The organism is Sphingomonas sp. PR090111-T3T-6A (assembly GCF_000383095.1).
Taxonomy (GTDB): Bacteria; Pseudomonadota; Alphaproteobacteria; order Sphingomonadales; family Sphingomonadaceae; genus Solisphingomonas.
In genome coordinates this window covers 956933-1012921 of record NZ_AORL01000021.1, presented here as the reverse complement: position 1 = coordinate 1012921, position 55989 = coordinate 956933, and the positions used below count along the sequence as shown (strand labels likewise).

At 67.9% G+C, this 55989-nt stretch carries 54 protein-coding genes and 2 pseudogenes (2 of these 56 only partly in view); 40 read left to right on the top strand and 16 right to left on the bottom strand.

The features are described from left to right. From ST3T6A_RS0114875 to ST3T6A_RS0114730, 29 genes and pseudogenes are all read left to right on the top strand, one after another. Window positions 1-864 carry the 3' portion of a phosphoglycerate kinase gene (locus tag ST3T6A_RS0114875; protein ID WP_019833740.1) on the top strand. Its footprint begins 333 nt before the window's first position, so 864 of the gene's 1197 nt are visible here — the last part of the coding sequence; its start codon lies beyond the left edge, outside the window; the stop codon is at window positions 862-864. Beyond that, window positions 861-1289, top strand: coding sequence for a VOC family protein (locus tag ST3T6A_RS0114870; protein ID WP_019833739.1), 429 nt, complete (start codon window positions 861-863; stop codon window positions 1287-1289). The genes ST3T6A_RS0114875 and ST3T6A_RS0114870 overlap by 4 nt, the downstream gene beginning before the upstream one ends. A gap of 72 nt (window positions 1290-1361) precedes the next feature. Further along, window positions 1362-2255, top strand: a complete 894-nt coding sequence (locus tag ST3T6A_RS0114865) for a fructose bisphosphate aldolase (RefSeq protein ID WP_019833738.1) — start codon at window positions 1362-1364, stop codon at window positions 2253-2255. Between the two features lie 6 nt (window positions 2256-2261). Continuing rightward, window positions 2262-2789 carry a hypothetical protein gene (locus tag ST3T6A_RS0114860; RefSeq protein WP_019833737.1) on the top strand — a complete coding sequence of 176 codons (528 nt, stop codon included), beginning with the start codon at window positions 2262-2264 and terminating at the stop codon, window positions 2787-2789. Continuing rightward, on the top strand, window positions 2776-3465 hold the full coding sequence (gene thiE / locus ST3T6A_RS0114855; RefSeq protein ID WP_019833736.1) for a thiamine phosphate synthase: 690 nt from the start codon (window positions 2776-2778) through the stop codon (window positions 3463-3465). Before ST3T6A_RS0114860 ends, thiE begins: the two co-directional genes overlap by 14 nt. After that, the gene (locus tag ST3T6A_RS0114850) at window positions 3462-3857 is read left to right on the top strand and encodes a hypothetical protein (RefSeq protein ID WP_019833735.1); all 396 of its coding nucleotides are present in this window, start codon (window positions 3462-3464) and stop codon (window positions 3855-3857) included. The genes thiE and ST3T6A_RS0114850 overlap by 4 nt, the downstream gene beginning before the upstream one ends. A 56-nt stretch (window positions 3858-3913) precedes the next feature. Continuing rightward, complete coding sequence (locus ST3T6A_RS0114845) at window positions 3914-4918, top strand: L,D-transpeptidase family protein (protein ID WP_019833734.1); 1005 nt, start codon at window positions 3914-3916, stop codon at window positions 4916-4918. Then, a complete protein-coding gene (locus ST3T6A_RS0114840) occupies window positions 4915-5496 on the top strand; it encodes a M23 family metallopeptidase (protein WP_019833733.1) in 582 nt (193 codons plus the stop codon). Before ST3T6A_RS0114845 ends, ST3T6A_RS0114840 begins: the two co-directional genes overlap by 4 nt. 1 nt (window position 5497) lies before the next feature. Continuing rightward, the gene (locus tag ST3T6A_RS0114835) at window positions 5498-5971 is read left to right on the top strand and encodes a GFA family protein (protein WP_019833732.1); all 474 of its coding nucleotides are present in this window, start codon (window positions 5498-5500) and stop codon (window positions 5969-5971) included. Window positions 5972-6051: 80 nt separating this feature from the next. Further along, window positions 6052-6615: an elongation factor P gene (efp, locus tag ST3T6A_RS0114830; RefSeq protein ID WP_019833731.1), complete on the top strand. Its 564-nt coding sequence runs from the start codon at window positions 6052-6054 to the stop codon at window positions 6613-6615. 137 nt (window positions 6616-6752) lie between these two features. Continuing rightward, window positions 6753-7565, top strand: a complete 813-nt coding sequence (locus ST3T6A_RS0114825) for an inositol monophosphatase family protein (RefSeq protein ID WP_019833730.1) — start codon at window positions 6753-6755, stop codon at window positions 7563-7565. 172 nt (window positions 7566-7737) lie between these two features. Then, a complete protein-coding gene (gene ndhC / locus ST3T6A_RS0114820) occupies window positions 7738-8115 on the top strand; it encodes an NADH-quinone oxidoreductase subunit A (RefSeq protein ID WP_019833729.1) in 378 nt (125 codons plus the stop codon). Then, a complete protein-coding gene (locus tag ST3T6A_RS0114815) occupies window positions 8106-8660 on the top strand; it encodes a NuoB/complex I 20 kDa subunit family protein (RefSeq protein WP_026359747.1) in 555 nt (184 codons plus the stop codon). The genes ndhC and ST3T6A_RS0114815 overlap by 10 nt, the downstream gene beginning before the upstream one ends. A gap of 9 nt (window positions 8661-8669) precedes the next feature. Further along, window positions 8670-9323 (top strand): annotated as a pseudogene (locus ST3T6A_RS0114810) (NADH-quinone oxidoreductase subunit C); the annotation flags it as partial. A 53-nt stretch (window positions 9324-9376) separates the two neighbouring features. Further along, the gene (locus ST3T6A_RS0114805; RefSeq protein WP_157602937.1) at window positions 9377-10588 is read left to right on the top strand and encodes an NADH-quinone oxidoreductase subunit D; all 1212 of its coding nucleotides are present in this window, start codon (window positions 9377-9379) and stop codon (window positions 10586-10588) included. Further along, on the top strand, window positions 10588-11253 hold the full coding sequence (locus ST3T6A_RS0114800) for a complex I 24 kDa subunit family protein (RefSeq protein WP_019833725.1): 666 nt from the start codon (window positions 10588-10590) through the stop codon (window positions 11251-11253). The genes ST3T6A_RS0114805 and ST3T6A_RS0114800 overlap by 1 nt, the downstream gene beginning before the upstream one ends. After that, window positions 11253-12551, top strand: coding sequence for an NADH-quinone oxidoreductase subunit NuoF (nuoF, locus tag ST3T6A_RS0114795; RefSeq protein ID WP_019833724.1), 1299 nt, complete (start codon window positions 11253-11255; stop codon window positions 12549-12551). The genes ST3T6A_RS0114800 and nuoF overlap by 1 nt, the downstream gene beginning before the upstream one ends. Window positions 12552-12825: 274 nt before the next feature. Further along, window positions 12826-14817, top strand: coding sequence for an NADH-quinone oxidoreductase subunit NuoG (nuoG, locus tag ST3T6A_RS0114785; RefSeq protein ID WP_019833722.1), 1992 nt, complete (start codon window positions 12826-12828; stop codon window positions 14815-14817). After that, window positions 14814-15884 carry an NADH-quinone oxidoreductase subunit NuoH gene (nuoH, locus tag ST3T6A_RS0114780; protein WP_019833721.1) on the top strand — a complete coding sequence of 357 codons (1071 nt, stop codon included), beginning with the start codon at window positions 14814-14816 and terminating at the stop codon, window positions 15882-15884. Before nuoG ends, nuoH begins: the two co-directional genes overlap by 4 nt. 4 nt (window positions 15885-15888) lie before the next feature. Continuing rightward, window positions 15889-16374, top strand: a complete 486-nt coding sequence (gene nuoI, locus ST3T6A_RS0114775; protein ID WP_019833720.1) for an NADH-quinone oxidoreductase subunit NuoI — start codon at window positions 15889-15891, stop codon at window positions 16372-16374. A gap of 38 nt (window positions 16375-16412) precedes the next feature. Next, window positions 16413-17030 (top strand): NADH-quinone oxidoreductase subunit J, encoded by a 618-nt coding sequence (locus tag ST3T6A_RS0114770; RefSeq protein ID WP_019833719.1) that lies wholly within the window; start codon window positions 16413-16415, stop codon window positions 17028-17030. Next, window positions 17027-17332 carry an NADH-quinone oxidoreductase subunit NuoK gene (nuoK, locus tag ST3T6A_RS0114765; RefSeq protein ID WP_019833718.1) on the top strand — a complete coding sequence of 102 codons (306 nt, stop codon included), beginning with the start codon at window positions 17027-17029 and terminating at the stop codon, window positions 17330-17332. The genes ST3T6A_RS0114770 and nuoK overlap by 4 nt, the downstream gene beginning before the upstream one ends. Before the next feature lie 7 nt (window positions 17333-17339). Then, the gene (gene nuoL, locus ST3T6A_RS0114760) at window positions 17340-19406 is read left to right on the top strand and encodes an NADH-quinone oxidoreductase subunit L (RefSeq protein ID WP_019833717.1); all 2067 of its coding nucleotides are present in this window, start codon (window positions 17340-17342) and stop codon (window positions 19404-19406) included. 93 nt (window positions 19407-19499) lie between these two features. Beyond that, window positions 19500-21050, top strand: a complete 1551-nt coding sequence (locus tag ST3T6A_RS0114755; protein WP_019833716.1) for an NADH-quinone oxidoreductase subunit M — start codon at window positions 19500-19502, stop codon at window positions 21048-21050. 4 nt (window positions 21051-21054) lie between these two features. After that, the gene (nuoN, locus tag ST3T6A_RS0114750; RefSeq protein ID WP_019833715.1) at window positions 21055-22494 is read left to right on the top strand and encodes an NADH-quinone oxidoreductase subunit NuoN; all 1440 of its coding nucleotides are present in this window, start codon (window positions 21055-21057) and stop codon (window positions 22492-22494) included. Between the two features lie 94 nt (window positions 22495-22588). Next, the gene (locus tag ST3T6A_RS0114745; protein WP_019833714.1) at window positions 22589-23305 is read left to right on the top strand and encodes a biotin--[acetyl-CoA-carboxylase] ligase; all 717 of its coding nucleotides are present in this window, start codon (window positions 22589-22591) and stop codon (window positions 23303-23305) included. A 4-nt stretch (window positions 23306-23309) separates the two neighbouring features. After that, entirely contained in the window at window positions 23310-24101 is a 792-nt protein-coding gene (locus tag ST3T6A_RS0114740) for a type III pantothenate kinase (RefSeq protein ID WP_019833713.1), read from the top strand. Between the two features lie 9 nt (window positions 24102-24110). Continuing rightward, window positions 24111-25751: a ribonuclease J gene (locus ST3T6A_RS0114735; RefSeq protein WP_019833712.1), complete on the top strand. Its 1641-nt coding sequence runs from the start codon at window positions 24111-24113 to the stop codon at window positions 25749-25751. 54 nt (window positions 25752-25805) lie between these two features. Further along, complete coding sequence (locus ST3T6A_RS0114730) at window positions 25806-26078, top strand: DUF1467 family protein (RefSeq protein WP_019833711.1); 273 nt, start codon at window positions 25806-25808, stop codon at window positions 26076-26078. Between the two features lie 148 nt (window positions 26079-26226). Here ST3T6A_RS0114730 and ST3T6A_RS20315 read toward each other — a convergent pair whose 3' ends face one another. Further along, entirely contained in the window at window positions 26227-28584 is a 2358-nt protein-coding gene (locus tag ST3T6A_RS20315; RefSeq protein ID WP_162140544.1) for a hypothetical protein, read from the bottom strand. Between the two features lie 52 nt (window positions 28585-28636). Here ST3T6A_RS20315 and ST3T6A_RS0114720 point away from each other — a divergent pair, with 52 nt between their 5' ends. The 4 genes from ST3T6A_RS0114720 (at window position 28637) to ST3T6A_RS0114705 (ending at window position 32727) form a co-directional block, all read left to right on the top strand. Beyond that, complete coding sequence (locus ST3T6A_RS0114720) at window positions 28637-29854, top strand: hypothetical protein (RefSeq protein ID WP_019833709.1); 1218 nt, start codon at window positions 28637-28639, stop codon at window positions 29852-29854. A gap of 130 nt (window positions 29855-29984) precedes the next feature. After that, the gene (locus ST3T6A_RS0114715) at window positions 29985-30170 is read left to right on the top strand and encodes a hypothetical protein (protein WP_162140543.1); all 186 of its coding nucleotides are present in this window, start codon (window positions 29985-29987) and stop codon (window positions 30168-30170) included. A 122-nt stretch (window positions 30171-30292) separates the two neighbouring features. Beyond that, on the top strand, window positions 30293-31351 hold the full coding sequence (locus tag ST3T6A_RS0114710) for a DUF2336 domain-containing protein (RefSeq protein ID WP_019833707.1): 1059 nt from the start codon (window positions 30293-30295) through the stop codon (window positions 31349-31351). Beyond that, window positions 31345-32727 carry a sensor histidine kinase gene (locus ST3T6A_RS0114705; protein ID WP_019833706.1) on the top strand — a complete coding sequence of 461 codons (1383 nt, stop codon included), beginning with the start codon at window positions 31345-31347 and terminating at the stop codon, window positions 32725-32727. The genes ST3T6A_RS0114710 and ST3T6A_RS0114705 overlap by 7 nt, the downstream gene beginning before the upstream one ends. Window positions 32728-32804: 77 nt before the next feature. Here the strand turns inward: ST3T6A_RS0114705 and ST3T6A_RS0114700 are convergent, their stop codons facing one another. Together ST3T6A_RS0114700 and gltX are read right to left on the bottom strand one after the other, a co-directional pair. After that, the gene (locus ST3T6A_RS0114700) at window positions 32805-34091 is read right to left on the bottom strand and encodes a citrate synthase (RefSeq protein ID WP_019833705.1); all 1287 of its coding nucleotides are present in this window, start codon (window positions 34089-34091) and stop codon (window positions 32805-32807) included. A gap of 61 nt (window positions 34092-34152) precedes the next feature. After that, window positions 34153-35616 carry a glutamate--tRNA ligase gene (gltX, locus tag ST3T6A_RS0114695; RefSeq protein WP_019833704.1) on the bottom strand — a complete coding sequence of 488 codons (1464 nt, stop codon included), beginning with the start codon at window positions 35614-35616 and terminating at the stop codon, window positions 34153-34155. Between the two features lie 156 nt (window positions 35617-35772). Between gltX and ST3T6A_RS0114690 the strand changes: the two genes are divergently transcribed. Further along, a complete protein-coding gene (locus tag ST3T6A_RS0114690) occupies window positions 35773-37842 on the top strand; it encodes a ComEC/Rec2 family competence protein (protein WP_019833703.1) in 2070 nt (689 codons plus the stop codon). 9 nt (window positions 37843-37851) lie between these two features. Here ST3T6A_RS0114690 and lexA read toward each other — a convergent pair whose 3' ends face one another. The 9 genes from lexA to ST3T6A_RS0114645 form a co-directional block, all read right to left on the bottom strand. After that, window positions 37852-38517 carry a transcriptional repressor LexA gene (gene lexA, locus ST3T6A_RS0114685; RefSeq protein WP_019833702.1) on the bottom strand — a complete coding sequence of 222 codons (666 nt, stop codon included), beginning with the start codon at window positions 38515-38517 and terminating at the stop codon, window positions 37852-37854. A gap of 85 nt (window positions 38518-38602) precedes the next feature. Continuing rightward, on the bottom strand, window positions 38603-39790 hold the full coding sequence (locus ST3T6A_RS0114680; RefSeq protein WP_019833701.1) for a molybdopterin molybdotransferase MoeA: 1188 nt from the start codon (window positions 39788-39790) through the stop codon (window positions 38603-38605). Further along, a complete protein-coding gene (moaC, locus tag ST3T6A_RS0114675; protein ID WP_019833700.1) occupies window positions 39787-40263 on the bottom strand; it encodes a cyclic pyranopterin monophosphate synthase MoaC in 477 nt (158 codons plus the stop codon). Before moaC ends, ST3T6A_RS0114680 begins: the two co-directional genes overlap by 4 nt. Continuing rightward, entirely contained in the window at window positions 40260-41051 is a 792-nt protein-coding gene (gene trpC, locus ST3T6A_RS0114670; RefSeq protein WP_019833699.1) for an indole-3-glycerol phosphate synthase TrpC, read from the bottom strand. The genes moaC and trpC overlap by 4 nt, the downstream gene beginning before the upstream one ends. Continuing rightward, window positions 41051-42046: an anthranilate phosphoribosyltransferase gene (gene trpD / locus ST3T6A_RS0114665; protein ID WP_019833698.1), complete on the bottom strand. Its 996-nt coding sequence runs from the start codon at window positions 42044-42046 to the stop codon at window positions 41051-41053. The genes trpC and trpD overlap by 1 nt, the downstream gene beginning before the upstream one ends. After that, the gene (locus ST3T6A_RS0114660) at window positions 42043-42642 is read right to left on the bottom strand and encodes an anthranilate synthase component II (RefSeq protein ID WP_019833697.1); all 600 of its coding nucleotides are present in this window, start codon (window positions 42640-42642) and stop codon (window positions 42043-42045) included. The genes trpD and ST3T6A_RS0114660 overlap by 4 nt, the downstream gene beginning before the upstream one ends. A 65-nt stretch (window positions 42643-42707) precedes the next feature. Next, window positions 42708-44090, bottom strand: coding sequence for a methyl-accepting chemotaxis protein (locus ST3T6A_RS0114655; protein WP_019833696.1), 1383 nt, complete (start codon window positions 44088-44090; stop codon window positions 42708-42710). Between the two features lie 61 nt (window positions 44091-44151). Next, window positions 44152-45660, bottom strand: coding sequence for an anthranilate synthase component I (gene trpE, locus ST3T6A_RS0114650; RefSeq protein ID WP_019833695.1), 1509 nt, complete (start codon window positions 45658-45660; stop codon window positions 44152-44154). After that, complete coding sequence (locus ST3T6A_RS0114645; RefSeq protein WP_019833694.1) at window positions 45657-47612, bottom strand: peptidylprolyl isomerase; 1956 nt, start codon at window positions 47610-47612, stop codon at window positions 45657-45659. The genes trpE and ST3T6A_RS0114645 overlap by 4 nt, the downstream gene beginning before the upstream one ends. Before the next feature lie 129 nt (window positions 47613-47741). Here ST3T6A_RS0114645 and tpiA point away from each other — a divergent pair, with 129 nt between their 5' ends. Continuing rightward, on the top strand, window positions 47742-48485 hold the full coding sequence (tpiA, locus tag ST3T6A_RS0114640; RefSeq protein ID WP_019833693.1) for a triose-phosphate isomerase: 744 nt from the start codon (window positions 47742-47744) through the stop codon (window positions 48483-48485). 33 nt (window positions 48486-48518) lie between these two features. On the opposite strand, the gene ST3T6A_RS21725 is transcribed toward tpiA, so the two are convergent. Next, on the bottom strand, window positions 48519-48971 hold the full coding sequence (locus ST3T6A_RS21725; protein ID WP_162140542.1) for a PilZ domain-containing protein: 453 nt from the start codon (window positions 48969-48971) through the stop codon (window positions 48519-48521). A 386-nt stretch (window positions 48972-49357) separates the two neighbouring features. Here ST3T6A_RS21725 and secG point away from each other — a divergent pair. Both secG and ST3T6A_RS0114625 read left to right on the top strand, forming a co-directional pair. Then, window positions 49358-49747, top strand: a pseudogene (gene secG, locus ST3T6A_RS22255) (preprotein translocase subunit SecG); the annotation flags it as partial. Between the two features lie 439 nt (window positions 49748-50186). Beyond that, entirely contained in the window at window positions 50187-51824 is a 1638-nt protein-coding gene (locus ST3T6A_RS0114625; protein WP_019833690.1) for a CTP synthase, read from the top strand. A gap of 3 nt (window positions 51825-51827) precedes the next feature. On the opposite strand, the gene ST3T6A_RS20305 is transcribed toward ST3T6A_RS0114625, so the two are convergent. Together ST3T6A_RS20305 and ST3T6A_RS21585 are read right to left on the bottom strand one after the other, a co-directional pair. Continuing rightward, window positions 51828-52016 (bottom strand): hypothetical protein, encoded by a 189-nt coding sequence (locus ST3T6A_RS20305; RefSeq protein ID WP_157602876.1) that lies wholly within the window; start codon window positions 52014-52016, stop codon window positions 51828-51830. 46 nt (window positions 52017-52062) lie between these two features. After that, on the bottom strand, window positions 52063-52224 hold the full coding sequence (locus tag ST3T6A_RS21585) for a hypothetical protein (protein ID WP_019833688.1): 162 nt from the start codon (window positions 52222-52224) through the stop codon (window positions 52063-52065). Window positions 52225-52618: 394 nt separating this feature from the next. On the opposite strand from ST3T6A_RS21585, the gene proS reads away from it, so the two are divergent. From proS to ST3T6A_RS0114600, 3 genes are read left to right on the top strand one after another with little or no spacing between them, the layout of a single operon-like run. Further along, entirely contained in the window at window positions 52619-53935 is a 1317-nt protein-coding gene (gene proS, locus ST3T6A_RS0114610) for a proline--tRNA ligase (protein WP_019833687.1), read from the top strand. Between the two features lie 13 nt (window positions 53936-53948). Then, a complete protein-coding gene (locus ST3T6A_RS0114605; RefSeq protein WP_019833686.1) occupies window positions 53949-55196 on the top strand; it encodes a lipoprotein-releasing ABC transporter permease subunit in 1248 nt (415 codons plus the stop codon). Next, window positions 55189-55863: an ABC transporter ATP-binding protein gene (locus tag ST3T6A_RS0114600; RefSeq protein ID WP_019833685.1), complete on the top strand. Its 675-nt coding sequence runs from the start codon at window positions 55189-55191 to the stop codon at window positions 55861-55863. The genes ST3T6A_RS0114605 and ST3T6A_RS0114600 overlap by 8 nt, the downstream gene beginning before the upstream one ends. Window positions 55864-55866: 3 nt before the next feature. Here ST3T6A_RS0114600 and ST3T6A_RS0114595 read toward each other — a convergent pair whose 3' ends face one another. Then, window positions 55867-55989 carry the 3' portion of a bifunctional helix-turn-helix transcriptional regulator/GNAT family N-acetyltransferase gene (locus ST3T6A_RS0114595; RefSeq protein ID WP_019833684.1) on the bottom strand. Its footprint extends 849 nt past the window's final position, so only the last 123 of its 972 coding nucleotides appear in the window; the start codon falls outside the window, past its right edge — the gene reads right to left on this strand; the stop codon is at window positions 55867-55869.

Genomic DNA, 55989 nt, shown 5'->3' with positions numbered 1-55989 from the left:
AGCATCGCGCTGCTCGAGAACACCCGCTTCCACAAGGGCGAAGAGAAGAACGACCCGGCGCTCGTCGAGGCGATGGCCGCGCTCGGCGACATCTACGTCAACGACGCCTTCTCGGCCGCGCACCGCGCCCATGCCTCGACCGAGGGGCTGGCGCACAAGCTTCCGGCCTATGCCGGCCGCTCGATGCAGGCCGAGCTGGAGGCGCTGGAGAAGGCGCTCGGCAACCCACAGCATCCGGTCGCGGCCGTGGTCGGCGGCGCCAAGGTGTCGACCAAGCTCGACGTGCTGAAGCACCTCGTGACCAAGGTCGATCATCTCATCATCGGCGGCGGCATGGCCAACACCTTCCTCGCCGCGCGCGGGATCGACGTGGGCAAGTCGCTCTGCGAGCATGACCTCACCGGCACCGCCAACGAGATCATGGACGCGGCCGACAAGGCCAACTGCACCGTCCACCTGCCCTATGATGTGGTGGTGGCCAAGGAGTTCAAGGCCAACCCGCCGACGCGCACCGTCAACGTGCATGAGGTCGAGGCGGACGAGATGATCCTCGATGTCGGCCCGGCCGCCGTGGAGGCGCTGGCGGACGCGCTCAAGACCTGCCGTACGCTGGTGTGGAACGGCCCGCTCGGCGCCTTCGAGACGCCGCCCTTCGACACCGCGACGGTGAGCCTCGCGCGCACGGCAGCGGCGCTGACGCAGGACGGCAGCCTCGTCTCGGTGGCGGGCGGCGGCGATACCGTGGCCGCGCTCAACCAGGCGGGCGCGGGCGACAGCTTCACCTTCGTCTCCACCGCCGGCGGCGCCTTCCTCGAATGGATGGAAGGCAAGGAACTGCCCGGCGTCGCGGCGCTCGTGAAATGATCAACATCCGGGCCATCGACCATGTGGTTCTCCGCGTGGTCGATGCTGCCCGGATGGTGCGTTTCTATACCGACGTGCTCGGCGCGCGGCTGGAGAAGCATCAGGAGGCGATCGGCCTCCTCCAGCTTCGCGTGGGCGATGCGCTGATCGATCTCGTGCCCGTCGACGGCGAACTGGGCCGCATGGGCGGCGCCCCGCCCGGTCGCGAGGGGCGCAACGTCGATCATATCTGCTTCCGTGTGCTGCCGTGGGACGGCCCGGCGATTCTCGACGAGCTGGCCCGGCACGGCATCGCGGGCGAGATCGTCTCCCGCTACGGCGCGGAAGGGGACGGCCCGTCCATCTATCTGAACGATCCCGAAGGCAATGCTCTGGAGCTGAAAGGTCCGCCTTGGTCGCCGGTGCCGGGCGCCCCGTCTCGCTGACGGCGTTGTCAGCCTTGCCGTGATCCGGCTAGCTTCTATCGCAGCGCACAAATGCATGGAGGAAGGCCTCAAATGACCGATCCGAAGATGATGGCGCAGATGGTGGGCGGGGCCGGTTTCATTGCCGCGCTGGACCAGAGCGGCGGCTCGACGCCGGGCGCGCTGAAGGCCTATGGTTTCGCGGAAAGCGACTTCGCGACCGAAGAGCAGATGTTCGAGCTGGTGCATCAGATGCGCGTCCGCATCATCACCGCGCCGAGCTTCAACGGCCGCAAGGTGATCGCCGCGATCCTGTTCGAGAAGACGATGGACGGGCAGGCGAACGGCGTGCCCGTGCCGGCCGCATTGTGGCAGCGCGGCGTGGTGCCCTTCCTGAAGGTCGACAAGGGGCTGGAGGCCGAGGCCGACGGCGTGCAGCTCATGAAGCCGATCCCCGGCCTCGACGATCTGCTGGCCCGCGCGGCGAAGCTCGGCGTGTTCGGCACCAAGATGCGCTCGGTCGTCAAGGCGGCCGACCGCAAGGGCATCGCGGGAATCGTGAAGCAGCAGTTCGAGCTGGCCGAGCAGATTCTCGCGCACGGGCTGATCCCGATCATCGAGCCGGAGGTGCTCATCAAGAGCCCCAATCGGGAGGCGATCGAGGACATCCTGCTCGACGAGCTGGCCAAGGCGCTCGACGCCATGACCGGCGACAAGCGGGTGATGCTCAAGCTCTCGATCCCGGCGAAGGCGGACCTTTACGCGCCGCTGGTCGGGCATATGCGCGTGATCCGCGTCGTGGCGCTGTCGGGCGGCTTCCCGCGGCCCGAGGCGTGCGAGCATCTCACCCACAATCACGGCATGATCGCCAGCTTCTCGCGCGCGCTGCTGGAGGACCTCCGCCACCAGCAGACCGATGCCGAGTTCGACCAGACGCTCAGCGCCGCGATCGACGAGATCTACGCGGCCTCGGTGGTGAAGGCCTGACCTTCGATGGGGACCGCCGCCGCTTCGGAGGATGATCCGGCGGCGGTCCTCTCCTTTTCCTATCATCGCAGCATCGGGCCGATGCTGGGCGTGCTGCTCGGCATCGCGCTGGTCGAGACGGTGGTGGTCCACATCGTCGCGATGGCGCTGTGGGGCTGGAAGGTCGCGGTGGCGCTGGCGGTGGTCGACCTGTCGGCCGTGGCGATGCTGGTGCGGCTGCTCCGCTCCTTCCGCACGCGCCCGGTGACGATCGAGGGCCGGCGCCTTGTCATGCGGCTCGGGCACAGGACCGTGGTCCCGGTCGACATCGACGATATCGCCGGCTTCCGGACGGACTGGGATGCGGCGGCGATCAAGAGCAAGTCGGTGCTGAATCTGGCGCTGATCGCATGGCCCAACGTGGTGTTCGATCTGGCGCGTCCGATCGAAGTGAGGCGTCGGCGCATCATCTCGACAATAGCGCATCGGCTTGACGATCCAGTCGCTTTTCATGCTGCCATGGCGCGTCTAGAGGGCGCGCATGGAGATCGATGAAGACGAACTGAAGCTCGATCCGGGCTTCGCCACGCGCTTCGAGCGCGACGACAGCCGGCCCGCTTGCCAGCTCTATCTGATCTCGCCGCCGGCCATCGACGCGGGCTTCGTCGATCGCCTTGCCGCCGCCTTCGACGGTGGCCCGGTCGCGGCCTTCCAGCTTCGTGTGAAGAGCATGGTCGAGCATGATCTCGCCCGCCTCGCCGAGCCGATCCAGAAGCTCTGCGCGGATCGCGACGTGGCGTTCATCGTCAACGACTCGGTGTCGCTTACCAAGCGTCTCGGCGCGGACGGCGTGCATCTGGGGCAGGAGGACGGTGACGTCCGCGAGGCGCGCCAGATCCTCGGCCCCTCGGTGCAGATCGGCGTGACCTGCCACGACAGCCGCCACCTCGCGATGGAGGCCGGTGAGGCCGGGGCGGACTATGTCGCTTTCGGCGCCTTCTACCCGACCACGACTAAGGAGACGCAGCACCAGCCGGAGCCGTCGATCCTTTCCTGGTGGACGACGCTGTTCGAGCTGCCCTGCGTGGCGATCGGCGGGATCACGCCGGCCAACGCGCCGCCGCTGGTGGCGGCGGGCGCCGACTTCCTGGCGGTGAGCACCGCCGTGTGGAACGCCGCGGAAGGGCCGGAAGCGGCCGTCCGCGCCTTCGGGGGCGTGCTCAAGGCGTGATCCGCAGGCTCGCCCGGAGCGCGGCGCTGACGGCGACCGCCATCGACCTCGTGGCTGCATGGCTGGACTGGAATCAGGGTGATTTCCACATCCGGCTGCGCGTCGCGGCGTTGGTGACGGCGCTGGCGCTGGTTCCGTGCGCGCTGGCCTTCCTCGCCGTGATCGGGGAGCAGCTCCGCCGTCCGATGGCGAGCCGCGGGCCGGTCAGGACCATCGATACGATCCGCCTGCCGCTGATCGTGCCGCGCGGCTATGTCGGCGCGGCGGTGCTCGGCGGGATCGGGACGCTGGCCGCGATGGGCGAGGGATTCGGCCTCTACATCTTCCTCGCCGGGATCGCGCTGATCGCGCTGGCGCTGTCGCAGGCGAGGCCCCGGCCAGCGCGCCGATAGGGCACTTTCACGAATAAGCGGCGTTACCCTTCCGTTATGACGGCGAAGGGAACTGCATGAAAACGCTGCGATTTGCGATCACCACCGGGCTCGGATTGCTGCTGGCGGGCAGCGCGCAGGCGGCCGCGCCGTCCCCCGCCGCCGGGCCGGACCCCAAGGTGATGCAGGTGCAGGTCGTGCTCGATCATCTCGGCTTCTCGCCGGGGGTGGTGGATGGCAGGCAGGGGGCCTCGCTCAAGCGCGCGCTCGCGGGATTCCAGAAGGCGAACGGCCTGCCGGCTTCCGGCGAGATGGACCCGCGCACCGCCGCGGCGCTCGGCAGATATGGCGCGACGCCCCCGGTCGCCGAGGTGACGCTGGGCGCCGCCGACCTCGCCGGTCCCTTCGTCGGCCCGATCCCCAAGCGCGAGAACGAGCAGGCAAAGCTGCCTTCGCTGGGCTATTCCAATCCGGTGGAAATGCTGGCCGAGCGCTATCACACCACGCCCGCCACGCTGATCGCGCTCAACTCCCCCGACACGCCGATGAAGGCGGGCACGAAGATCAAGGTGCCCAATGTCGCGACGGCGGGGCGTGCCTATCCGGCGGAGCTGCCGGACGGCTACAAGCAGACGCTGGCCGGGCTGAACGTCGATTCCAGCCAGCCGCAGGCGGATCATCTGGTCGTGGACAAGTCCGACAGGACGCTCTCCGCTTATGATGCGGCGGGCAAGCTGATCGCCCAGTTCCCGGTGACGACGGGCAGCCGCCACGATCCGCTGCCGATCGGGCGCTGGAAGGTGCAGGGCGCGTCCTACAATCCGGAATTCCACTATAATCCCAGGCTGTTCTGGGATGCCCGCAAGGGCGACCGGAAGGCTACGCTGCCGCCCGGTCCAAACGGACCGGTGGGCGTCGTATGGCTCGATCTTTCCAGGGCGCATTATGGCATCCACGGCACACCGGAGCCTCAGAATATCGGGCGGACGGAGAGTCACGGCTGCATCCGCCTCAGCAATTGGGATGCCGCGCGTCTTTCCCTGATGGTCAAGCCGGGAACTCCGGCTATCTTCCAGCCATGAATCGCTTGGGCGTCGGCATCGCGTTGCTTCTGGTGATCGTTCTGGTCGCCTTCGCTACCATGGTCCATGTCACGGGTCCGGGCTGGACCGGCCGTGCCGTGGAGGGCGGAACAGGGCCGGATGTCGCCCGCGCGCCCGCGCCGGTCGCCGCCTCGATGGTGACGCCGGTGCAGGGCGCCGAGCTTCGCGACAACTGGAACGAGAAGCGCGGCCACGGCATGCGCGCGCATCAGGGCATCGACATCATGGCGCCCACCGGAACGCCCGTCCGCGCCGTGGCGGACGGGAAGATCGAGAAGCTGTTCGAGAGCCGGCGGGGCGGGCTCACCGTCTATGAGCGCTCGGCGGATGGCGGCGTCGTCTATTATTACGCGCATCTCGATGCCTATGCGCCGGGGCTGGCCGAGGGGCAGGCGATCCGTGCCGGCCAGGCGATCGCGACCGTGGGCTCCACCGGGGATGCCGATCCGGGCGCGCCGCATCTCCATTTCGAGGTCCACCGCATGGCGGCGGGCGAGGGGTGGTGGCAGGGCCGGGCGGTGAACCCCTATCCGCTGCTGAAAGCGGTGCGAGGCTAGGATGCTGGAAGGCGGCTGCCTCTGCGGCTTCGTCCGCTACCGCCTGAGCAGCCTGCCGATGTTCGTGAATGGCTGCCATTGCCGCATGTGTCAGAAGGCGAGCGGATCAGCCTTCGCGATCAACGCGATGATCGAGGCCGACCGCGTGGAGATGATCGGCGAGGGCGCGCCGGAGACCGTCCACCCGCCCGAGAATCTCCCGTCCGGACAGACCGGCGCGCGCTGCCCGCGCTGCGGGACGGCGCTCTGGGGGCATCACCGGATGTTCGGCGACGGCATCCGCTTCGTCTATGTCGGCACGCTCGACGAGGGCGAGAGGCTCGCGCCCGACGCGCATTTCTTCACGCGGAGCAAGCATCCGTGGATCGTCCTGCCCGAGGGCGTGCCCGCCTATGAGACGCTGCCGCCCGACGGCGATGGGGAGCTGTGGACCGCCGAAGTGAAGGCGCGGCTCGCGGCGGTCAGGGGCAGTTAAGGCGCCTCTCTTGCCGGAAAGCTCCGCTCCGGCTAAAGCGCGCGCCTGCTCTTTCCCACTCTCAGGCTTCAGGTGTCGCAATGAAGATCAGCGGCGTGGACATTCGTCCCGGTAACATCATCGAATATGAAGGCGGCATCTGGCGCGCCGTGAAGATCCAGCACACCCAGCCCGGCAAGGGTGGTGCGTATATGCAGGTCGAGATGAAGAACCTGCGCGACGGCCGCAAGAACAACGTCCGCTTCCGCTCGGCCGAGACGGTGGAGCGCGTGCGCCTCGACACCAAGGACTTCCAGTTCCTGTTCGCGGACGGCGAAACGCTGACCTTCATGGACAAGGAAACCTACGACCAGATCACGCTCCCGCGTGACCTGCTCGGCGATGCGGCGGCCTTCCTTCAGGACGGCATGGACGTCGTGATGGAACTCTACGAAGAAGAACCGATCAACGTGCAGCTTCCCGATACGGTGGAAGCCACGATCGTCGAGGCTGACGCGGTGGTGAAGGGCCAGACGGCTTCCTCCTCCTACAAGCCGGCGCTGCTCGACAACGGCGTGCGCGTGATGGTGCCGCCGCACATCTCGTCGGGCACGAAGATCGTCGTCGACGTCTATAGCCAGGAATATGTCCGCCGCGCGGACTGACCTGCTCTGACCCCTCCTCCGTGACGGGGGAGGGGCTGGGGCGGGTGATGTGAGCCTGCCCTTCGCCGTCGCGCCTGGGGGAGGGCCGACGTGATCCACCCCCGGCCCCTCCCGACACGGGAGGGGGGAGAAGAACCATGGTTGCCCATTCCGGCCTCATCACCGTCATGCAGAAGGCCGCCCGCAAGGCGGCTCCCAAGCTCCGCCGCGATTTCGGTGAGGTCGACGCGCTTCAGGTCTCCCGCAAGGGCCCGGCCGATTTCGTGTCCGCCGCCGACAAGGCCGCCGAGCGCACGATCTTCGAGGAATTGAAGCACGCCCGCCCCGACTGGGGTTTCCTGATGGAAGAGGGCGGCGAGATCGAGGGTGATCCCTCCAAGCCGCGCTGGGTGGTCGATCCGCTCGACGGCACCAGCAACTTCCTCCACGGCCTGCCGCACTTCGCCATCTCGATCGCGGTGGAAGAGCCGCGCCCGAACGGCACGCGCGAAGTGACCACCGCGCTCGTCTACCAGCCGCTGACCGACGAGAGCTTCTGGGCCGAAAAGGGCCGGGGGGCGTGGCTGCACGACCGTCGCCTGCGCGTCTCGGCGCGCCGCGACATCTCCGAGGCGCTGCTGGCGACCGGCATGCCCTTCGCCGGCCATGGCGATTTCGACGTGTGGAGCCGCATCTTCCGCACCGTCGGCCCGGAGGTCGCGGGTGTGCGTCGTTTCGGTTCCGCCGCGCTGGATCTCGCCTGGGTGGCGGCCGGCCGATTCGACGGCTTCTGGGAAACGCATCTGAGCCGCTGGGACGTTGCGGCCGGCGAGCTGCTCGTGCGCGAGGCCGGCGGCTTCGTCACCGACTATCGCGGCGGCGACCAGATGCAGGAGCGCAAGCAGTGGCTCGCCTCCAACGATTCCCTGCATCCGCGCCTTCTCAAGCTCGTTGCGGCGGCGCTTCGCTGATCTTTTCGGGCGGTCATCCCCGCCTCCACGGGGGTGACCCGGCCTCATAGGCCAACCCCTTCTTATTGCGATTCATTCTCATGGCCTCGACCTGTTGCCTCGCGGGTGCAGCAGGCCTAGAGACGCCCCCAAGAAGTCGCGCCTTCGGGCGCGCCCGTTTGCGGAGAAAGCCATGGCGTCCGTCGCCGCCCAATATCTCCCGATCCTGCTGTTCCTGGGTGTGGCCCTGTTGCTGTCGACCGCCTTCGTGGTGCTGCCGATGGTCGTGTCGCGCCTGACCGGATCGCACAAGCCGACCACCGATAAGCTCGCTGAGTATGAATGCGGCTTCCCGGCCTTTGAAGATAGCCGCGCGCAGTTCGACGTGCGTTTCTATCTGGTCGCCATTCTCTTCATCGTCTTCGATCTCGAAGCCGCCTTCCTTTATCCGTGGGCGGTGTCGCTCAAGGAGATCGGCTGGACCGGCTGGTTCGCGATGATGGGTTTCCTTGCCGAACTGATCCTCGGCTTTGCTTACGCCTGGAAGAAGGGGGCGCTGGAATGGGAGTAGAAGTCGCCCGCGATGTGAAGGCGCCGTTCGCGCCGGAGCATACGCCCCCAAACAAGGCCTTCTTCGACGATCTGTCGGCGGAAGTGCAGGACAAGGGCTTCCTAGTCACCTCGACCGAGGAGCTGTTCCAGTGGGCCCGCACCGGCTCGCTCTGGTGGATGACCTTCGGCCTCGCGTGCTGCGCGGTCGAGATGATCCATGTGAACATGCCGCGTTACGACCTTGAGAGGTTTGGCGCCGCGCCCCGCGCGTCCCCGCGTCAGTCGGACGTGATGATCGTGGCCGGCACGCTCTGCAACAAGATGGCCCCGGCGCTCCGCAAGGTCTACGACCAGATGTCGGAGCCGAAGTACGTCATCTCGATGGGCTCGTGCGCCAACGGCGGCGGCTATTATCACTACAGCTACTCGGTGGTGCGCGGGTGTGACCGGATCGTTCCGGTCGACATCTACGTGCCCGGCTGCCCGCCGACCGCCGAGGCGCTGCTCTACGGCATCATGCAGTTGCAGCGGAAGATCCGCCGCGTCGGCACGATCGAGCGCTGAGGCAGTTTGATGAACTATCCGAAGTTCAGCTCCAACGAGGGCGTGATCGAGAAGGCGAAGGCCGCTCTCGGTGATGCCCTCATCGAGGCTGTCGAGAAGGTCGGCGAGATCCAGCTCCACGTTCGCCGCGAGGCGACCGTGGACGCGCTGCGCACACTGCGCGACACGCCGGGCCTTGAGTATCAGCAGCTCATGGAAATCGCCGGCGTCGATTATCCGGATCGCGGCGAGGAGCGGTTCGAGGCGGTGTATTGCCTCCTCTCGCTCACCCGGAACCATCGCCTGCATGTTCATGTCCGCACCGATGCGGTGAAGGCCATTCCGTCCGCGACCGTGCTGTGGCCGGTCGCCGGCTGGCTTGAGCGCGAAGTGTACGACATGTATGGTGTGCTGTTCGACGGCAACCCGGACCTGCGCCGCATCCTCACCGACTACGGCTTCCGCGGCCATCCGCTGCGCAAGGACTTCCCGATGACCGGCTATGTCGAGCTGCGTTATTCGGAAGAGGCCAAGCGCGTGGTCTACGAGCCGGTGCAGCTCGCGCAGGATTTCCGTTCGTTCGATTTCCTCTCGCCGTGGGAAGGCGCTGCCTATCAGCTCCCCGGTGACGAGAAGGCTCCGCAGGCCCCCGGCGCGCCCACGCCCGCCAAGGCCGATGAGGTGAAGCGCTGATGGCCGACCTCCACGAAATCCAGGACGCGAAGATCGCGGCCGACATGCTCTATTCGAGCGACGACAAGCCGTCCGTCGGCGACGTCGAGATCAAGAACTACACTATCAACTTCGGCCCCCAGCATCCGGCGGCGCACGGCGTGCTCCGTCTCGTGATGGAGCTGGACGGCGAGATCGTCGAGCGCGTCGATCCGCACGTCGGCCTGCTGCATCGCGGCACCGAGAAGCTGATGGAGGCGCGCACCTATCTCCAGAACGTGCCCTATCTGGACCGTCTGGACTATTGCTCGCCGCTCAACATGGAGCACAGCTATGTGCTCGCGGTCGAGAAGCTGCTCGGCATCGAGGTGCCGCTGCGCGCGCAGTATCTGCGCGTGCTGTTCGCCGAGCTGAGCCGCATCTCGAACCACATGATGAACCTCGGCTCGCACATCATGGACGTCGGCGCGATGACGCCGAACCTGTGGCTGTTCGAGATCCGCGAGGACACCTACGGCTTCTTCGAGCGCGCGTCGGGCGCCCGTATGCACATGGCCTATTTCCGGCCGGGCGGCGTGCATCAGGACGTGCCGCTGAAGCTGCTCTCCGACATTGGCGACTGGGTCGACGGCCGTCTCGACGAGCTGTTCACCGACACCATGTCGTTGATCGCGGACAACCGCATCTTCAAGCAGCGCAACGTCGACATCGGCACGGTGAGCCGCGAGGACGCGATCGCGTGGGGCTTCTCCGGCCCGATGCTCCGCGCCGCCGGCGTGCCGTGGGACATCCGCAAGTCGCAGCCCTATGAGGTCTATGACCGCATGGACTTCGACATTCCGGTCGGCACCCGTGGCGATTGCTATGATCGCTTCATGGTGCGCGTGCAGGAGGTCCGCCAGTCGGCGCGGATCATCAAGCAGTGCCTCGCGCAGATGCCCGACGGCCCGATCGCGTCGACCGACCGCAAGGTGGCTCCGCCGCTGCGTGGCGAGATGAAGCGCTCGATGGAAGCGCTCATTCACCACTTCAAGCTCTACACCGAGGGCTTCCATGTCCCGGCGGGCGAAGTCTATGTCGCGACCGAGAGTCCCAAGGGCGAATTCGGCGTCTATCTCGTCTCGGACGGCACCAACAAGCCGTACCGCGTGAAGCTGCGCCCCACGGCGTTCAGCCACCTGCAGGCGATGGACTTCATGATGAAGGGCCACATGCTGGCCGACACGACGGCGATCCTCTCCGCGATCGACGTCGTCTTTGGTGAATGTGACCGATAATGGCTGACGCTGTTCATATCCCCGATGAGGCCGAGACGCGCGCGCGTTGGGGCGGCTTCACCTGGAATGCCGAAAATGCCGAGAAGGCGAAGCAGATCCTCGCCCGCTACCCCAAGGGTCGCGAGCAGTCGGCTTCGATCCCCTTCCTCGATCTGGCCCAGCGCCAGGTCGGCGAGGAAACGAACACGCAGGGCTGGCTTCCGGTCCCGGTGATCGAGTTCGTCGCGCGCGAGATCGGCGTGCACTACATGCGCGTGTACGAGGTCGCGACCTTCTACACGATGTTCAACATGGCGCCGGTCGGCCGTTTCCACGTGCAGGTGTGCGGCACGACGCCGTGCATGTTGCGCGGATCGGACGACGTGCTGGCGGCGTGCAAGAACAAGGGCCTCGTCAAGGGCAAGACCACGCCCGACGGCCTGTTCACGCTGACCGAGGTCGAGTGCCTCGGCGCCTGCTCGAACGCGCCGATGGTGCAGATCAACGACGATAACTTCGAGGATCTCACCTACGACACGACCATCGCGCTGCTGGAAGCGCTGGCCGAGGGCAAGCCGGTGAAGATCGGCCCGCAGATCGATCGTCAGGTGAGCGCGCCGGAAGGCGGCCCGACGACGCTTGTCGAGATGGTGACGGAAAATCATGATTATCGGGATCGCTGGTGATGCTTGAGGATAAGGATCGCATCTTCACGAACCTGTACGGCTTTCAGGACTGGCGTCTTGATGCCGCGATGAAGCGTGGCGACTGGGATAATACCAAGGCGCTGATGCAGATCGCGCAGGATGACATCATCCAGACGATCAAGGACTCGGGTCTGCGCGGTCGCGGCGGCGCGGGCTTCCCGACCGGCATGAAGTGGAGCTTCATGCCCAAGGAACCCAAGCCCGGTAAGCCGAACTTCCTCGTCATCAACGCCGACGAGTCCGAGCCCGGTTCGTGCAAGGACCGCGAGATCATCCGCCACGATCCGCACAAGCTGATCGAAGGCGCGCTGATCGCCGGCTTCGCGATGCGGGCGCGTGCGGCGTACATCTACATCCGCGGCGAATATATCATCGAGGCGAAGGTTCTCTTCGCGGCGGTGGAAGAGGCCTATGACAAGGGCCTGATCGGCAAGAACGCCTGCGGTTCGGGCTATGACTTCGACGTCTTCGTGCATCGCGGCGCGGGCGCCTACATCTGCGGCGAAGAGACCGCGATGCTGGAGAGCCTCGAAGGCAAGAAGGGCCAGCCCCGCCTGAAGCCGCCGTTCCCGGCCGGCGCGGGCCTCTATGGCTGCCCGACGACCGTGAACAACGTCGAGTCGATCGCGGTTGCGCCGACCATCCTGCGCCGTGGCGCGGCGTGGTTCTCGTCCTTCGGGCGCGAGAACAACAAGGGCACCAAGCTCTTCCAGATCAGCGGCCATGTGAACAAGCCGTGCGTGGTCGAGGAGGCGATGAGCATCCCCTTCCGCGAGCTGATCGAGAAGCATTGCGGCGGCATCCGTGGCGGCTGGGATAACCTGCTCGCCGTGATCCCGGGTGGTTCGTCGGTGCCGCTGGTGCCGGCCGCCGAGATCATGGACGCGCCGATGGACTTCGACGGCCTCCGCGCGCTGGGCTCGGGCCTCGGCACGGCGGCCGTGATCGTCATGGACAAGTCCACCGACATCGTCCGCGCGATCAGCCGGATCAGCTACTTCTACAAGCATGAGAGCTGCGGCCAGTGCACGCCGTGTCGCGAGGGCACGGGCTGGATGTGGCGCGTCATGGAGCGTCTGCGCGAAGGCAATGCCGACGTCTCCGAGATCGACATGCTCCAGGAAGTGACCAAGCAGGTCGAAGGCCACACCATCTGCGCGCTCGGCGACGCGGCGGCGTGGCCGATCCAGGGCCTGATCCGTCACTTCCGCCCCGAACTCGAGCGCCGCATCGCCGCCAAGCGTGGCGAGGCTCCCGTTGCGGTGGCGGCGGAATGATTAGGGCGATCGAAAAGGATCACGAGTGCGTGCGCCGTTCGGGAGAGCGGGTTCGCGTTCGTTTGGCGGCTTATAGGAAGAATGGCCAATACAAGGTTTCGAAGGGGCCGAACGTCGTATCTGCGGAGGTTTCGTGCTCCTCCCTTGAGGAGGTCCATCAATACGCGAACAAGGGCTACATGATCCAAATGCAAAGCGAGATCATGGAGTTTGATGGAAAACGACGCCGTGTGAATGGGCTTTACAGCTCTGACGGCATTGAGGTGGTCCAGTAATGCCCAAGCTCACAGTCGATGGGATCGAAGTCGAAGTCCCCGCCGGTGCCACCGTGCTCCAGGCGGCGGAGGCTGCCGGCAAGGAAATCCCGCGCTTCTGCTACCATGAGCGCCTGTCGATCGCCGGCAATTGCCGCATGTGCCTCGTCGAGGTGAAGCCGGGGCCGCCCAAGCCCCAGGCTTCGTGCGCGCTGCCCGCCGCCGACGGCCAGGAAGTCCGCACCGACAGCGCGATGGTCAAGAAGGCCCGCGAAGGCGTGATGGAGTTCCTGCTCATCAATCACCCGCTCGATTGCCCGATCTGCGATCAGGGCGGCGAGTGCGACCTGCAGGACCAGTCGGTCGCCTATGGCAAGGGCCATAGCCGCTTCGACGAGAACAAGCGGGCGGTGACGGAAAAGTACATGGGTCCGATCGTCAAGACGGTCATGACCCGCTGCATCCAGTGCACGCGCTGCGTGCGCTTCGCCGAGGAAGTCGCCGGCGTCGAGGAAATCGGCGCGATCTATCGCGGCGAGAACATGCAGATCACCTCCTATCTGGAGAAGGCGGTCACGTCGGAGCTTTCGGGCAACGTCGTCGATCTCTGCCCGGTCGGCGCGCTCACCTCGAAGCCCTATGCGTTCGAGGCGCGTCCGTGGGAGCTGAAGAAGACCCCGGGCATCGACGTGATGGACGCGGTCGGCACCAACGTGCGTCTCGATGCGCGCGGCCGCCAAGTGCTGCGCTCGCTGCCGCGCATCAACGAGGACGTGAACGAGGAGTGGGCGTCGGACAAGACGCGCCATGCCGTCGACGGCCTCGTCCGCAACCGTCTCGACAAGCCCTATGTCCGCGTCGACGGCAAGCTGAAGGCAGCGACCTGGGAAGAGGCGTTCGCCGCCATCGCCAACGCGATGCGGGGCGTCAGCGGCAACCAGATTGCGGGCCTCGCCGGCGATCTCGCCGAGGTCGAGAGCGTCTATGCGCTGAAGGCACTGCTCAAGGCCTATGGCTCGTCGCTGCATGAAGCGCGCGTTGATGGTGCGCTGTATGACGTCGCCAACCCGGCGTCCTATCGCTTCAACCCGACCATCGCGGGCGTCGAGAACGCCAAGGCGATCCTGCTCGTGGGCACCAACCCGCGCTGGGAAGCGCCGCTGGTCAACACCCGCATCCGCAAGGCGATCAAGAAGGGCGCGAAGGTTTACGCCGTCGGCCCCGAAGTCGATCTTACCTATCCGGTTCAGTGGCTTGGCGCCGATATCTCGGCTCTGAACGAGCTGCCGGAAGCGCTGACCAAGGCGGAAGACGTGCTCGTCATCGCCGGCATGGGTGCGTGCCTGATCGAAGGCGGCTATGCGGCCGCCCGCCAGACCGCCGCGGCGCTCGGTGCGGGCTTCGGCCTGCTCCACACGGCTGCCGGCCGCGTGGGTGCGCTGGACGTCGGCTTCACCGTCGAGGGCGGTTTCGCCGCCGTCGTGGAAGCGGCGCCCAAGGTGATCTTCTCGCTCGGTGTCGACGAGGCGGAGCTTGCCGGTTTCTTCGGCGGCGCGTTCAAGGTCTACATCGGCACGCATGGCGATCGCGGCGCGCACAGCGCCGACGTGATCCTGCCGGGCGCGACCTATGTCGAGAAGCCGGGCACCTGGGTGAACATGGAAGGCCGCGTGCAGCGGGCCGAGCGGGCGGTGTTCCCGGTCGGCGACGCGCGCGAGGACTGGACCATCCTGCGCGCGCTCTCGGCCGTGCTGGGCAAGACGCTGCCGTTCGACAGCCTCGCGCAGCTCCGCTCGAAGATCGCGGCGGATCATCCGTCGCTGGCGGAGGAGGGGATCCACCTCGCCGGCGCGCTCGATCCGGCGCCGAAGGGTGGTGACGTCTCCGGTACGATCGTCTATCCGATCGCCGACTTCTACCTGACCAACCCGATTGCCCGCTCGTCGCCCACCATGCAGCGCTGCTCCGCCGAGCTGATCCATGGCGAGAGCTTCGCGGAGGCCGCAGAATGATCTCCTGGTTTACCGGCGTCGTGCCCTATGGCTGGGCCTATTTCATCGCCACGATCATCGACATTCTGGTGATCGCGCTGCCGGTGATGCTGGCCGTCGCCATGATCATCTATGCCGACCGTAAGATCTGGGCGGCGATGGCGCTGCGTCGCGGCCCGAACGTGGTCGGCCCCTTCGGCCTGCTCCAGTCCTTCGCGGACGGCCTGAAGGTCTTCCTTCAGGAAACGATCATCCCGTCGGCTGCGAACCGCACCCTGTTCCTCGTGGCGCCGGTGATCACCTTCACCGTCGCGCTGATCGCCTGGGCAGTGATCCCGTTCAGCTCCTTCTCGGTGCTGGCGAACATCAATGTCGGCCTGCTCTACATTCTCGCGGCCTCGTCGCTGGGCGTGTATGGCGTGATCCTCGCGGGTTGGGCGTCGAACTCCAAATATCCCTTCTATTCGGCGATCCGCGCCGCCGCTCAGATGGTGAGCTACGAAGTCGCCATCGGCTTCGTGCTGATCTCGGTGGTGATGTGGGCCGGCAGCTTCAACATGCAGACCATCGTGTTGGCGCAGAAGGGCACCATCCTCGGTATCATCAATGCCAACGGCTTCAACCCGCTGCTCTTCCCGATGGCGGTGGTGTTCCTGATCTCGTCCATGGCCGAGACCAGCCGCACCCCGTTCGACCTGACCGAGGCGGAGAGCGAGCTCGTCGCCGGCTACCAGACCGAATATTCGTCGATGAGCTTCGCGCTCTACTGGCTCGGCGAATATGCCAACGTCATCCTGATGTGCGCGCTCAACGCGACTTTGTTCTGGGGTGGTTGGCTGCCGCCGCTCGACCTGCCGTTCCTCTATCACATTCCGGGGACGACGATCGGGCTGGGCCTGTTCTGGATCCTGCTGAAGATGGCCGTGTTCTTCTTCATCTTCTCGTGGGTGAAGGCGACGTTGCCCCGCTATCGTTACGATCAGCTGATGCGTCTGGGCTGGAAGATCTTCCTGCCGCTGTCGCTGCTGTTCGTCTTCCTCGTCTCCGGGTGGCTGATGCTCACCCGCTTCCACCCGATCGGAGCCTGATGCGATGAGCGTCGCGCACTTCGTCAAATCGTTCACGCTCTGGGAGATCGTGAAGGGCCATGCCCTCACCTTGAAGTATTTCTTCAAGCCCAAGGCGACGATCAACTACCCGTTCGAGAAGAACCCGCTGTCGCCCCGCTTCCGCGGCGAACATGCGCTGCGCCGCTACCCCAACGGGGAAGAGCGCTGCATCGCGTGCAAGCTGTGCGAGGCGGTGTGCCCGGCGCAGGCCATCACCATCGAGGCCGAACCGCGTGACGACGGCAGCCGCCGCACCACGCGCTACGACATCGACATGACCAAGTGCATCTTCTGCGGCTTCTGCCAGGAAGCCTGCCCGGTCGATGCGGTGGTCGAGGGGCCGAATTTCGAATATTCCACCGAGACCCGCGAGGAGCTGATCTATGACAAGGCCAAGCTGCTCGACAACGGGGACCGCTGGGAACGGGCGATCGCGGCGAACCTTGCCGCTGACGCGCCGTACCGTTAATCGCTCGCAACGAATCTGACAGGGGCTCGCACAGCGCCGTGATCCAGACGATCGCCTTTTATCTGTTCGCCGTCATGGTGATCGCCTCCGCGGCGCTCACCATCACCGCGCGCAATCCCGTGCACTCCGTGCTCTGGCTCATCCTCGCCTTCTTCAACGCGGCGGGGCTGATGCTGCTCGTCGGCGCCGAGTTCATCGCGATGCTTCTCATCATCGTGTATGTCGGCGCGGTCGCCGTGCTGTTCCTGTTCGTCGTGATGATGCTCGACATCGATTTCGCCGAACTGCGGGCGGGCCTTTCCAAATATCTGCCCTTCGGGGTCGCCATCGCGGCGGCGCTGCTGGCCGAGATCGTGATCGCCGCGGGCGTCTGGGAGGCTGGCCCCGTCCAGCTCGCCGGCCGTACCGCCGTCGCGCCGGCGCCGGATCAGGTGCCCAATATCGAGGCGCTCGGCGCGCTGCTCTACACGCGCTATCTGTTCGTGTTCGAGGGTGCCGGCCTGGTGCTGCTGGTCGCGATGATCGGCGCGATCGTGCTGACCCACCGTGCGCGCGGCGGCGTCCGTCGCCAGAACATCATGCGCCAGTCCATGCGCCGGGCGGAAGATGCCACCCGCATGACCAACCCGACTGTCGGCCAGGGAGTCGAGCTGTGATCGGTCTCCAGCATTATCTCGTCGTTTCGGCGACCCTCTTCGTCATGGGCGTGCTCGGCATCTTCCTCAACCGGAAGAATGTCATCATCCTCCTGATGGCGATCGAGCTGATCCTGCTCAGCGTGAACATCAATCTGGTGGCCTTCTCGGCCTTCCTGCACGACCTGGTCGGCCAGATCTTCGCGATGTTCGTGCTGACGGTCGCGGCGGGCGAGGCGGCCATCGGGCTTGCCATCCTCGTGATCTATTTCCGTGGCCGCGGCACCATCGCGGTCGATGACATCAATCGGATGAAGGGCTGAACCGGCCGTGATCCAGCTCCTGGTATTCCTGCCGCTGTTCGCGGCGGCGGTCGCCGGCCTCGGCAACCGCATGATCGGCAACACGGCGGCGAAGCTCGTCACGACGGGCGCGCTGTTCGCGTCCTGCGCGATCGCGTGGCCGATCTTCATCGGTTTCCTGACTGGCGCGAACCACGCCTATGTCGCTCCGGTGCTCACCTTCATCCACTCGGGCGACCTTCAGGTCGACTGGGCGCTGCGCGTCGACTCGCTCACCGCCGTGATGCTGGTGGTGGTGACCAGCGTTTCCGCGCTCGTTCACCTCTATAGCTGGGGCTATATGGGCGAGGACCCGGACCAGCCGCGCTTCTTCTCGTACCTGTCGCTCTTCACCTTCGCGATGCTCATGCTCGTGACGGCGGACAGCCTGGTGCAGATGTTCTTCGGCTGGGAAGGCGTGGGCCTCGCGTCCTATCTGCTCATCGGCTTCTGGTATCAGAAGCCGTCGGCGGGTGCGGCCGCGATCAAGGCGTTCGTCGTCAACCGCGTGGGTGACTTCGGCTTCTCGCTCGGCATCTTCGGCACCTTCCTGGTGTTCGGGACGACCTCGATCCCGGCGATCCTCCATGCCGCTCCGGGCATGGCGGGTTCGACCATCGGCTTCCTCGGCTATCGCGCCGACACGATGACGCTGCTCTGCCTGCTGCTGTTCATCGGCGCGATGGGCAAGTCGGCGCAGCTCGGCCTGCACACCTGGCTGCCGGACGCGATGGAAGGCCCGACGCCGGTGTCCGCGCTCATCCACGCCGCCACCATGGTGACGGCGGGCGTGTTCATGGTGTGCCGCCTGTCGCCGATGTTCGAGACGAGCCATGTCGCGCTCGAGGTCGTCACCGTGATCGGCGCGCTGACCTGCTTCTTCGCCGCGACCGTCGGCACGACGCAGACCGACATCAAGCGCGTGATCGCCTATTCGACCTGCTCGCAGCTCGGCTACATGTTCTTCGCGGCTGGTTCGGGCGCGTTCGGCGCGGCGATGTTCCACCTCTTCACGCACGCTTTCTTCAAGGCGCTGCTGTTCCTCTCGGCGGGCTCGGTGATCCACTCGATGCACCACGAGCAGGACATGCGCTTCTATGGCGGCCTCAGGAAGCACATCCCGCTAACCTTCTGGGTGATGATCGCGGGCACGCTCGCCATCACCGGCGTCGGCATTGCGGGGGTGTTCGGTTTCGCGGGCTTCTACTCGAAGGACGCGATCATCGAGGCGGCTTATGCCACCGGCACGCAGGTGGGCGGCTTCGCCTGGTTCATGGGCGTGTTCGCGGCGGGCCTGACGAGCTTCTACTCGTGGCGCCTGATCTTCCTCACCTTCTTCGGCGAACCGCGCTGGGCAGCTTCGGAGCATATCCAGCACGCGATGCACGATCATGGGCATGGTCATGACGATCACGGCCACGACGATCATCATGCGCCGGATGAGACGGCCGGCCATGAGCCGCGCCCGGAAGGTCGCTCGATCAACGAGATCGCGCACGGTACGCTCGGCTATCATCCGCACGGCGCGCCGTGGGTGATGACGCTGCCGCTGGTGGTGCTGGCGATCGGCGCGGTATTCGCGGGCTTCGCCTTCGCGCACTATTTCCTGGAAGCGGAGTTCTGGCAGGGCGCGGTCGCTTACTCGGCCGAACTGCATGAGAAGGCGGAGCATCTGCCGACGCTGCTTGGCCTCGCGCCGACGATCGTGATGATCATCGGTCTGGCGATCGCCTACTGGGGTTATATCGTCGACACGACGATCCCGGATCGCTTTGCCAGGACTTTCCGTGGGCTTTACGTCTTCCTGCTCAAGAAGTGGTATTTCGACGAGCTGTACGACTTCCTGTTCGTGCGCCCGGCCTTCGCCATCGGCCGCTTCCTCTGGAAGCAGGGCGACGAGGGCACGATCGATCGCTTCGGCCCGGACGGCATCTCGAAGCTCATGGTCGTCGGCAACCGCTTCATGGCGCGCGCGCAGTCCGGCTATGTCTACAGCTATGCGCTGGTGATGCTGCTGGGCCTCGCCGGGATCGCCACCTGGGCGGTGACGCGATGAGCGCCGCTTCCTTCTCCGCACGTCCGGCGCTGGCCGGGATCGAGTTCAACCGCCGGACCTGGGTCCCGGCTTCCGCCGGGGAACGATAACACAATGAATCAGCTCGGTTTCCCAATCCTGTCGATCATGCTGGCGGTGCCGCTCGTTGCGGCGCTCTGGTGCCTGTTCGCGCCCGGCGAGGGCGAGGCCAAGGCGCGGAGCGCCCGCGTTACCGCGCTGGCCGCGAGCCTCATCGAGCTTGGCCTCGGCATTGCGCTGTGGGCCAATTATGAGATCGGTGGCGCGCGCTGGCAGTTCATTGAGCGGGCGGACATCTTCGGCCGCTTCTCCTGGGCGCTTGGCATCGACGGCATCGCGCTGATGCTGATCATGCTCACCGTCTTCCTGGTTCCGCTCTGCATTCTCGCCTCGTGGACCTCGATCACGAAGCGCGTGCCCGAATATATGGCCGTGTTCCTCCTCACCGAGCTGCTGATGCTCGGCGTGTTCGTGGCGCAGGATCTGTTCCTGTTCTACATCATGTTCGAGGGCGGCCTGATCCCGATGTACATGATCATCGGCATCTGGGGCGGCGCGCGTCGGATCTACGCGAGCTACAAATTCTTCCTCTACACGCTGCTCGGCTCGGTGCTGATGCTGATCGCCATGCTCTACATGGCGCAGACGGCGGGCACGACCTTCATCCCATCGCTGATGGCGTTCAACTTCTCGTCGCAGGCGCAGCTCTGGCTGTTCCTCGCCTTCTTCGCCTCCTTCGCGGTCAAGATGCCGATGTGGCCGGTCCACACCTGGCTTCCCGACGCGCACGTCGAGGCGCCGACGGCGGGTTCGGTCATCCTGGCCGGCGTGATGCTGAAGCTCGCGGGCTATGGCTTCATCCGCTTCTCGCTGCCGATGTTCCCGGAGGCGTCGGCCCATTACATGTGGCTGATCTTCGCGCTGTCGATGATCGCGACCGTCTACACCTCGCTCGTCGCGCTGGTGCAGAAGGACATGAAGAAGCTGATCGCTTACTCGTCGGTCGCTCACATGGCACTTGTCACCTTCGGCCTGTTCGCCTTCAACCGGCAGGGCGTCGAGGGTGCGTTGATGGTGATGCTGGGCCATGGCCTCGTGTCGAGCGCGCTCTTCCTGTGCGTGGGTGTCGTCTATGACCGCCTGCACACCCGCGAGATCGCGCGTTACGGCGGCGTCGCCACCAACATGCCGGCTTACGCCACCTTCTTCCTGTTCTTCACCATGGCGTCGGTGGGCCTGCCGGGCCTCTCCAACTTCCCCGGCGAGTTCCTGTCGATGATGGGCACCTATGAGATCTCGTCCTGGGCGGCCTTCATCGCGGTGACGGGCATCATCACGGGCGCGGCCTACATGCTGTACCTCTACCGCCGCATCTGCTTCGGCCCGCAGACCAATGCGGACGCCGCCGCTATGCCTGATCTCGACAAGCGCGAGTGGCTGGTGCTGGCGCCGATCGCTGCCGCGGTGCTGTGGATGGGCGTCTATCCGGAGAGCTTCCTGGCGCCGATGCGTGCCGACGTGGGCGCCCTGCTGGAGCGTATCCACCCGGCCGCCCCGGCCAGCGACGCCGCCCTGACGGCGCCGCACGCCGCGCCTGCCGCTGCCGCCGTTGCCGGGGAGCGTTGAGATCATGAGCTATATCGAATCCTTCTCGCTCTCCCTCCCGGAGATCATTCTTTCCTTCGGCGCGATCGTGCTGATGCTGGCGGCCGCCTGGATGGGCGACAAGGCTTCCAAGGCGATCTGCTGGGTCAGCGTGCTGTTGCTGGCCGCCGCCGGCCTGGCGTTGCTCGGGCCGTCGGGCTCGGCGGGGCTGGGCTATGACGGCCTGTATGTCGCCGATCCTTTCGCAGCGTTCGCCAAGCTGCTGATCTATATCGGCGCGGCGGTCGCGATCCTTGTCGCGCCCGGCTTCTTCAACCGCGAAGGCGAGATGCGCGCCGAATATCCGGTGCTGATCCTGCTCTCGGCGGTCGGCATGGGCACGATGGTGTCGGCGGTCGACCTGCTGACGCTCTATGTCGGCCTCGAACTCCAGAGCCTTGCCGCCTACGTCCTCGCGAGCTTCCTGCGCCGCGACGACCGCTCGGCGGAAGCGGGCCTGAAGTATTTCGTGCTGGGCGCGCTCGCCTCGGGCGTCCTGCTCTACGGCATCTCGCTGCTCTACGGCTTCTCGGGCACCACCAGCTTCGTCGGCGTCGCCGCCGCGATGAAGGCGAGCATGGGTTCGGGCCTGCTGTTCGGCCTGGTGTTCCTGCTGGCCGGCCTTGCCTTCAAGATTTCGGCCGTGCCGTTCCACATGTGGACGCCGGACGTGTACGAAGGCTCGCCGACGCCGGTGACGGCCTTCTTCGCCTCGGCCCCGAAGGTCGCCGCGATGGCGCTGACCGTCCGCGTGGCGATCGAGGCGATGGGCCCGGCGACGGGGGAGTGGCGCCAGATCATCATCTTCTGCGCGCTGGCCTCCACCATCCTCGGTGCGGTGGGCGCGATCGGGCAGACCAACATCAAGCGCCTGCTGGCTTACTCGTCGATCAACAATGTCGGTTTTGCCCTGTTCGGGCTCGTCGCTGGCACCGCTTACGGCGCGTCGGCGGTGATGACCTACATGACGGTCTATATCGTGATGACGCTGGGCAGCCTGATCTGCGTTCTCCAGATGCGGACTGCCGACGGCACGCCGACCGAGCAGATCGCCGCGCTTTCGGGCCTGTCGCGCACGCGTCCGGCGCTGGCGGCGGCGTTCGCGGTCTTCATGTTCTCGCTGGCCGGCATTCCGCCGCTGTTCGGTTTCTGGCCGAAGTTCATGGTGTTCGACGCGCTGGTGCAGGTCGGCATGTGGCCGCTGGCCATGATCGGCATCGCGACCTCGGTGATCGGCGCTTTCTATTACCTCAAGATCGTCAAGACGATCTACTTCGATGAGCCGGCCGAGGCGTTCGCGCCGTCGCGCTCGACGATCGAGGGCGTGCTGATCGCGCTGGCGGCGCTGTTCGTCTCGCCGCTGGGCTACCTCGTGATCGGGCCGCTCGGCCGGATCACGCTGAACGCCGCGAACGCGCTGTTCTGATCCGTCTGACGCATCAGGGCCTCTTAGTGGACGGGGATCCGGTTTTCCTGGGCAACCAGGATGCCGGGTCCCCGTTGCTATATGGGGTAAGCCTATGACGATGCTCGATATCCGCACTGTGGCCGAGACGGCGTCGACCAACGACGACGTGGCGGCGCTTGCGCGGAGCGGGGCGGCCGAGGGGCTATGGTTGCGCGCCCGGCGCCAGACGGCAGGGCGCGGCCGGCAGGGAAGGGCGTGGGAGTCCCCCGAGGGCAATCTCTTCGCGAGCACGCTGGTGCGCGTCCGTTCCTGCGAATCGCCCGCGCCGACTCTCGCGCTGGTCGCGGCCGTGGCGCTGGCGGAGGCGGTCGAGGCCTATGGCGTCGACGCCATGCTCAAATGGCCGAACGACCTGCTCGTGGACGGCGCCAAGCTCTCCGGCATCCTGCTGGAACGCGCCGGCGACGCGGTGGTGATCGGCTTCGGCGTCAACCTGGCGCATCACCCGACCGGGCTCGACCGCGCGGCCACGAGCTTCCCGGCGCTGGTCGGCACCGCGCCCGATCCCGACCAGTTCGCCCATACGCTCGCCGAGGCCTTTGCGCGCTGGCTGGGCCGCTGGCGGGGCGAGGGGCTGGCTCCGGTGCGCGCCCGCTGGCTGGAGCGCGCCCACCCCGTCGGCAGCGCGCTGACCGCGCGGCTCCCTGACGGTAGCAGCCTCGACGGCCTGTTCGAGGGGCTGGACGAGGGCGGCGCGCTCAGGCTCCGCTTGGCGGACGGGGCGAGCCATGTCATTCACGCCGCCGATATCTTCCTGATCCGGGACTGAGCGCATGCTGCTTGCCATCGACGCCGGCAATACCAATATCGTCTTCGCGCTGGTGGCGCAGGACGGCGACGCGCCCGTGATCCGCACCCGCTGGCGCATCGCCACCGATCCGCGCCGCACCGCCGACGAATATGCCGTCTGGCTGCATCAACTCCTCGCGCTCGAAGGGCTCGAGCGCAGCATGGTGAGCGCGGTCATCATCTCCACCGTGGTGCCGCGCGCGCTCCACAATCTGGAGGTGCTGGCGACCAAATATTTCGGCGTGGAGCCTCTGATCGCCGGCCGCCCGCCGATGAGCTGGGGCATCACGCTCGACGTGCCCGAGCCGCACACGGTGGGCGCGGACCGGGCGGTCAACGCGATCGCCGCCCATGCCCTGCATCCCGGTGACAAGATCGTGATCGACTTCGGCACCGCGACCACGTTCGACGTCGTGGACTATTCGGGCGCCTACAAGGGCGGGATCATCGCGCCGGGCATCAACCTGTCGCTCGATGCGCTGGTGGCCGCCGCCGCCAAGCTGCCGCGTATCGCGATCGCGGCGCCCGAGAAGCCGGGCGTCATCGGACGCACCACCGAAGATCAGATGCTGATCGGCATCTACTGGGGCTATATCGCCATGATCGAGGGACTGGTTGCGCGCATGCGGGCGGAGATCGGCCGGCCCGTGAAGGTGGTGACCACCGGTGGGCTGGCCTCGCTATTCGACAAGCATACATCGGTGTTCGATGCCATCGAACCCGATCTCACCATTACCGGCCTGGCGATGATGCATCGCCGTTTGCCGCGGACTTAAGGATTATTGATGACCAAACCCGGCGACGAGCTCCTGTTCCTGGCCCTTGGCGGCTCGGGGGAGATCGGCATGAACGTCAATCTCTATGGCTGCCGCGGCAAGTGGCTGATGGCCGATCTCGGCCTCAGCTTCGCGGACCCGGCCTATCCCGGCATCGATGTGGTGCTGCCCGATCTCGCCTTTATCGAGGAGTGGCAGGAGGACCTGCTCGGCCTCGTCGTGACGCACGGGCATGAGGATCATATCGGCGCGATCCCCTATATGGCGCTGGACCTTGGCGTGCCGATCTACGCTACGCGCTTCACCGCCGGCCTGATCCACGCCAAGCTGGAGGAAGAGGGCCTCACCGACCGCGTGACGGTGAAGATCGTGAAGGAAGGCGAGCCGCTGAAGCTCGGGCCGTTCTCGGTGGAGTGGGTGCCGCTCGCGCACTCGATCCCCGAGATGAACGCCCTGCTGATCGAGACGCCCTATGGCCGCGTCTTCCACACCGGCGACTGGAAGCTCGACGAGAACCCCGTGATCGGCCAGCCGAGCGGCGCGGAGGCGCTGAAGGCGATCGGCAAGAAGGGCGTGCTGGCGCTGATGGGTGACAGCACCAACGTATTCAATCCGGAGCCGTCGGGCTCGGAATCGAGCGTGCGTGCCGATCTGGAGCGTTTCGTCGGCGCGGCGGAGAAGCGTGTCCTCATCACCACCTTCGCCTCCAACGCCGCCCGCGTGCAGACGCTGGGGCAGGTGGCGGTCGCGACCGGGCGGCAGGTCTGCGTCGCGGGGCGGTCGCTCGATCGCATCATCAAGATCGCCAAGGCGGCGGGCTATCTGCTCGATTTCCCGCCGACGGTGGACTTCGACGAGGCGATGCGGCTGCCGCCCAAGGATGTGATGATCATCGCCACCGGCGGGCAGGGCGAGGCCCGCGCCGCGCTCAGCCGGATCGCGCATGACAGCCACAAGCTGAAGCTCTCCGAGGGTGACACGGTGCTGTTCTCGTCCAAGCAGATTCCCGGCAACGAGGAGGCGATCGGCATCGTCCAGAACGCGCTCGCCAGCCGCAACATCCGCATGGTGACGGAGCGGCAGGCGCATATCCACGTCTCGGGCCATCCGGGACGGCCGGAGATCGAGGCGCTCTATGGCTGGCTCAAGCCCGAGATCGTCGTCCCCGTCCATGGCGAGCGCCGCCACATGGCCGAGCATGCGCGCTTTGCCGCCTCGCTCGGCGTGCCGCGCACGCTGGTGCAGGTGAATGGCGATGTCGTCCGCCTCGCGCCCGAGGGGCCGAAGATCGTCGGCCATGAGCGTGCGGGTCGCCTCGTGCTCGACGGCGACGTGATCCTCTCGGCCAACGGCACGACGATGAACGAGCGGCGCAAGCTCTCGGCCAACGGCCTCGTTTCGGTTGCCATCGCGGTCGACAAGTCGGGCAGGGCCAAGGGCCGCCCGCAGATCGCCGTGCAGGGCCTCCCCGTCGAGGAGGACCGCGAGGACTTCATCGAGGACGCCGCCGAAGCCGCGCTCGACGCGCTCGCTTCGGCCCCGCGCGACGAGGCCAAGCTGCGCGAGGCAATCCGCCTCGGCGTCCGCCGCCGCGCGACGGCCTGGACGGGCAAGAAGCCCGTGGTCGACGTCCTGCTGCTGCGGGTGTAGCCTTCATCCCCGAAAGGGCCGCGCGGACGGTCCTTTCGGGGAGGCACAGGCCGAATGCGCTGGTTTTCGCTCGTCGCGATCTATTTCCTGTTCTGGTTCATGGCGCTGTTCGTCGTCCTGCCGTTCAGCGCGCGGACGGCGGAGGAAGCGGGCGAGACGCCGGTGATCGGCCATGCCGAGAGCGCGCCGCACGATTTCCGCCCGTGGACGGTGGTGTGGCGGACCAGCCTGGTCGCGGCGGTGCTGCTGGCGGCGTTCTGGTTCGTCCATGCCGAGGGCTGGATCGACGTGCAGATTTCCTCGGCTGCCGCAGGGCGCATTCCTTAAGTCTCGCCCCACATACATCCCCGTCACTCCGGACTTGATCCGGGGTCCAGCTAACCTTCGACGAACGCAAGGAAGAAGCGGGATCCCGGATCAAGTCCGGGATGACAAAAGGGGCCGGCAGGGGCTCTCCCGCCGGCCTTTTCGCGTATCAGGAGCGCAGGCGCGCAATCGCCTGGGCGAGGGCGACGTAGAGCTTGCCCATGTCCGACGAGAGCATGATGACGGCGTGCGTAGAGCCGTCGCGGGTCGTCAGGATCGGGCGGAGCAGCGCCTCGAAATCGTGGATGTAGCGGTTCACCTGCTCGCGGAACTCGGGGTCTTCCTCGTAATGGCGGGCGATTTCGCGAGCTTCGCCATTCTCGATCAGCTTCACCGCGCGGCGGGTGAACACCCCCCGGTCGCCCCGCAGATAGGATGCCCAGGCGCCGTCGGTGGCTTCGTTGGAGAGCAGCTTGGTGACGTCGATCGCCGTCGAGTTCAGCGAATCGATGAGGAGCGCCACGCGCCGCGAGAAATTGTCGCGATCGGCATTCTCGACCGTCGACTTGCCCTCGGCGATCTGGGTGTCGACCGAGGCGCTCGTCTCCGCGATGCGGCCGAGTTGTTCTTCCAGCCGTGCGGTTGCCGAGCGTGCGGCCTCGACCGCCGCTTCGGACACCGCCGCGACGCGCGCGATCTGTCCGTCGACCTGATCGGCGACTGCCTGCTCCAGCGCCTTGCGGCCGGCATCGCCCAAGGCCTCGGCGCTGCGCGGGATGATCGTGCCGAGCGCCTCGCGGGCGCGCTCGGCGGCCTGCGTGGCGGTCTCGCGGACGCGGATCAGCGCCTCGACCAGCTTGGGCGAGGTGGCGTTGGCGAGGTTGATCGCCTCGCGGTCGACCTGCCCGATCGCTTCGCCGAGCGTCGTCGTGCCCTCGCGGGCGGCGGCGAGGCGCTGGTCGATCGCGTCGGCCAGCGTGTCGATCGCGGCGCGGCGCTCGTCGAGCGCGATGCGGGCGGCGTCGAGCGCGGCCGAGGCGGCGCGGGCGGCCTCGTTGAGGCGCTCGGCCTCGGGGCCCGCCGAGGCAACCAGCTCGCGGCTGCGCGTGGCCTGGCTTTCCAACTCGGTAAGGGCGGCGGGCAGCGTCTCGCCCAGCTCCGTCACGCAGGCGGCTATCGCGCCGCGCAGCGTCTCGGCGCGATTGATGAAGGTGGTGGCGGCCGTGCCGCCATCGTTGAGCGAGGCCATGACGCGCTCGATATGGCCACCCAGTTCGCCCAGCGCGCCGCCGAGCCGCTCGGTGCGGGCGCGGCCGGTCTCGTCCAGCTCGGCGAAACGCGCCTCGACATGGGCGAGGCCGCGCTGGATGCGCTCGATCATCGAGGTGCCGAGGCCGTCCTGGCGGGCCAGCGCGTCGGCGGCCTGCTGGGCGGCGGCTTCGGCGGAGGTCTGCGCGCGGTCGATCATCGCGTTGATCGCCTCGCCCTGCGCGATGATGCCCTCGCGCGTGCGATCGACGGCGGCGGTCGCGCGTTCGAGCACGCCGTCGACCGAGGTGGTCATGCGGTTCGACGCATCCTCGATGCTGCGGGCGGCGACTTCGCTGGCGCCCGAGATCTGCGAAATCTGCGCGGAGAGGCGATTGGCGGCGCCGGACGTGCCGTCCTCGGCATCCTTGGCGCGCGCGGTGAGGCTGGCGAGCGTCGCGTCGAGCGCGGCGGCCTGCTCATGCGCGCCGACGCCGGCGGTGCGGATGCGCTCGGCGAGGCTGCGGGTCTGCTCCTCGGCGCGCGGCAGGTCGGCGAGCAGCACGCCCATGTCGACGCGCGCGGTGCCGGCGGCGGCATCGAGGTCGCGCGTCTGGCGGCCGAGCTCGGCGATCTCGCGGGCGATCTCCTCGGTCGCTTCGCGGAGCTTCAGCGAGGTCTGGTCGGCGAGCAGCAGCAGGCGGTCAGCCTGTTCGGCCACGGCGAGGCGATCCTCGGCGAGGCGGCGCGAGGCGAGCCCCAGCACCGCATCGAGCGCCAACGATTCCATGCGGACCGAGCGCGCCACATCGGCGAAGCGCTGCGCCTCGCGGGCGGAGTTGCGCTGCCACAGGATCAGCAGCGCCGCGATCAGCGCGAGCGGCCCTGTGGCCATGCTGATCCCGCGCACCACATCGCCGAGCGCGAGCGGCCCCGAGCCCAGCCCGTTCAGTGCCAGCCCGACCACGGTTGCGATCCAGGCGAAGGCGGCGACGCTGAACAGCGCCAGCACCATCTTCTCGCCGGTCGTTGCCGGTGGCGGCCCGACGGCCTCCTCGCCAGCGAGATCAGCCTCCGCGATGCCCGGCATCGAATCGGCATGGGAAGACACAGGCGCCGCTACGGACTCCTGGTCGTCGGACTGAAGCGGTGTACCCGCCCAATAGGCCCCCCTGTTCATGGTGGCCTTCTTACACCCAAGCGCCGCCGGTGGAATAGTCACGCCGACGCGGGTCGGGCACGGATTGGCGAGCGGATCGTTGCGCCAGCGGGTTGGCATTCGGGCTCGCACCCGTCTATCCCGGCTTCATGCGTTTTTGGGGAGTTGAGGCGTGGCGCTGGCAGCGTTGATCGCGGCAGTGCGCGAGGCGGAGGATGGCAGCGGGCTGGTGGGCACGCTGTCGGTCGCGGGTCGTACGTTGGTCGAACGGCAGGCGCGGCTCGCCGCCGCCGCTGGGGCGAGCCATGTCGTGCTTTTAATCGAGCGGTTGCCGGCGGGCCTGACCGGGGCGATCGACCGGCTGCGGCGCGACAACATCACCATCGACGTCGCGCGCAGCGCCGGCGATGCGGCGGATCGCTTCCATCCCGACGAGCGCGTGCTTGTCTTCGCGGATGGCGCGGTGGTCGGCCATGAGGCGATCGCACGGCTGGTGGCGGGGCCTGCGCCCGGCTTGCTGACCATCGGCGAGGGCGGCGGCTCCGGCGGGTTCGAGCGAATCGATGCCGGCGCGCACTGGGCGGGGCTGGCGCTCGTCTCGGGCGACACATTGCGCAAGACGGTCGCCATGCTGGGCGACTGGGATCTGCATTCGACCTTGCTGCGCCGCGCGGTCGGCTCTTCAGCGCGACGGGTGGACATCGCGGACGGGGCCGGGCTGGGCGAGCCGTTCCCGGCGATGCTGGTGCGTTCCCGTGCCGGCGCGCGCGCCGCGACCGAGGCGAGCTTCGCCGTCGATCGTGAGGGCGAAGGCTGGCCGGCGCGGCTGATCTACGGGCCGCTCGCGCGGGCGATCTCCGGTGTCATCCTCGATCGGCCGATCGAATCCCGCTGGTTGCGCTGGGGCGGGATCGGGGCTGCGGCCATCGCCGTGCCGATGCTGTGGCGGGGCTGGCTGGCGGCGGGGCTGCTGCTGCTCGTGCTCGGCGCGCTGCTCGATGCGACGGGGCGGCTGCTCGCCTCGCTGCGGCTGTCGCCGGGATCGGTGGAGGACCGGGTCGCGCTGGCGCGGGCCGGGGCGATGGGGCTCGGGCTGCTGGCCTTTGCCTGCCACAAGGCGAGCACCAACCCCTCATCGCTGGTGCTCGGCATCGGCACGGTCGCGGTGATGGCGGCGATGGCGCGGGAACGGCTGGCGTTGCGGCTTCTCGGGGATGGCCTACGCTCGCCCGGCTGGACGGCGGATGTGGATGCGCTGACGCTGCTCTTCATTCCCTTCGTCTTCGTCCAGCAGACGCTGGCCGGGCTGGCGGTGCTGGGCCTCTATGCGGCCGCCTCCTTCGCCGTCACCCAGCATCGCCTCGTCCGGGCGGCGCGAGCAAAGGCCTGAGTCTTAGACTTCTGGATTATTTGTATTCCACCGGATGTTAACTATGCCGTCCCATGCTGGCGGAGCCCACGGATGAGGGGGAAGCATGCTGGGGTCCAAAATCCTGTCACGGATCTTGTCGCGGCCGCTGATGCTGGAGGACGCGGTGCTGCCGACGCAGGGTACGGCCGAGCTTCTCGCCGAACTCCGCCGCACCAACGCGCAGGCTCCCGGCCGCATCTGCATGAGCTGTGGCCAGCGCTCGCAGCGTGCCGAGGTGGATGAGGGCGATCATTGGCGCTGCTCCTGCGGGGCGGAGTATCAGCTGATCTCCTGACCGCCGGCCCTGTTCGCATTTTCCAAAGCGGTGCGTGCCGTCCCGCGCGCGTCTCCCGAGCGGCGATCGCCGATCCGGTTGCTTAGGCGGATTTTAACGACGTGGGGCTAAGCGCTGGTATCATGTTCGCGACGCAGACAGGTTCGACCATCCCCACCGTAGCGCTTCTTGCCGCTGCGCATGAGGCGGAGGCGCTGCTCGGCGATCGCGTCGCGGCGGCCGGCGTCGAGCTGTCCCGCCCGCCATCCTTCGGCATCGACGACGAGACGCGTGCGCGCTCCGGCCTGCTGATCCGCGCCGCGATCTACACGGCCGAGCTGGCGCTGCGAGCCGCCGAGCCCGCGCTCGACACGGGCACGCCCGGCCTGCTGGCGGATCGCTTCGTCTCGGCGGGGTTGCTCGCGCGCTCGGGGCTTGCGGCGGCGGCATTGCTGCGGGCCGAGGAGCATCGGCTGGCCGCGGCGCTGGTGCGCGGCGCGAGCGAGGTCGAAGGCCCCGGCGCCCACAGGCTCGATCCCATTGGTGGCGAGTTCGCGAGCGAGAGCTTCGCCGTCCGCGCGGCCGAGGCCGCCCGCACCGAGCGCACCGGCGATCCGCTGCTGCCGCTCCACGATCTTTCCGCCGAGGATCGCCACGCGCTGTTCTGGCAAGTGGCTGCCTGCCTCGCCGATCATCTGCTCGCCGAGGGCGCCGCGGAGGATGCGCTCCACCGAACCGCCGCCGCCGCCGTGGCGCGCGCGCTCGCCGCGATCGACGAGGGCGAGGGCATCGCGCCCGCCGCCATGCGTCTCGCCCACAGCCTCTTCACGGCCGGCGAGCTGGACGATGCCCTGCTCGCGGGGACGCTGGCGGCCGGCCGGGTGGCGAGCCTCGCGGCGCTGCTCGCCGTCCGGGCCGGCATCGGCTTCGACGATGCGCGCGCGATGCTCACCGATCCGGCGCGCTTCGCCGTGCTGCTGCGCGCCTGCGATGTCGAGCGCGGGATCGCGGCGGCGATGATCCTCGCGCTGGCGCTCGGCCTCGATCGAGGCTTCGGCGCGGACCCGGCGGAGACGGCGGCCACGCTGGTCGAGGCCTATGCTGGCCTGCCGGTCGACATCGCGCGGGCGGCGGTGCGGCGGACCCGGCTCGACCTTCATTATCGCGATGCGCTGGCGGCGCTGGCGGGACGGCGATGCTGACGCCCGACGACAGCCCGGTCCGCGGCCGCGTCGACGGCGACGGCCGCCTGATCGCGGCGGACGCGGCGCTGGCCGACCTGCACGCGCGCGCCGGGGGTGGCGAGGGCGGGCCGCTCGCGGTGCCGCAACTCGCGGCGCTGGCCCGGTTGGTGCGGCGGCTGGGCATCCCGGTCGCGCGCTCCGTGCTGGCGGCGGACGGCGAGGAGGATCTGGACCTCTGGGTCCGCGCGGCTCCCGAAGGCGACGAGGTATCCTTCACCATCGCGAGCTGGACGCGGCGGCTGGCGGCGGCGCCCCTGCCTTCCGCGCGCCCGTCTGCACGTGACGCCGATTTCCTGCGCGTCGACGCCGACTGGTCATGGGACAGCGATGCGGCGCTGCGCCTGATCGCGCTTTCGTCCGAAGGGATGGCGGCGCTGGCGGCCGATGGAGCCGGGCCCGCGCTCGGCGATCCTCTGACGCGGCTGTTCGTGCTCGATGAGGCGCCGTCCGGCGGCCTGCCGCTGCTCGACGCCCTGGCGCAGCGCCGCCCTTTCGACGAGCAATATGTCACGCTGCGCGGCACCGACCGGCGCTTCCGGCTGGCCGGGGTGCCGGTGCTGGACGCGGCCGGCGAGGTGACGGGATTCCGCGGCGGCGGCTTCGCGCTCAATGGCCATGTCGTGCCCGATCTGCATCCCGTCAGGCCGGCCGAGCTGCAGGGGGAAGGAGGCAGCGCCTTCGCCCGCCGGATCGAGACCGCACTGCGCAAGCCGTTGCACCGCATCGTCGCTGCCGCCGAGCAGATCCGCGAGCAGGATGAAGGCCCGGTCCGCGCCGATTACAACGCCTATGCCGGCGACATCGCCCATGCCGGCCGCCACCTGCTCGGCCTGATCGACGATCTCGCCGATCTGGAGGCGGTGGAGGGCGCCGACCTGGAGGTCGAGAGCGAGGCGCTCGACATGGCGGACCTTGCCCGCCGCGCGGCGGGGCTGCTCTCGGTGCGCGCGGACGACAAGGATATGCGGATCGAGCAGCCCGATCTTGCCGAGGCGCTGGGTGCGATCGGCGATTTCAAGCGCTCGCTCCAGGTGCTGCTCAACCTGATCGGCAACGCGGTGCGCTTCGGGCCGGCGGGCTCGACGGTGCGCGTGTCGGTGGAGAAGCGCGGGGACGTCGCGGCGGCGATCGTGATCGATCAGGGCGACGGCATCGCGGACGGGAACCGCGAGCGCGTCTTCGACAAGTTCGAGCGGTTGAGCACGCGCGAGCCGGGTGCGGGCCTCGGCCTCTACATCTCGCGCCGGCTGGCCCGCGCCATGGGCGGTGACATCACCATCGAGGACGGAACCGAGCCCGGCGGCCGCTTCGTCTTCACGCTTCCCGCTGCCTGACGCGGCTTCCTGCTCAGGCCAAAAGAAAAGGGCGGCCGCATCGCGACCGCCCCTTCCGTTTCGAGCCCTAAGGCCGATCAGCGCTGGCTGACGGGCACATAGTCGCGCTGCGTCGGGCCGGTATAGAGCTGACGCGGGCGGCCGATCTTCTGGGCCGGATCGGTGATCATCTCGTTCCACTGCGCGACCCAGCCCACGGTGCGGGCGAGGGCGAAGAGCACGGTGAACATCGTCGTCGGGAAGCCGATCGCCGACAGGATGATGCCCGAGTAGAAGTCCACGTTCGGGTAGAGCTTCTTGTCGATGAAGTACGGATCGTTGAGCGCGATATGCTCAAGCTCATGCGCCACGTCGAAGATCGGATCGGTGACGCCGAGCTTCGTCAGCACTTCCTTCGCCGTCTTCTGCATCACGGTCGCGCGCGGATCGTAGTTCTTGTACACGCGATGACCGAAGCCCATCAGGCGGAACGGATCGTCCTTGTTCTTCGCGCGGGCGATATATTCGGGGATGCGGTCCGGCGTGCCGATCTCGCGGAGCATGTTGAGCGCCGCCTCGTTCGCGCCGCCATGCGCCGGGCCCCACAGGCAGGCGATGCCGGCCGCGATGCACGCGAACGGGTTGGCGCCCGACGAACCGGCGAGACGCACGGTCGAGGTCGACGCGTTCTGCTCATGGTCGGCGTGGAGGATGAAAATCTTGTCCATCGCCGCTTCGATGACCGGATCGACTTCATACTCTTCCGCCGGGACCGAATAGGTCATGCGCAGGAAGTTGCCGGTGTAGCTGAGGTCGTTCTTCGGATAGACGAACGGCTGGCCGACCGAATATTTATACGCCATCGCGGCGATCGTCGGCATCTTGGCGATCAGGCGGTGGCTGGCGATCTCGCGCTGCACCGGATCGTTGATGTCGGTCGAGTCATGATAGAAGGCCGACAGCGCGCCGACCACGCCGACCATCACCGCCATCGGGTGCGCATCGCGACGGAAGCCGCGGAAGAAGGTCGAGAGCTGCTCGTGCACCATGGTGTGGCGCGTGATGGTGTTGTTGAAGGTCTTCAGCTCGTCGGCCGACGGAAGCTCGCCCTTCAGCAGCAGATAGGCGACTTCCATGAAGCTCGACTGCTCGGCCAGCTGGCCGATCGGGTAGCCGCGGTGGAGCAGCACGCCGGCATCGCCGTCGATATAGGTGAGGCCCGACTGGCAACTCGCCGTCGAGGTGAAGCCGGGATCGTAGGTGAACACATCCGCATCGGCATAGAGCTTGCGGATATCGATCACGTCCGGTCCCACCGTGCCCGACATGAGCTTGTAATCGAAGCTCTTGTCGCCGAGCGCCAGCTTGGCGGTGCCGTCAGCCATTTCTTCTTCCTCCAATATGGACACCACGGAGGCCCGGGACCGGGCTTGTGGCGCCGTCAGATCAAGCTGCCGTTGCCTGGTCGGCGAGGCGCGCAAGGCTTTCCTCCCGGCCAAGCAGCAACAGCACGTCGAAGATGCCGGGCGACGTCGTTCGGCCGGTGAGCGCCGCGCGAAGCGGCTGGGCCACCTTGCCGAGACCGACGCCGGCCTCTTCGGACACACCACGTACCGCCGATTCGAGCGCTTCGGCCGACCACTCCATGGGCTCCAGCGCGCGTGCCGTAGCGGCAAGCAGAGACGCACCTTCACCCGAAAGAAGGGCTTGGGCACGGTCATCAATATCTAGGGGGCGAGTGCGAAAAAGAAAAGTCGCACCCTCCGCCAATTCCATCAAATCCTTGGCACGAACCTTCAAGACAGCCATGCTGCGACGCAAAAGATCGCGATCTTTTTCAGTGAGTTCGCGGCCGACTCGGGTTTCGACCATCGGCGCGACCAGATCGGTGAGCCGTTCGTCCGTCGCGGCGCGGATGTAATGGCCGTTCAGATTTTCGAGCTTCTTCTGATCGGTGCGCGCGGGCGAGCGGCCGATGCCGGCGAGATCGAAAATCTCGACCGCGCGTGCCCGGTCGATGATCTCCTCGTCACCGTGGCCCCAGCCGAGGCGCAGGAGGTAGTTCGAAAGCGTCTCCGGCAGGATGCCCATCTCGTCGCGATAGGCCTCGACGCCGAGCGCGCCGTGCCGCTTGGAGAGCTTGGCGCCGTCCGGTCCGTGGATCAGCGGTACATGGCCATAGGTCGGCACCGGCCAGCCCATAGCACGGATGATGCCGAGCTGGCGGAAGGCGTTGTTGAGATGGTCGTCGCCGCGAATGACGTGGGTGACGCCCATGTCATGATCGTCGACCACCACCGCCAGCATATAAGTCGGCGTGCCGTCCGAGCGGAGCAGGACCATGTCGTCCAGCTCGGAATTGCGGACCGTCACCTGGCCCTGGACGATGTCGTCGATGGTCGTCTCGCCCTCGGTCTCGGCCTTGAGGCGGACGACGAAGGGCGCGCCCTCCGGCGCCTCCTTGGGATCGCGGTTGCGCCAGCGGCCGTCATAGCGGAGCGGGAGCTTGTTGGCGCGCTGCTGCGCGCGCATCTCTTCGAGCTCCTCGGCGGTGGCGAAACATTTGTACGCATGGCCGCGCTCCAGCAGGTCGAAGGCGACCTCGGCGTGGCGGCTGGCGCGGGCGAACTGGTAGACCTCGTCGCCGTCCCAATCGAGGCCGAGCCACTTCATGCCGTCGAGGATCGCGTCGATCGCGCCCTGCGTCGAGCGCGCGCGATCGGTGTCCTCGATGCGCAGCAGGAACTTGCCGCCGGTGTGGCGCGCCCAAAGCCAGTTGAAGAGCGCGGTGCGGGCGCCGCCGATGTGGAGATAGCCCGTCGGCGAGGGCGCGAAACGGGTGACGACCTGGCCGGGCGAGCCCGCCGATGCCGATGGAGTACCGTTGATGTCGTCGTTGCTTGCGCCCACGCGCACTTTCTCCAAGCTGGCCCCATGGGGGATGTTGCCGGCGGCCCTAGCATAGCGTTTCCGGGGCGACAAACCGCCCTGAAATCAGGTGCTTATCGCGCCTGCTCGGCTCTGTCCGCGCGACTCGAAGCCTGGCTGGAGGCGGAACGCGAACAATTGCCGCTCTGGTTGCCGGTCGGGCTGGTCGCGGGAGTGGCCGCGTGGTTCTGGCTGCCGTCCCCGCGGGCATGGTGCGGCTTCCTGCTGGCGATGGCGGCCGTGGCGCTTTCTGGCTTTGCTTTCGGGCGGGGTGGACGGGCAGGGCGTGCGCTCGCGATCTTCGCGCTGGCGGCGGCGGCCGGTTGTGGGCTGGTGTGGAGCAAGGCCGCATGGAACGGCGGTGGAGGAGGGCTGGCCCGTCCCGAGGTTGTCCACTTCACGGGGGCGATCGAACGGGTCGAGCCGCTGCCGGCGCGCGAGGCGGTGCGGCTGCTGCTCCGTCCGACGAAGGGAGCGGGGCTGCCGGCGCGGGTGCGCGTGACGATCGCAGAGGACAAGGCGCCGGCGGGGCTGCTGCCCGGCGCTGAGGTCGTGTTGCGCGCGCGACTGGTGCCTCCTCCCTCAGCCGCGGTGCCGGGCGCCTATGATTATGCGGCGGTCGCGTGGTTCCAGGGCATCGGCGCGACCGGGCGAGCGCTGGAGCCCGTGCGGCTGGTCGCGCCCGCGCCGTCCGGCGGACCTTCGCAATGGCTCGCGGATGCACGCATCCTGCTCACGCGGCATATTCTCACGCAGCTTCCCGGCGGACGCGGCGGCGTGGCAGCGGCGCTCATCACCGGCGACATGGGGGCCGTCACCGAGGCCGATAATCAGGCTTTCCGAAACTCCGGCCTCGCGCACCTCCTGTCGGTGAGCGGCCTGCACCTGACGGCGGCCGTGGGCGCGACGATGCTGATCGTGCTGCGCCTCCTGTCGCTGAGCCCCTGGCTGGCGCTGCGCGCGCCGCTGCTGCTGATCTCCGCGGGCATCGGCGCGGCGACGGGCATCGCCTATACGCTATTGACGGGCGCCGAGGTGCCGACCGTGCGTTCGCTGATCGCGGCGCTGGTGGTGCTGGGCGGCATGGCGCTCGGCCGCGAGGCGATGACGCTGCGGCTGGTCGCGGCGGGCGCATTGCTCTGCGTGCTGGTCTGGCCGGACGCGGCGGCGGGGCCGAGCTTCCAGCTCAGTTTCGCCGCGATCCTGTCGATCGTGGCGCTTCATGAGCTTCCATGGATGCGGCGGACATTCGAAGCGCGGGAGGAGGGCTTCCTGCGCGCTCGGACCCGCGAGCTTGTCGCGCTGCTGCTGACCGGGCTCGTGGTCGAAGCCGGGCTCGCGCCGATCGCCATCTTCCACTTCCACCGCGCGGGCCTTTACGGGGCCGTTGCCAACATCGTCGCCATCCCGCTCACCACCTTTGTGATCATGCCGGCGGAGGCGCTGGCGCTGCTGTTCGATCTTGTCGGCTTGGGGGCGCCTTTCTGGTGGATCACCGGCAAGGCGCTCGGCCTGCTGCTGGGGATCGCACATCATGTCGGCAGCCTGCCCGGCGCGGTGACTTTCGTGCCCACCATGTCGCGCACGGCTTTCGCGCTGACCATGGCGGGGGGATTGTGGCTCGCCCTGTGGCGGACGAAAGCGCGACTGCTCGGCCTGACCGCCATGGCGGTGGGCCTCGCGATGACGCTCTGCGCATCGCCTCCCGATATCTTCATTACCGGTGACGGCCGCCATCTCGCGGTTCGCGGAGAGGATGGCCGCATCGCGCTCCTGCGTGAGCGGACGGGTGATTATGTCCGCAGCACCTTGTCCGAGCTTTCCGGCCGCGACGGGGATGAGGCGATCACGCTCGACGAATGGCCGGGCGCACGCTGCAACCCGGATGCCTGCGCGGCGACGCTGATCCGGGATGGCCGCTCATGGCGCCTGCTCGCCACGCGCAGTCCCTATCGGATCGACCGATCCGCGATGGAGCCCGCCTGCGCCGCCGCCGACATCGTCGCGAGCGAGCGCCGCCTGCCGGACTGGTGCCGCCCGCGCTGGCTCAAGGCCGATCGGAGCTTGCTCGAACGAACCGGCGGCATCGCGATCCACTTGCGCCGGGCGGCCATCGACAGCGTCGTTGGCCTGGAAGGGGATCATCCCTGGACCATAGCCGCCAGACCGGACCCGCAAGCCTCGGCCTCGCGGCGGGAAGGGGATTGAGCCGATCGCTCAGTACCGGCGGAGAAGCCCCGCGAGGCGGCCCTGCACGCGGACCTGATCGGCCTTGTACCGCTGCGGCGAATAGACATGGTTGGCCGGATCGAGCCGGACCATCTGCCCTTCGCGCCGGAAATATTTGAGCGTCGCTTCCGCCTCGTCGATCAGCGCCACGACGATCTCGCCGTCGCGGGCCGTCTCGGTGCGGCGGATGAGCGCATAGTCGCCGTCGAGGATGCCGGCCTCGATCATCGAATCGCCCGACACTTCCAGCGCATAATGCTCGCCCGGACCCAGCAGCGCCGCGGGGACGGACAGGCTCGACAGGCCCTCCATCGCCTCGATCGGCATGCCGGCCGCGATGCGGCCGTGGAGCGGCAGCTCGATGACGCTGTCATTGGCCGCGACCGGGACATTCGGCGCGGGCGCGGACTGGATCGAAGCCGAGGGCGGCGCGATCGTGCGCTCGGGCATCCGCACCACCTCCAGCGCGCGGGCGCGGTTGGGCAGGCGGCGGATGAAGCTGCGCTCCTCCAGCGCGCGGATCAGCCGGTGCACGCCCGACTTCGACTTCAGATCGAGCGCATCCTTCATCTCCTCGAACGACGGCGAGACGCCGGTCTCGTTCAGTCGATCATGGATGAAGCAGAGAAGCTCATGTTGCTTGCGCGTCAGCATCTGCGGTCCCCGAGCAAAATGGCCCCGTAAAAGGAACGGACAGAGAACGTGTAGGCAACCGCGAGGAACCTGTCAACGGCCTCGTTCAGTCCAGAATGAGCATTTCCGCAGAGTCGCCCGCGCGGGCGGCTGGGGCATGAGGCGCCCGGACGATCAGCCCGTCGGCGGCGGCGAGCGCCACCATCGCGGCGGAGTCCTGCCCGTCGGGGGCATAAGCGCGGCCCTCCTCGATGCGGGCGCGCAGATAGTCCTGACGCGGGCCGTTGGCGGGGAGATCCACGCCCAGCGGCAACAGGCGGGCGGAGGGCAACGGGTCGGCCGCGCCGCCCAGCCGCGCGATCAGCGGGAGCAGGAACAGGCGCGCGGTGACATAGCTCGACACCGGATTGCCGGGCAGGCCGAGGATGACCGCGCCGCCGAGCTTGCCTGCCAGCAGCGGCTTTCCCGGCTTCATCGCGACGCGCCAGAAATCGAGAGCCGCGCCGGCCTTCTCCAGCGCCGGACGGACGAGATCGCGGTCGCCGACCGACACGCCGCCGGTGGTGACGACGACGTCGGCCACCGAGGTGGCCGCCTGGAAGGCTTCGGCGATGGCGTCGAGATCGTCGCGCACGATGCCCCGGTCGAGCACCTCGGCGGGCCGGCCGGCAAGGAGCGCCGCCAGCATCGCCGCGTTGGAGGCGGGGAGCTGCGCGCCCGATAGCGGAGCGCCCGGTGGCACCAGCTCGTCGCCGGTGGAGATCAGCGCGATCCGCGCGCGGCGGCGGACGGGGAAAGTGCCGTGGCCCCCGATCGCGGCGAGCCCGACATGACGGGCGGTGAGGGCGGTGCCGGCGGAGACGAGGATCGTGCTGGCCGCGAAGTCCACCGCGCGGGGCCGGACATTGCCGCCCTGCCGGAGCGGCCCTTCGCCGGACATGCGCAGTTGGTCGCCGTCGCGCTCGGCTTCTTCCTGCACGAGCACGCTGTCGGCGCCTTCGGGCATGGGGGCGCCGGTGAAGATGCGGACGGTCTCATGGGCGCCGAGTGGGCGGCCGAAGCCGGCCCCGGCCGCGCTTTCGCCGACAACCGTCCAAGGGCCGGGGCGCTCGGCATAGCGGATCGCATAGCCGTCCATGGCGGAGAGATCGAAGCTCGGCTGGTCGCGCAGCGCCGCGATGTCGCGGGCGGCCCAGCGGCCGTTGGCCTCCACCAGAGGGGCCTGTTCCTCCGGCAGCGGCGCGGCGAGCGCGAGCAGCCGCGCCTGCGCTTCCGCGACCGGCAGCAGGCTCACGGCTCGGCCCGCCAGTCGCCCGAGCGGCCGCCCGACTTGGCGAGCAGGTGCACGCCACCGATCGTCATGCCGCGATCGAGCGCCTTCGCCATGTCGTAGATGGTGAGCAGCGCCACCGAGACGGCGGTCATCGCCTCCATCTCGACGCCGGTGCCGTGGGTGGTGCGCACAGTGGCGGTGGCCGTGACTTGCGCGTCCTCCACCGCGAGATCGAGCGTCACGCCCGAAATGGGAAGCGGGTGGCAGAGCGGGATGAGATCGGCCGTGCGCTTAGCCGCCATGATGCCGGCGACGCGGGCGACGGCGAGCACGTCGCCCTTCTTCACCGCGCCGTCGCGGATGGCCTGCGCGGCCTCCGCGGACATGGCGATATGGCCGGTGGCAGTCGCCTCGCGCGACGTCGCGGGCTTGGCCGAGACATCGACCATGCGCGCCGCGCCGTCCGCGTCGAGGTGGGTGAGGCCGCCGGTCATGCGCCGGTCAGCAGCTTCCGGGTGGCGGTGGTCACGTCGGGCTGGCGCATCAGTGTCTCGCCGACGAGGAAGCGGTGGACGCCCGCCGCCGCCAGCCGATCGAGATCGGCTTTGGTGGCGAGGCCGCTCTCTGCGACGATCTGGGTGCCCTCGGGCATGCGCTTCGCCAGAGTCTCGGTGCGGCCGAGATCGACGGTGAAGTCGCGCAGGTCGCGATTGTTGACGCCGATCAGGCGGGACTTGAGCTTCAGCGCCCGCTCCAGTTCGGCCTCGTCATGGACTTCGACCAGCGAGTCCATGCCCTGCTCGATCGCGGCGGCCTCGATTTCGGCCATCTGCGCGTCGTCGAGCGCGGCGACGATGATGAGGATCGCATCTGCCCCGATCGCGCGGGCCTCGGCCACCTGCCACGGGTCGACCATGAAGTCCTTGCGGATCGCGGGCAGCGAGCAGGCCTCGCGCGCGGCGATCAGGAAGGCCTCGTCGCCCTGGAACCAGGGCTTGTCGGTCAGCACCGAGAGGCAGGCCGCACCGCCTGCCTCATAGGCGCGGGCATGGGCGGGGGGATCGAAATCCTCACGGATCAGGCCTTTCGACGGGCTCGCCTTCTTGATTTCGGCGATCAGGGCGTGGCCGGTCTTGGCCTTCTCGGTCAGCGCCGCCGCGAAGCCGCGCGGGGCGGGCAATGCGCGGGCTTGCGCCTCCATGTCCGTAAGCGAGATGACGGCCTTACGGCGGGCGACCTCCTCTCGGGTGGCTTCGAGGATGCGATCGAGAATGGTGCTCATCAGTAAGCGATCCAGCGCTGCAGCAGGCCGTCGGCGGCACCGCTGTCGAGGGCTTCGGCGGCCATCGCGGCGCCATCCGTCCAGTTGTCGACCTTGTCGGCCACGATCAGCGCGGCGGCGGCGTTGAGCAGCACCGCATCGCGATATGGGCCGCGCTCGCCGCGCAGCAGCGCCAGCAGTGCCGCGGCATTATAGGCCGCGTCGCCGCCGCGCACGGCGGTCAGCGGATGCGGCGCCACGCCGACATCGGCGGGGAAGACATGCTCCTCGCGATCCCCGCACGCGCCGATGCGGATCACCCGGCTGCCGCCCGCGATCGAGAGTTCGTCGAGACCCTCGTCGCCGGCCACGATCATCGCGCTCTCGGTGCCGAGCAGCGACATGGCCTGCGCGACGGTGGGAAGATAATCGGTGCGCGCGACGCCGATCAGTTGGCGGGTCGTCCGCGCCGGATTGCAGAGCGGGCCGATGAGATTGAAGATCGTCCGCCGCCCGATCGCCTTGCGTACCGCCGCGAGGCGGCCGAGCGCCGGATGGTGCTTCTGCGCGAAGAGGAAGGCGATGCCGAGTTCGGCCAGCGTCTCTTCCGCCGTGGCGGAAGCGCGGTCGAGATCGAGGCCCAGCGCCTCCAGCGTGTCGGCGGCGCCGGCCTTGGACGAGGCGGCGCGGTTGCCATGCTTGGCGACGGGCACGCCGGTGGCCGCGACCACGATCGACACGGCGGTGGAGATGTTGAGGCTGTGCGCCCCGTCGCCGCCGGTGCCGCAGACGTCGATGGCGCTTGTCGGCGCCTTCACCTCGATCATGCGCTCCCGCAGCGCGCGGGCGGCGGCGGCGATCTCGATCGAGGTCTCGTCGCGCAGCGTCAGGCCGGTGAGGAAGGCGACGATGGCCTCGTCGGGCACGCGTCCGTCGAGGATGTCGGCGAAGGCGACCTCCGCCGTCTCGAACTCCAGCGGGCTCGACGGATCGGGGAGCAGCGCCAGCTCGCTCATGCCGTCACACGCTCGCGCACGGGGATGCCCGCCAGCCGCATGAAGTTGGCCAGCATCGCATGGCCATGCTCGGTGGCGATGCTCTCCGGATGGAACTGCACGCCGTGGATGGGGAGCGTCCTGTGGCGGAAGCCCATGATCGTGCCGTCCTCGCTGCGGGCGTTCACCACCAGATCGGCGGGCAGGTCACCCTCCTCGACGATCAGCGAGTGATAGCGCGTGGCGGTGAAGGGCGAGGGCAGGCCCTCGAAGATGCCGGTGCCGTCATGGGTCACGAGGCTGGTCTTGCCGTGCATGAGCTGCCGGGCGCGGGCGACGGTGCCGCCGAACTGCTGCCCGATCGCCTGATGGCCGAGGCAGACGCCCAGCAGCGGCTTGCCCTCCTTCGCGCAGGCCTCGACCAGCTCCAGGCTGATCCCCGCCTCGTTGGGCGTGCAGGGGCCGGGCGAGATGAGGAAGGCCTCCGCCTTGCTCGACATGGCCTGGCCGACGCCGATCTGGTCGTTGCGCACCACCTCGACGGCGGCCCCCAGCTCCTGGAAATAGTGGACGAGGTTCCAGGTGAAGCTGTCGTAATTGTCGATGACGAGGATCATGATCCCCGCGACTTAGCGCAGGGGAGGATTAGCGCAAGGGACGGCGTGGTTTTGCCGCCCCAAGCTCAGCCTTGGTCCTGATAGGCGAGCTGGAGGATTCCCCAGTGCTGCCCGGCGATATGCACCGAGGCGATCACCTGCTTGAGCAGCATCACGCCGCCGCCCGCGACCGGCCGGCGATAGGCCTTGATGAGGAAAGGCTGGACCGTCTTGCACTGCGCCCGCTGGTCCTCATAGTCGAAGAACTGGAGGTTGCGGCTATATTCGCTGTTCCAGGCGGGATCGTCCGGGCGGCGGGGCTGCGAGCGTTCCGGCATCTGCACCGCGCCATAGGTGTTGCGGTCCGTCATCGTCATGCCGAAGAAGCCGGTGAGCTTGCGCGCCTCCTCCTGATGCGGGCGGATCGCCGCGACCAGCGCGGGCACGATCGGATGCTCGAACTGCGCGGGATCGCTGCCGGGGACGGGGCGATACTGCTCCGACATCGCGTCGGCGAGCGTCAGGCGGCCGGCGGCGATCTCCGCCTCGATCCTGCGGGCGACGTCCGCGACGACGCCGGTGGCGAAGCGGATATAGGGCGTGTCGGGAATCTCGACCTCGCTCTCCGCGATATATTGGAGCAGCACGTTGGTGTCGTCGCTGACGCTGCTCAGCAGGCGGCTGAGCTGGGTGAGGTCCGACGCATTGTCGCCCGACGTGGCGTTGAGCGCGCCGATGCCGCCCCGCACGCCCGAAACGGCGCCGACGATCGATTCCATGCTGCGGGCGACCGCGTCGTTGTCGTCGCTCAGACCCATCATCAGCTCGCGCAGCTCGTCGACCATGGTCTCCATCTGGCGGGTGCCGGTCTGCGCGGCGCGGGCCTTGTCGACACCGCTCTCGATGCGGAAGAGCATCGTGTCCGCCTCGCCGGTCAGCGCGCGGACGGAGAGGTCGATCTTCTGGGTGGCGGCGGCGGTTTCGAGCGCGAGCTTCTTCACCTCCTGCGCCACCACCGCGAAGCCGCGCCCCGCATCGCCCGCGCGCGCCGCCTCGATCGTGGCGTTGAGGGCGAGGAGGTTCACCTGACCCGTGATGCGGCTGATCGCCTCCGTCACCTGCGCCACGGAGGCGAGTGCGGCGTTGAAAGCGCCGAGGCCCGCGTGGATGTGGCTCACCTGCTCGATCAGGTCGACCACGTCGGCGCTGGCGGCGGAGAGTTTGCGCGTGGAATTGTCGATCACGTCATGCGCGGCGGAGGCTTTTTCCTTGGCCTCGCGCGCGGCGACGGACACGGCCTGCTGGTCGCGTTCCAGCCGATCCGTATCGACGCCGATGCGTTCCACCGTGGCGGCCTGCTCCGTCACACGCTCGGCCAGAGCCGCGATGTTCGCCTGAAGATCGAGCGTCCGGATGCCCAGATCGCCCGACAGCTTCGCAGCCTTGCGCACGGTGTTCGCGAGATTCATCTGCCATGTGCCCCAACAAGATAGGGCATCATGGCGAGGCATCGGCTAAAACAGAGTTAACCTATTGGCCGAAAGTCGCGTCCGCCGCGCGGGCCTCCGCCTCGCGGGCGGCGGCGAAGAGGGCGCCGGCCTTGGCCTCGCATTCCCGCTGCTCGGAAGCCGGGTCGCTGTCCGCGACGATGCCCGCGCCGGCCTGGACGTGCATCACGCCGTCCTTCACCACGGCGGTCCTGAGCACGATGCAGCTATCCATCGACCCGTCGGGCGAGAAATAGCCGACGCCGCCAGCGTAAGCGCCGCGCGTCTCATGCTCCAGCTCGGCGATGATCTCGCAGGCGCGGACCTTGGGCGCGCCCGAGACGGTGCCCGCCGGAAAGCCGCCGAACAGCGCGTCGATCACGTCCTTCGACGGATCGAGCCGGCCCGTGACGTTCGAGACGATGTGCATGACGTGGCTGTAAAGCTCGACCGTATAGCTCTCCGTCACCTTCACCGTACCGGGCGCGGAGACACGGCCGACGTCGTTGCGGCCGAGATCGAGCAGCATCAGATGCTCGGCGCGCTCCTTGGGATCGGCGAGCAGTTCCTCGCGGCGCTCGGCATCCTCGGCGTCGGTCTTGCCGCGCGGGCGGGTGCCGGCGATCGGACGGATCGTCACCTCGCCGTCGCGGGCGCGGACGAGAATCTCCGGCGACGAACCGATCAGCGCGAAGCCCGGAAGGTCGAGGAAATAGAGAAAGGGCGACGGATTGATCCGGCGGAGCGCCCGGTAGAGATCGAACGGCGCGAGCGGGAAAGGCCGCGTGAAGCGCTGCGCCAGCACGACCTGAAAGATGTCGCCGGCTGCGATATATTCCTTCGCGGCGGCCACCATCTCGCCATAGCGGCCGGGCGGCAGCACGGGCTCGGGTGCGGCATCGGCCGTGCCGGTGGCAGGCTGGCGGATGGGCGTGGGCAGGGGCGCTGCGAGACGAGCTTGCGCCGTCTCGATGCGCTCCACCGCTTGCTCCACCGTCACGCCCATGTCGGGCCACACGGGGGCGACCCAGAACAGCTCGTCGGTCAGCCGGTCGAACAGCAGGATCAGCGTCGGCCGCGCGAACAGCATGTCCGGCAGGTCGAGCGGATTGGGGGCGGGGCGGGGAAGTTCCTCGATCAGCCCGATCGTCTCATAGGCGAAATAGCCGACAAGGCAGGCGAGCGCCTTGGGCAACCCCGCCGGCACCTCCATGCGGCAACGCGCCACCAAAGAACGCAGTGCCTTGAGGCTGTCCTCGGCGCAGGGCTCGAAGGCGTCGCGATCCTCCAGCCAGCGCGGGTTGATCTCAGCGCTATGGCCCTTGGCGCGGAACACGAGGTCCGGCGCGAGGCCGATCATGCTGTGCCGCCCACGCGTGCGCCCGCCCTCGACCGATTCGAGGAGATAGTCGCCCCGGCCCGGCTCGATCAGCTTGAGCGCGGCCGAGACGGGCGTGTCAGTGTCGGCGATCTGCCGCCGCCAGACGAGCGCAGGCCGTCCGGCGGCGAGCGCCTCGGCGGCGAGACGATCGCCGGAGCTGGCGGCACTCACTGCGCGACCGGGGTGGCGCCGAGCAGACGCGCGCGGAGCTGGGCGATGGTCGCCTCATTGCGGTGCGTGCCGACCGCGATCTTCGCGGCGCCGGCGAGCTGCTCCAGATATTCGCCCGTCGCGGATTCGACGAGATCGCGGCGCGAGGCGGCGATGGCGGGCGCGACCGTCTTGTCGTCGGCGGCCTCCACCTTGTCGACATGGACGATATACCAGCCGCTGCCATTCTCGGCGGCGACGAGGCGCGTGCCGCCCACCGGCGCACGGAACAGCGCCGCGAGCGGAGCCGGGACGCGGCCCTGCATCTGGGCCAGCTCCATGCGGCGGCCGTTGGTCTGGTGGACCTCGGGCAGCTTGACCGGCGCGGCCTTGAAGGCGTCGGCGACGGGGGTGCCAGCCTCGATCTTCTTCTGGATCGCGGTGGCGATCGCCTTGGCGCGATCATTGGCGCGCGAGGCGCCAAAGTCGGCCGTGACGCGATCCTTCACTTGCGCGAAGGCGATCGGCGCGGCCGGGATCACCTTGGCGACCGAGAGCAGCGCGTAACGCTCGCCCTGCTGGATCGTCTCGACGGTGGGGGCCTCGTCCGGGCTGGCCTTGAAGCCGGCGGCGAGGAGCGGCTGAAGCTCCGGCGCGGGCTTGAAGGCGGGCTGGTCGGGCGCGATGCCGGTGGGCGTGACGGCCGGCGTCTCGGTGACGGCGAGATTGTTGGTCTTCACGATGTCCGCGAAGCCCTGGCCACCGTCGAGCGCGTCCTGCACCTTGCCGACGAGATCGGACAGCGCCTGATCCTGCTTCTGCTTGGTGAGGTCGGCGGCGATCTGCGGGCGGGCGGCCTCGAACGTCGTGGCGGGGATGCGCGTGATGCCGTTCACCTTCACGACGTGCCAGCCGAAGTCCGACTTCACCGGATCGCTCACCGCGCCCTGCGCCAGCGCGAAGGCGGCGGCGGCGACGCCGGCCGAAGTCTGCTGCGCGAACTGGGTCTGGCTCTTGGTGCCGATGGCGATGTCGGCGGCGCTGAAGCCGGCGGCCTTGGCGGCATCCGCGAAGCTCTTGCCGCCCGCGACGGCGGCCTTGAAGGCCTGCGCCTTGGCCTGCGAATCGAGCACGACCTGCGACAGGTCGCGGGTCTCGCGCGCGGCGTACTTGTCGGTGGCCGAATCATAGGCCTTGCGGATGTCCGTCTCGCTCGGCGTCGCGGCGGCGGCGACCTGGTCGCGGCCGATCGGCGCATAGCGCAGCGCGCGGCGCTCGGGCGTGGTGTAGGCGGCGATATGCGCCTTGTAGAAGGCCTGAAGCTCCGCATCGGTCGGCGCCGCGCCGCCGCCCGTGAGCGCAATGGGCACGAAGCCGATCGAGCCGAAACGCTGCTCGACCATGAGATTGGCATAGGGGCGGACCAGCCCGTCCGGCAGCGTCATCGCGCCGGTGACGGGGAGATAGAGCATCTTGCGCACCAGATCGGAGCGGATATCGGAGCGGACGGCCGCATCGGTCAGCCGCTGCTGGGCGAGAACCGCCAGATAGGCCTTCTGGTCGAACTTGCCGTCGACGCCGTGGAAGGCCGGGATCGCGGCGATCTGGCCGTCGATCTGGCGCTTGCTGGCGGCGAGGCCGAGCGACTGCGCGAAATGGTCGAGCGCGGCGCCGCCGATCACCTGATCGACGACCGCCGCAAAGCCGCCCTGCGCCACGAAGGTCGCCATATCGAGGCCGGGCTGCTGCTGCACGGCCTGGGCATATTGGCTGCGGATGCGCTGCTCCATGTCGTTGGCGGTGATCGTCTCGTCACCGATGGTCGCAAGGTCGCCACCGGTCGGCCCGCTGCGGGTGGAGCCTCCGGGCATCTCGTGCGTGAAGACGCCCGTGATGATGAACGCGAGCATGATCAGGCCAAGGAGGCCCAGCGCCAGCTTGGAGGCGAGGGTACGGCGAAAGAAAGCGATCATGCGGGTTCCCGGTAAAGGATCGGATGCGTTTCCCTTAGAAGGCGAGCGCGCGCCCTTCAAGCGAGGCGCTGGCACAAGCGTGCCCTCGCCGCTATCGGACGAGCCCAGAACAGAAAGAATATAAGGGGAATGGACATGCGCAGACGGCTGATCGCCGGAAACTGGAAGATGAACGGCGACCGCGAAAGTCTTGCGGAGCTGGACGGCATTGCCGCGGCGGCCAAGGCGGCCCCGGATGTCGATGTCGTGATCTGTCCGCCCTTCACGCTGATCGAGCGCGCCGTCGCGCGTCAGCCTTCGCTCATCATCGGCGGGCAGGATTGCCATTCGGGGATCAGCGGGCCGTACACGGGCTGCATTTCAGCCGGGATGCTGAAGGAGGCGGGCGCCACGCTCGCCATCGTCGGCCATAGCGAGCGCCGCGCCGCCCAGCACGAGACCGACCCGGAGGTGAAGGGCAAGGCCGAGGCCGCGATCGCGGCTGGGCTCGCGGCGATCGTCTGCGTCGGCGAGAGCGAGGCGGAGCGCGACGCCGGCAAGGCGGCGGAGCGGGTCGAGACGCAGTTGCGCGGCTCGCTGCCGGTGGCGGGCGGGGACGCGCTGGTCGTCGCCTATGAGCCGATCTGGGCGGTGGGCACGGGTCGCACGCCGTCGATGCAGGATATCGGCGCGGTGCATGGTTTGATCCGGGGCGTGCTGCGCGAGCTGCTGGGGGCGGAAAGGGCTGAGGCGATCCGCATCCTCTATGGCGGCTCGATCACGGCCGCGAACATCGCCGAGGTGTTGGACGTGCCCAATGTCGACGGCGTGCTGGTCGGCGGCGCGAGCCTGACGGCGGCGGCCTTCGCCCCGATCATAGAGGCGGCTGCCTGACGGCGGGGCCGGGCGGGAATGCCTCCCGCCCGGTCAGCCGCCGTTCGAGAGGTGAGACGTCACCGTGGCGAGCGGCCGCGTCAGCAGGACATAGACCTCGCGCGCGGCGAAGCCGGCGGCCGTGAGGCCGACCACGCCGATCAGGATATATTGCAGCAGGGCAGAGGTCTGCCGGCTTCTCGTGGCCCTGAAGGCGACGTCCGGGGCAGCGCGCTGGTCGGACGGGGCAGGGCGCTGTGCGGCGGGCGAATCCTGACCGCTGGCAAGGGCTTCCATGTCGATGCGATCCTGCGTCCGGATGCCGAAATTGCGCACCGTCCGCCAGACGGCGCGGCCGACGATGGTCTGCATCCCGTGCCGGATCTCGACATAGGTGCCGGGCTCGGGCGGCTGTTCGGTCCTCACCATCATCCCACGCGAGGAGATGTTGTGGATGACGATGTCCGACCAGGAAGCGCCCATCCGCATCCGGGCTTGAATCAGCACCTTCCGGCGCGGTTCCCGTGGTTTCATCATCGATGGCGCACGGCGTCGCCCGCCGCCGGCCTTCCGCGTCGATCCATCGATCCGGTTCGGAGCAGGCGCGTCCTTCTCACCCGAAAATATTTCCCCGATTATCGAGATGTATGGAATTGTCCTTTCGTCGTAACAGGTTAACAGGTTCCTCCCAAGCGCGTGAACAAGGTTGCCGTGGCGATATCGCTGGCCCGCGGCGCGGATTGCCGGGCGGACGGGCCGCATTCCCGCCGGCGATGGCATGTCGGCCCGCGCATCGCATTGAACTCGTCGCCCACCTTCGCTAGGGAGCGGGCTTGGCCGTCCGGACGTTGCGTTCGGGCGCACTCGCTTTTGCCGAAGAGATCGTCCGACCGATGTTCACCTTCCTGCTCGTCATTCATGCGCTGATCGCGGCGGCGCTCGTCACCGTGATCCTGATGCAGCGGTCCGAAGGTGGCGGGCTCGGCATGGGCGGCGGCCCCGCCGGGCTGATGACCGCGCGCGGCGCGGCCGACTTCCTCACCCGCGCCACCTCGGTGCTGGCGACGCTGTTCGTCGTGATGGCCTTCGTGCTGGCGACCGTCGCCTCGATGCGCAACTCGGCCGGCAAGATCGACACCAGCCTCCAGAATCAGGGCACGCCCGGCACGATCACCGCGCCGCTTCCGGCAGCTCTTCCGGCGACCGGCATCCCGATGATGGGCGCGCCCGCCGCCACTCCGGCGACCGCGCCGCAGCCGGCTCCGGCCGAGGCCGCGCCGGCTCCCAAGCCTGTCCGCGTCGCGCCGACCGCCTCCAGCCTCAAGACGATCGACACCGGCAAGGTGACGGCGAACAGCGGCAACATCGGCATCGGTGGCGTTTCGGGCGGAAGCTCGGCCCACAAGGCGGCCGCTCCGGTCGTCACCCCGCCGACTCCGGCGCCGGCCCCCGCCGCGGCCAAGCCGGTCCCGACGCTCAATCTCGCGCCGCCGGCTCCGGCCACCACGGCGCCCGCCAACGGCAGCATTCCGCAGCCGTAATCCTTCCGGCCTCCCGGCCGTTTCGCTCTCGCCCGCGCCGTGATGGTGCGGGCGTTTTCTTGTCGTGGCGTTGCGATCGCGCTTCAGGCCCCCTCCTGAAGGCGACCATCGTCTCGTCGTGTGTGTATTTGGAGTCGCTGTCTTGCCTCCACATCCCTTCACCCGTTAAGGCCCGACTCCCATGGCGCGGTTCATCTTCATCACCGGCGGCGTGGTCTCCTCGCTTGGCAAAGGTCTCATGGCGGCATCGCTTGCCGCTCTCCTCCAGGCGCGTGGCTATCGGGTCCGCATCCGTAAATTCGATCCCTATCTGAACGTCGATCCGGGCACGATGAGCCCGTATCAGCACGGCGAGGTCTATGTGACCGACGATGGGGCCGAAACCGATCTCGACCTCGGGCATTACGAGCGTTTCACCGGCGTTCCGTCGCGGCAGAGCGACAATGTCACCTCGGGCCGGATCTACCAGACGATCATCTCCAAGGAGCGTCGTGGCGACTATCTGGGCGCGACCGTCCAGGTGATCCCGCACGTGACGGACGCCATCAAGGCGTTCGCGCGCGCCGACACCGATGACCTCGATTTCGTGCTCTGCGAGATCGGCGGCACGGTGGGCGACATCGAATCGCTGCCCTTCATGGAGGCGATCCGCCAGCTCAAGAACGATCTCGGCCGCAACCAGTCGATCTTCGTCCACCTGACGCTGGTGCCGTACATCGCGGCGGCCGGCGAGCTGAAGACCAAGCCGACGCAGCACAGCGTCCGCGACCTGACTGCGCTCGGCATCCAGCCGGACGTGCTGGTCTGCCGTTGCGAGATGCCGCTCCCGGCGGGCGAGCGCGCCAAGATCGCGCTCTTCTGCAACGTGCGCCCCGAAGCGGTCATCCCGGCGCTCGACGCCGAGACGATCTACGGCGTTCCGGCGCAATACCATGCCGAGGGCCTCGACGCCGAGGTGCTGCGTGCTTTCGACATCGATCCCGACACCATCGCGCCGGACATGCGCCGCTGGGCAGACGTCACCGATCGCATCGCCAACCCCGAGGGCGAGGTGACGATCGGCGTCGTCGGCAAATACACCGGCATGAAGGACGCCTATAAGTCGCTCCAGGAAGCGCTCGTCCATGGCGGCATCGCCAACCGGGTGAAGGTCAATGTCCGCTGGCTCGACGCCGAGCTGTTCGAGGGGCCGGAGGCGGATCTCGCGCCGGCGCTGGAGCCGATGCACGGCATCCTCGTCCCCGGCGGCTTTGGCGAGCGCGGGTCGGAGGGCAAGATCTCGTCCGTCCGGTTCGCGCGCGAGAGGGGCGTGCCCTTCTTCGGCATCTGCCTCGGCATGCAGATGGCCTGCATCGAGGGCGCGCGGAACACCGCGGGCATCGAGAAGGCCTCCACCACCGAGTTCGGCCCGACCGAAGAGCCCGTCGTCGGCCTCATCACCGAGTGGATGACCGCGGACGGCCTCCAGAAGCGCGAAGCCGGCGGCGATCTCGGCGGCACGATGCGGCTGGGCGCCTATGACGCCAGGCTCGCGGGCAACAGCCATGTCGCGTCGATCTATGGCGGCACGGCCATCTCCGAGCGTCATCGTCACCGCTACGAGGTGAACGTCCACTACAAGGATGCGCTCGAAAAGGGCGGCCTGGCCTTCTCCGGCATGTCGCCCGACGGCGAGCTGCCCGAGATCGTCGAGCGGCCGGATCACCCCTGGTTCGTCGGCGTGCAGTTCCACCCGGAGCTGAAGTCCAAGCCGTTCGATCCGCATCCGCTGTTCAAGAGCTTCATCGAAGCGGCGGTGAAGCACTCCCGCCTGGTCTGATCCTTACTGGATTCCCAAAGCGTTCATCGCCGCTTGCGTCGCCGCAACGTCATCGTTGCTGCTGGCGTTGGCGGCGGTGTCGTTTTTGGGCTGGCCGCCTGCGAACTCCACCGCCGTCCAGATGATGCCGGCGGCCCAGAGCAGCGCGATCCAGCGGCTCCTGAAGATCGAACGGGTGCGGATGGGCAGCATGGCCCCGATATGCCACATCCCGGTTAGCGCCCGGTAAAGCGAGCGCTCAATTCTCCTGCGGTTGCGGGGAGGGCGGCGTCGCGGGCGGCTCGCTGGGCTGGGCCGGCGGGTCGCTGGGCGAGACGATCGGCGGATCTATGGGCGTCGGCACGGGATCGTCGACGGGCTTGCGCGTCGGATCGTCCGGCTTGGGATGCTGGGTCATCATGGAAAGCTCCTGCGGCGAAGCGCCTGAACGCTCCGCCGCAGGATGGGCTCCCTGTCGAAACGCCCAGGCCTTGCGACCTGGGCGTCCCGCGTGACGAATGCTCGTCAGCCCCCTTTTGGCTTTCGGCCCGCACGTGGTTCCCATCCCCCCTCAGAAACGGGACCACGGGGCCTTAGCCTTCCCCGAACCACGGCCTTGGACCTGTGTTTCGTGGGACAAGGTCTACCGCTCGAAAGTTCAGCTTGTCATCGGCCTTCAAGGGGGTGTTCATCGAATGGACATCTCCTGTGATGTTTCAGCAACATACGCCCCTGTGGTTGCCACTCTGCGCCCCACACAATAGAGCAGCGGAATCCGTTGCATCCCGTGACGGTGCCCCAATTCGAAGGCCGCGATGCGTCTCTCCCGCCATTTCCTGCCCGTTCTCAAGGAATCGCCCTCTGACGCGCAGATCGTCAGCCACAAGCTGATGCTCCGCGCCGGGCTCGTCCGGCAGACTGCCGCGGGGATCTATGCGTGGCTGCCGCTGGGCCAGCGCGTGCTCCAGAAGATCGCGCAGATCGTCCGCGAGGAGCAGGATCGCGCCGGCGCCATCGAGCTTCTGATGCCGACTCTCCAGTCCGCGGATCTGTGGCGCGAATCGGGCCGTTATGACGCTTACGGCCCCGAGATGCTGCGCATCACCGATCGCCACGACCGCGAGATGCTCTATGGCCCGACCAACGAGGAGATGATCACCTCGATCTTCCGGGATTCGGCGCGCAGCTATCGCGACCTGCCGCGCACGCTCTATCATATCCAGTGGAAGTTCCGCGACGAGGTGCGCCCCCGCTTCGGCGTGATGCGTGGTCGCGAGTTCCTGATGAAGGACGCCTACAGCTTCGACCTCGACGAGGCCGGCGCGCGCCACAGCTACAACCGCATGTTCGTGGCCTATCTCAACACCTTCGCGCGCATGGGCCTGCGCGCCATCCCGATGCAGGCCGACACCGGCCCGATCGGCGGCGACCTCTCCCACGAGTTCATCGTCCTCGCGCCAACCGGCGAGAGCGACGTGTTCTATCATTCGAACTGGGAGAAGCCGGCCGAGCTGTCGTCGGTGGATTTCGACGATGTTTCCGGCCTGCAAACGATCGTGTCGGGCTACACCGCCGACTATGCCGCCACCGACGAGAAGCGCGACGAGGCCCGTGAGGCGGAAGCCGGCGCGGACCTCCGCCAGTCGCGAGGCGTCGAGGTGGGCCACATCTTCTACTTCGGCGAGAAATATTCGAAGCCGATGAACCTGCGCGTGCAGGGGCCGGACGGTTCCGAAGTGATCCCGCACATGGGGAGCTACGGCATCGGCGTGTCGCGCCTGATGGGCGCGATCATCGAGGCCAGCCACGATGACAACGGCATCATCTGGCCGGACGCGGTAGCGCCCTACAAGGTCGGCATCATCAACATGCGCGTCGACGACGAGGCCTGCACGGCGGCGGCGGACGATCTCTACGCTAGGCTCCAGAAGGCGGGCGTCGAGGTGCTCTATGACGACCGCGACGAGCGTGGCGGCGCCAAGTTCGCCACGATGGACCTGATCGGCATCCCCTGGCAGATCGTGATCGGCCCCAAGGGCATCGCCAGGGGCGTCGTCGAGCTGAAGCGCCGCTCCACCGGTGAGAAGGTCGAGCTGTCGATCGAGGATGCGCTGGCGAAGGTGGTCGGGTGAGGGCTTTCGTCTCGTGATCCTCGGCCGCACCGAGCGGATGGTCGCCCGGCGCTATCTGCTGCCGGGCCGGGGCGAGGCGTTCATCTTCCTCGTCGCCTCGATCAGCCTTGGCGCGGTGGCGCTGGGCGTCGCCGCGCTGATCGTGGTGATGAGCGTGATGAATGGCTTCCGCGCGGAGCTGTTCGACAAGATCGTGGGCCTGAACGGCCATGCGGTCATCCAGGGCTATTCGGGCCACGGCCTCACCAACTGGCGCCAGATCGCGGACGAGGCGAAGGCGACGCCCGGCGTCACCAGCGCCATTCCGCTGATCGAGCAGCCGCTCGCCGCAACCGTGGACGGCCGGGTCGAGCCGATCCTGCTGCGCGGGATGCGCGTTGCGGACCTTCGCGACACGATCAAGGGCGACATCAAGCAAGGCAATCTCGCCGAAGTGACGCCCGGCTCCGGCAATGTCGCGATCGGCACGGGCCTCGCGCAGGCGCTGGGGCTGACCGTCGGCGACCAGATCAGCGTGGTGAACCTCTCAGGGCAGGCGACGCCCTTCGGCACCGCGCCGCGCATCGTCAGCTATCGCGTGGCGGCGACCTTCGAGGTCGGCGTCTATGATTTCGACAAGGCCTATGTCGTGATGCCGATGGAGGATGCGCAGACGCTCCTCCTGCTGGGCGATACCGTCCAGATGGTGGAGCTGCGCACCGTCGACCCGGATCGTGTGACGCAGATTCTGACCCCGCTCGCGCCCAAGGTGATCCGCGACGGCGTCGTCAACGACTGGCGGCAGATGAACGCTTCGCTGTTCCAGGCGCTGGAGGTGGAGCGGGTGACGATGTTCGTCGTGCTCGGCATCGTCATCCTGATCGCGGCGTTCAACATCCTGTCGTCGCTCATCATGCTGGTCCGCGCCAAGACGCGGGACATCGCCATTCTGCGCACCATGGGCGCCAGCCGGGCCGCGATGCTGCGCATCTTCATGACGGTGGGCATGACGATCGGCGTGCTCGGCATCCTTGCGGGGATCGTGCTGGGATCGGTGTTCCTCTTCTTCCGGCAGGATGTGGTGGATGTGATCCAGCACATCACCGGCGCGCAGCTCTGGGACCCGTCGATCCGCGTGCTGACCGAGCTTCCGTCCAAGCCTGACCCGCTCGACATCACCGTCATCATCGTGATGACGTTGGTGCTGACCTTCCTCGCGACGCTCTATCCGGCCTACAAGGCGGCGAGCACCGATCCCGTGCAGGTGCTGCGCTATGAGTGAGCCGGTTCTCCACGTCACCGACCTCAAGCGCTCCTATGAGCAGGGCGGGCAGACCATCCATGTGCTGCGCGGAGTGAACCTGTCCGTGGCGCCGGGCGAGATCGTGGCGCTGCTGGGGCCGTCGGGCTCGGGCAAGTCGACGATGTTGCAGGCGATCGGTCTGCTCGAGGGGGGCTTCGAGGGCTCGATCCGCATCGCGGGCGAGGAGGCCGCGCGGCTCGACAATGACGGGCGCACCCGTGTGCGGCGCGAGCGGCTGGGGTTCGTCTACCAGTTCCATCATCTCCTCCCTGATTTCACGGCGGAGGAGAATGTCGTGCTGCCCCAGATGGTGCGCGGCGCGATGCGGGACGAGGCGGACGTGAGGGCGAAGTCGCTGCTGACCACGCTCGGCCTGTCGCACCGGCTGGACCATCGCCCGTCCAAGCTCTCCGGCGGCGAGCAGCAGCGCGTCGCGGTGGCCCGCGCGCTCGCCAATCGTCCGGCACTGGTGCTGGCCGACGAGCCCACCGGCAATCTCGACGAGGCGACGGCGGACGTCGTGCTGGTCGAGTTCCTGCGGCTGGTCCGGGGCGAGGGCTCGGCCGCCGTGGTCGCCACGCATAATGAGCGGCTCGCCGCGCGGATGGACCGCGTGGTGCGTCTCCACGACGGCGTGCTGGCTTAAGCGTTACAGCGGGTAGGACATCGCGACGTTGCACCGCTCATAGCGGCTGCCATAGGTCGCCATGATCTCCGCGTCGTGCACGAAGCCGAGCTTCTCGTAGAGGTGGATGGCCGACGCGCATTTCCG

What these genes read in the sequence shown, in the direction of transcription:
- ST3T6A_RS0114870 (WP_019833739.1), top strand. Translation starts at nt 861, where the DNA reads ATGATCAACATCCGGGCCATCGACCATGTGGTTCTCCGCGTGGTCGAT.
- ST3T6A_RS0114865 (WP_019833738.1), top strand. Translation starts at nt 1,362, where the DNA reads ATGACCGATCCGAAGATGATGGCGCAGATGGTGGGCGGGGCCGGTTTC.
- ST3T6A_RS0114860 (WP_019833737.1), top strand. Translation starts at nt 2,262, where the DNA reads ATGGGGACCGCCGCCGCTTCGGAGGATGATCCGGCGGCGGTCCTCTCC.
- thiE (WP_019833736.1), top strand. Translation starts at nt 2,776, where the DNA reads ATGGAGATCGATGAAGACGAACTGAAGCTCGATCCGGGCTTCGCCACG.
- ST3T6A_RS0114845 (WP_019833734.1), top strand. Translation starts at nt 3,914, where the DNA reads ATGAAAACGCTGCGATTTGCGATCACCACCGGGCTCGGATTGCTGCTG.
- ST3T6A_RS0114840 (WP_019833733.1), top strand. Translation starts at nt 4,915, where the DNA reads ATGAATCGCTTGGGCGTCGGCATCGCGTTGCTTCTGGTGATCGTTCTG.
- ST3T6A_RS0114835 (WP_019833732.1), top strand. Translation starts at nt 5,498, where the DNA reads ATGCTGGAAGGCGGCTGCCTCTGCGGCTTCGTCCGCTACCGCCTGAGC.
- efp (WP_019833731.1), top strand. Translation starts at nt 6,052, where the DNA reads ATGAAGATCAGCGGCGTGGACATTCGTCCCGGTAACATCATCGAATAT.
- ST3T6A_RS0114825 (WP_019833730.1), top strand. Translation starts at nt 6,753, where the DNA reads ATGGTTGCCCATTCCGGCCTCATCACCGTCATGCAGAAGGCCGCCCGC.
- ndhC (WP_019833729.1), top strand. Translation starts at nt 7,738, where the DNA reads ATGGCGTCCGTCGCCGCCCAATATCTCCCGATCCTGCTGTTCCTGGGT.
- ST3T6A_RS0114815 (WP_026359747.1), top strand. Translation starts at nt 8,106, where the DNA reads ATGGGAGTAGAAGTCGCCCGCGATGTGAAGGCGCCGTTCGCGCCGGAG.
- ST3T6A_RS0114805 (WP_157602937.1), top strand. Translation starts at nt 9,377, where the DNA reads ATGCTCTATTCGAGCGACGACAAGCCGTCCGTCGGCGACGTCGAGATC.
- ST3T6A_RS0114800 (WP_019833725.1), top strand. Translation starts at nt 10,588, where the DNA reads ATGGCTGACGCTGTTCATATCCCCGATGAGGCCGAGACGCGCGCGCGT.
- nuoF (WP_019833724.1), top strand. Translation starts at nt 11,253, where the DNA reads ATGCTTGAGGATAAGGATCGCATCTTCACGAACCTGTACGGCTTTCAG.
- nuoG (WP_019833722.1), top strand. Translation starts at nt 12,826, where the DNA reads ATGCCCAAGCTCACAGTCGATGGGATCGAAGTCGAAGTCCCCGCCGGT.
- nuoH (WP_019833721.1), top strand. Translation starts at nt 14,814, where the DNA reads ATGATCTCCTGGTTTACCGGCGTCGTGCCCTATGGCTGGGCCTATTTC.
- nuoI (WP_019833720.1), top strand. Translation starts at nt 15,889, where the DNA reads ATGAGCGTCGCGCACTTCGTCAAATCGTTCACGCTCTGGGAGATCGTG.
- ST3T6A_RS0114755 (WP_019833716.1), top strand. Translation starts at nt 19,500, where the DNA reads ATGAATCAGCTCGGTTTCCCAATCCTGTCGATCATGCTGGCGGTGCCG.
- nuoN (WP_019833715.1), top strand. Translation starts at nt 21,055, where the DNA reads ATGAGCTATATCGAATCCTTCTCGCTCTCCCTCCCGGAGATCATTCTT.
- ST3T6A_RS0114745 (WP_019833714.1), top strand. Translation starts at nt 22,589, where the DNA reads ATGACGATGCTCGATATCCGCACTGTGGCCGAGACGGCGTCGACCAAC.
- ST3T6A_RS0114740 (WP_019833713.1), top strand. Translation starts at nt 23,310, where the DNA reads ATGCTGCTTGCCATCGACGCCGGCAATACCAATATCGTCTTCGCGCTG.
- ST3T6A_RS0114735 (WP_019833712.1), top strand. Translation starts at nt 24,111, where the DNA reads ATGACCAAACCCGGCGACGAGCTCCTGTTCCTGGCCCTTGGCGGCTCG.
- ST3T6A_RS0114730 (WP_019833711.1), top strand. Translation starts at nt 25,806, where the DNA reads ATGCGCTGGTTTTCGCTCGTCGCGATCTATTTCCTGTTCTGGTTCATG.
- ST3T6A_RS20315 (WP_162140544.1), bottom strand. Translation starts at nt 28,584, where the DNA reads ATGCCAACCCGCTGGCGCAACGATCCGCTCGCCAATCCGTGCCCGACC.
- ST3T6A_RS0114715 (WP_162140543.1), top strand. Translation starts at nt 29,985, where the DNA reads ATGCTGGAGGACGCGGTGCTGCCGACGCAGGGTACGGCCGAGCTTCTC.
- ST3T6A_RS0114710 (WP_019833707.1), top strand. Translation starts at nt 30,293, where the DNA reads ATGTTCGCGACGCAGACAGGTTCGACCATCCCCACCGTAGCGCTTCTT.
- ST3T6A_RS0114705 (WP_019833706.1), top strand. Translation starts at nt 31,345, where the DNA reads ATGCTGACGCCCGACGACAGCCCGGTCCGCGGCCGCGTCGACGGCGAC.
- ST3T6A_RS0114700 (WP_019833705.1), bottom strand. Translation starts at nt 34,091, where the DNA reads ATGGCTGACGGCACCGCCAAGCTGGCGCTCGGCGACAAGAGCTTCGAT.
- lexA (WP_019833702.1), bottom strand. Translation starts at nt 38,517, where the DNA reads ATGCTGACGCGCAAGCAACATGAGCTTCTCTGCTTCATCCATGATCGA.
- moaC (WP_019833700.1), bottom strand. Translation starts at nt 40,263, where the DNA reads ATGACCGGCGGCCTCACCCACCTCGACGCGGACGGCGCGGCGCGCATG.
- trpC (WP_019833699.1), bottom strand. Translation starts at nt 41,051, where the DNA reads ATGAGCACCATTCTCGATCGCATCCTCGAAGCCACCCGAGAGGAGGTC.
- trpD (WP_019833698.1), bottom strand. Translation starts at nt 42,046, where the DNA reads ATGAGCGAGCTGGCGCTGCTCCCCGATCCGTCGAGCCCGCTGGAGTTC.
- ST3T6A_RS0114660 (WP_019833697.1), bottom strand. Translation starts at nt 42,642, where the DNA reads ATGATCCTCGTCATCGACAATTACGACAGCTTCACCTGGAACCTCGTC.
- ST3T6A_RS0114655 (WP_019833696.1), bottom strand. Translation starts at nt 44,090, where the DNA reads ATGAATCTCGCGAACACCGTGCGCAAGGCTGCGAAGCTGTCGGGCGAT.
- ST3T6A_RS0114645 (WP_019833694.1), bottom strand. Translation starts at nt 47,612, where the DNA reads ATGATCGCTTTCTTTCGCCGTACCCTCGCCTCCAAGCTGGCGCTGGGC.
- tpiA (WP_019833693.1), top strand. Translation starts at nt 47,742, where the DNA reads ATGGACATGCGCAGACGGCTGATCGCCGGAAACTGGAAGATGAACGGC.
- ST3T6A_RS0114625 (WP_019833690.1), top strand. Translation starts at nt 50,187, where the DNA reads ATGGCGCGGTTCATCTTCATCACCGGCGGCGTGGTCTCCTCGCTTGGC.
- ST3T6A_RS20305 (WP_157602876.1), bottom strand. Translation starts at nt 52,016, where the DNA reads ATGCTGCCCATCCGCACCCGTTCGATCTTCAGGAGCCGCTGGATCGCG.
- ST3T6A_RS21585 (WP_019833688.1), bottom strand. Translation starts at nt 52,224, where the DNA reads ATGATGACCCAGCATCCCAAGCCGGACGATCCGACGCGCAAGCCCGTC.
- proS (WP_019833687.1), top strand. Translation starts at nt 52,619, where the DNA reads ATGCGTCTCTCCCGCCATTTCCTGCCCGTTCTCAAGGAATCGCCCTCT.
- ST3T6A_RS0114600 (WP_019833685.1), top strand. Translation starts at nt 55,189, where the DNA reads ATGAGTGAGCCGGTTCTCCACGTCACCGACCTCAAGCGCTCCTATGAG.